This window comes from Pseudomonas jilinensis (assembly GCF_003586265.1).
Classification (GTDB): Bacteria; Pseudomonadota; Gammaproteobacteria; order Pseudomonadales; family Pseudomonadaceae; genus Halopseudomonas; species Halopseudomonas phragmitis.
The window spans coordinates 1-57,671 of sequence record NZ_QJSA01000006.1; the positions used below are offsets into that span (position 1 = coordinate 1).

The 57,671-nt window shown below is 57.6% G+C and carries 49 protein-coding genes and 3 tRNA genes (1 of these 52 running past the window's edge); 35 read left to right on the top strand and 17 right to left on the bottom strand.

Annotated features, from left to right (window positions below):
- Window positions 1-32 precede the first annotated feature (32 nt).
- Complete coding sequence (locus C2846_RS07720) at window positions 33-1,688, bottom strand: long-chain fatty acid--CoA ligase (protein WP_080050611.1); 1,656 nt, start codon at window positions 1,686-1,688, stop codon at window positions 33-35.
- A 226-nt stretch (window positions 1,689-1,914) separates the two neighbouring features.
- On the opposite strand from C2846_RS07720, the gene C2846_RS07725 reads away from it, so the two are divergent.
- Both C2846_RS07725 and C2846_RS07730 read left to right on the top strand, forming a co-directional pair.
- The gene (locus C2846_RS07725) at window positions 1,915-2,610 is read left to right on the top strand and encodes a hypothetical protein (protein ID WP_080050612.1); all 696 of its coding nucleotides are present in this window, start codon (window positions 1,915-1,917) and stop codon (window positions 2,608-2,610) included.
- Entirely contained in the window at window positions 2,607-3,587 is a 981-nt protein-coding gene (locus C2846_RS07730; protein WP_080050613.1) for a DUF6976 family protein, read from the top strand. Before C2846_RS07725 ends, C2846_RS07730 begins: the two co-directional genes overlap by 4 nt.
- Before the next feature lie 9 nt (window positions 3,588-3,596).
- On the opposite strand, the gene C2846_RS07735 is transcribed toward C2846_RS07730, so the two are convergent.
- Entirely contained in the window at window positions 3,597-4,313 is a 717-nt protein-coding gene (locus C2846_RS07735) for a 3'-5' exonuclease (protein WP_080050614.1), read from the bottom strand.
- Window positions 4,310-6,244: a putative nucleotidyltransferase substrate binding domain-containing protein gene (locus C2846_RS07740; protein ID WP_119701155.1), complete on the bottom strand. Its 1,935-nt coding sequence runs from the start codon at window positions 6,242-6,244 to the stop codon at window positions 4,310-4,312. Before C2846_RS07740 ends, C2846_RS07735 begins: the two co-directional genes overlap by 4 nt.
- A gap of 135 nt (window positions 6,245-6,379) precedes the next feature.
- Between C2846_RS07740 and C2846_RS07745 the strand changes: the two genes are divergently transcribed.
- From C2846_RS07745 to C2846_RS07790, 10 genes are all read left to right on the top strand, one after another.
- The gene (locus C2846_RS07745; RefSeq protein WP_119701156.1) at window positions 6,380-8,275 is read left to right on the top strand and encodes a propionyl-CoA synthetase; all 1,896 of its coding nucleotides are present in this window, start codon (window positions 6,380-6,382) and stop codon (window positions 8,273-8,275) included.
- Between the two features lie 235 nt (window positions 8,276-8,510).
- The gene (gacA, locus tag C2846_RS07750) at window positions 8,511-9,155 is read left to right on the top strand and encodes a response regulator transcription factor GacA (protein WP_080050618.1); all 645 of its coding nucleotides are present in this window, start codon (window positions 8,511-8,513) and stop codon (window positions 9,153-9,155) included.
- Complete coding sequence (gene uvrC / locus C2846_RS07755) at window positions 9,152-10,981, top strand: excinuclease ABC subunit UvrC (RefSeq protein WP_119701157.1); 1,830 nt, start codon at window positions 9,152-9,154, stop codon at window positions 10,979-10,981. Before gacA ends, uvrC begins: the two co-directional genes overlap by 4 nt.
- Before the next feature lie 88 nt (window positions 10,982-11,069).
- Complete coding sequence (gene pgsA / locus C2846_RS07760; protein ID WP_119701158.1) at window positions 11,070-11,639, top strand: CDP-diacylglycerol--glycerol-3-phosphate 3-phosphatidyltransferase; 570 nt, start codon at window positions 11,070-11,072, stop codon at window positions 11,637-11,639.
- A 62-nt stretch (window positions 11,640-11,701) separates the two neighbouring features.
- Window positions 11,702-11,777 (top strand) — tRNA-Gly (locus C2846_RS07765).
- Window positions 11,778-12,011: 234 nt separating this feature from the next.
- Window positions 12,012-12,269, top strand: coding sequence for a DUF4212 domain-containing protein (locus C2846_RS07770; protein ID WP_119701159.1), 258 nt, complete (start codon window positions 12,012-12,014; stop codon window positions 12,267-12,269).
- A 4-nt stretch (window positions 12,270-12,273) separates the two neighbouring features.
- On the top strand, window positions 12,274-14,037 hold the full coding sequence (locus C2846_RS07775) for a sodium:solute symporter family protein (protein ID WP_119701160.1): 1,764 nt from the start codon (window positions 12,274-12,276) through the stop codon (window positions 14,035-14,037).
- A 91-nt stretch (window positions 14,038-14,128) separates the two neighbouring features.
- Window positions 14,129-14,635: a hypothetical protein gene (locus C2846_RS07780; RefSeq protein ID WP_119701161.1), complete on the top strand. Its 507-nt coding sequence runs from the start codon at window positions 14,129-14,131 to the stop codon at window positions 14,633-14,635.
- A gap of 188 nt (window positions 14,636-14,823) precedes the next feature.
- Window positions 14,824-14,897, top strand: a tRNA-Cys gene (locus tag C2846_RS07785).
- A gap of 11 nt (window positions 14,898-14,908) precedes the next feature.
- Window positions 14,909-14,996, top strand: a tRNA-Leu gene (locus C2846_RS07790).
- Between the two features lie 289 nt (window positions 14,997-15,285).
- Here the strand turns inward: C2846_RS07790 and C2846_RS07795 are convergent.
- Window positions 15,286-16,290, bottom strand: a complete 1,005-nt coding sequence (locus C2846_RS07795; RefSeq protein ID WP_131038211.1) for an MFS transporter — start codon at window positions 16,288-16,290, stop codon at window positions 15,286-15,288.
- Window positions 16,291-16,892: 602 nt separating this feature from the next.
- Between C2846_RS07795 and C2846_RS07800 the strand changes: the two genes are divergently transcribed.
- The 6 genes from C2846_RS07800 (at window position 16,893) to C2846_RS07825 (ending at window position 21,770) form a co-directional block, all read left to right on the top strand.
- The gene (locus C2846_RS07800; protein WP_165443792.1) at window positions 16,893-17,315 is read left to right on the top strand and encodes a hypothetical protein; all 423 of its coding nucleotides are present in this window, start codon (window positions 16,893-16,895) and stop codon (window positions 17,313-17,315) included.
- Window positions 17,316-17,332: 17 nt separating this feature from the next.
- Window positions 17,333-17,914 carry an adhesin gene (locus C2846_RS07805; RefSeq protein ID WP_240638172.1) on the top strand — a complete coding sequence of 194 codons (582 nt, stop codon included), beginning with the start codon at window positions 17,333-17,335 and terminating at the stop codon, window positions 17,912-17,914.
- Between the two features lie 43 nt (window positions 17,915-17,957).
- On the top strand, window positions 17,958-18,953 hold the full coding sequence (locus C2846_RS07810; protein ID WP_119701164.1) for a hypothetical protein: 996 nt from the start codon (window positions 17,958-17,960) through the stop codon (window positions 18,951-18,953).
- A gap of 68 nt (window positions 18,954-19,021) precedes the next feature.
- Window positions 19,022-19,702, top strand: coding sequence for a C39 family peptidase (locus C2846_RS07815; protein ID WP_420849034.1), 681 nt, complete (start codon window positions 19,022-19,024; stop codon window positions 19,700-19,702).
- Between the two features lie 37 nt (window positions 19,703-19,739).
- Entirely contained in the window at window positions 19,740-20,474 is a 735-nt protein-coding gene (locus tag C2846_RS07820) for a hypothetical protein (RefSeq protein WP_119701166.1), read from the top strand.
- A 30-nt stretch (window positions 20,475-20,504) separates the two neighbouring features.
- A complete protein-coding gene (locus C2846_RS07825) occupies window positions 20,505-21,770 on the top strand; it encodes a transporter (RefSeq protein ID WP_420849029.1) in 1,266 nt (421 codons plus the stop codon).
- Window positions 21,771-21,778: 8 nt separating this feature from the next.
- Here C2846_RS07825 and C2846_RS07830 read toward each other — a convergent pair whose 3' ends face one another.
- On the bottom strand, window positions 21,779-23,128 hold the full coding sequence (locus C2846_RS07830; protein WP_080050650.1) for a sigma-54 dependent transcriptional regulator: 1,350 nt from the start codon (window positions 23,126-23,128) through the stop codon (window positions 21,779-21,781).
- Window positions 23,129-23,338: 210 nt separating this feature from the next.
- Here C2846_RS07830 and C2846_RS07835 point away from each other — a divergent pair, with 210 nt between their 5' ends.
- Entirely contained in the window at window positions 23,339-24,709 is a 1,371-nt protein-coding gene (locus C2846_RS07835; protein ID WP_080050651.1) for a UDP-glucose dehydrogenase family protein, read from the top strand.
- 10 nt (window positions 24,710-24,719) lie between these two features.
- On the opposite strand, the gene C2846_RS07840 is transcribed toward C2846_RS07835, so the two are convergent.
- Both C2846_RS07840 and C2846_RS07845 read right to left on the bottom strand, forming a co-directional pair.
- Window positions 24,720-26,852 (bottom strand): TonB-dependent siderophore receptor, encoded by a 2,133-nt coding sequence (locus C2846_RS07840; protein WP_119701167.1) that lies wholly within the window; start codon window positions 26,850-26,852, stop codon window positions 24,720-24,722.
- A 92-nt stretch (window positions 26,853-26,944) separates the two neighbouring features.
- Window positions 26,945-27,838: an AraC family transcriptional regulator gene (locus tag C2846_RS07845; protein WP_205890131.1), complete on the bottom strand. Its 894-nt coding sequence runs from the start codon at window positions 27,836-27,838 to the stop codon at window positions 26,945-26,947.
- A gap of 148 nt (window positions 27,839-27,986) precedes the next feature.
- On the opposite strand from C2846_RS07845, the gene gorA reads away from it, so the two are divergent.
- Both gorA and C2846_RS07855 read left to right on the top strand, forming a co-directional pair.
- Window positions 27,987-29,351, top strand: coding sequence for a glutathione-disulfide reductase (gene gorA, locus C2846_RS07850; RefSeq protein ID WP_119701168.1), 1,365 nt, complete (start codon window positions 27,987-27,989; stop codon window positions 29,349-29,351).
- 34 nt (window positions 29,352-29,385) lie between these two features.
- Window positions 29,386-30,024: a trimeric intracellular cation channel family protein gene (locus C2846_RS07855; RefSeq protein ID WP_080050656.1), complete on the top strand. Its 639-nt coding sequence runs from the start codon at window positions 29,386-29,388 to the stop codon at window positions 30,022-30,024.
- Here C2846_RS07855 and C2846_RS07860 read toward each other — a convergent pair.
- Window positions 30,018-30,512, bottom strand: a complete 495-nt coding sequence (locus tag C2846_RS07860) for a copper chaperone PCu(A)C (protein WP_119701169.1) — start codon at window positions 30,510-30,512, stop codon at window positions 30,018-30,020. The two genes, C2846_RS07855 and C2846_RS07860, sit on opposite strands and share 7 nt — an antisense overlap.
- A gap of 236 nt (window positions 30,513-30,748) precedes the next feature.
- Between C2846_RS07860 and C2846_RS07865 the strand changes: the two genes are divergently transcribed.
- Genes C2846_RS07865 through C2846_RS07890 form a run of 6 tightly spaced genes read left to right on the top strand, consistent with a single transcriptional unit; the run spans window position 30,749 to window position 36,585 of the window.
- The gene (locus tag C2846_RS07865; protein WP_119701170.1) at window positions 30,749-31,108 is read left to right on the top strand and encodes a PilZ domain-containing protein; all 360 of its coding nucleotides are present in this window, start codon (window positions 30,749-30,751) and stop codon (window positions 31,106-31,108) included.
- 36 nt (window positions 31,109-31,144) lie between these two features.
- Entirely contained in the window at window positions 31,145-31,858 is a 714-nt protein-coding gene (locus C2846_RS07870; protein WP_119701171.1) for an ABC transporter ATP-binding protein, read from the top strand.
- Between the two features lie 2 nt (window positions 31,859-31,860).
- Window positions 31,861-34,221: an ABC transporter permease gene (locus C2846_RS07875; protein WP_119701172.1), complete on the top strand. Its 2,361-nt coding sequence runs from the start codon at window positions 31,861-31,863 to the stop codon at window positions 34,219-34,221.
- Window positions 34,222-34,224: 3 nt separating this feature from the next.
- The gene (locus tag C2846_RS07880) at window positions 34,225-35,412 is read left to right on the top strand and encodes an efflux RND transporter periplasmic adaptor subunit (RefSeq protein ID WP_119701173.1); all 1,188 of its coding nucleotides are present in this window, start codon (window positions 34,225-34,227) and stop codon (window positions 35,410-35,412) included.
- 50 nt (window positions 35,413-35,462) lie between these two features.
- Window positions 35,463-35,678, top strand: a complete 216-nt coding sequence (locus C2846_RS07885; protein WP_080050664.1) for a dodecin — start codon at window positions 35,463-35,465, stop codon at window positions 35,676-35,678.
- 34 nt (window positions 35,679-35,712) lie between these two features.
- Window positions 35,713-36,585: a D-hexose-6-phosphate mutarotase gene (locus tag C2846_RS07890; RefSeq protein WP_119701174.1), complete on the top strand. Its 873-nt coding sequence runs from the start codon at window positions 35,713-35,715 to the stop codon at window positions 36,583-36,585.
- A 9-nt stretch (window positions 36,586-36,594) separates the two neighbouring features.
- Here C2846_RS07890 and C2846_RS07895 read toward each other — a convergent pair whose 3' ends face one another.
- Together C2846_RS07895 and C2846_RS07900 are read right to left on the bottom strand one after the other, a co-directional pair.
- The gene (locus tag C2846_RS07895; protein ID WP_119701175.1) at window positions 36,595-37,032 is read right to left on the bottom strand and encodes a group II truncated hemoglobin; all 438 of its coding nucleotides are present in this window, start codon (window positions 37,030-37,032) and stop codon (window positions 36,595-36,597) included.
- A 183-nt stretch (window positions 37,033-37,215) separates the two neighbouring features.
- The gene (locus C2846_RS07900; RefSeq protein WP_119701176.1) at window positions 37,216-38,169 is read right to left on the bottom strand and encodes an alpha/beta fold hydrolase; all 954 of its coding nucleotides are present in this window, start codon (window positions 38,167-38,169) and stop codon (window positions 37,216-37,218) included.
- A 143-nt stretch (window positions 38,170-38,312) separates the two neighbouring features.
- On the opposite strand from C2846_RS07900, the gene C2846_RS07905 reads away from it, so the two are divergent.
- Entirely contained in the window at window positions 38,313-39,149 is an 837-nt protein-coding gene (locus tag C2846_RS07905; protein ID WP_119701177.1) for an AraC family transcriptional regulator, read from the top strand.
- 32 nt (window positions 39,150-39,181) lie between these two features.
- Here the strand turns inward: C2846_RS07905 and C2846_RS07910 are convergent, their stop codons facing one another.
- Window positions 39,182-40,063 carry a LysR family transcriptional regulator gene (locus C2846_RS07910; RefSeq protein WP_119701178.1) on the bottom strand — a complete coding sequence of 294 codons (882 nt, stop codon included), beginning with the start codon at window positions 40,061-40,063 and terminating at the stop codon, window positions 39,182-39,184.
- Between the two features lie 94 nt (window positions 40,064-40,157).
- Here C2846_RS07910 and C2846_RS07915 point away from each other — a divergent pair, with 94 nt between their 5' ends.
- The 4 genes from C2846_RS07915 (at window position 40,158) to ftsH (ending at window position 45,481) form a co-directional block, all read left to right on the top strand.
- Window positions 40,158-41,048, top strand: coding sequence for a cation diffusion facilitator family transporter (locus C2846_RS07915; protein ID WP_119701179.1), 891 nt, complete (start codon window positions 40,158-40,160; stop codon window positions 41,046-41,048).
- A 107-nt stretch (window positions 41,049-41,155) separates the two neighbouring features.
- Window positions 41,156-42,163, top strand: a complete 1,008-nt coding sequence (locus tag C2846_RS07920; protein ID WP_119701180.1) for an AraC family transcriptional regulator — start codon at window positions 41,156-41,158, stop codon at window positions 42,161-42,163.
- A 48-nt stretch (window positions 42,164-42,211) separates the two neighbouring features.
- Window positions 42,212-43,525 (top strand): amidohydrolase, encoded by a 1,314-nt coding sequence (locus C2846_RS07925; protein WP_119701181.1) that lies wholly within the window; start codon window positions 42,212-42,214, stop codon window positions 43,523-43,525.
- 111 nt (window positions 43,526-43,636) lie between these two features.
- Complete coding sequence (gene ftsH, locus C2846_RS07930; RefSeq protein ID WP_119701250.1) at window positions 43,637-45,481, top strand: ATP-dependent zinc metalloprotease FtsH; 1,845 nt, start codon at window positions 43,637-43,639, stop codon at window positions 45,479-45,481.
- On the opposite strand, the gene tpx is transcribed toward ftsH, so the two are convergent.
- The 3 genes from tpx to C2846_RS07945 form a co-directional block, all read right to left on the bottom strand.
- Window positions 45,451-45,951, bottom strand: a complete 501-nt coding sequence (gene tpx / locus C2846_RS07935; RefSeq protein ID WP_080050679.1) for a thiol peroxidase — start codon at window positions 45,949-45,951, stop codon at window positions 45,451-45,453. The two genes, ftsH and tpx, sit on opposite strands and share 31 nt — an antisense overlap.
- An 83-nt stretch (window positions 45,952-46,034) precedes the next feature.
- Complete coding sequence (locus C2846_RS07940; protein WP_119701182.1) at window positions 46,035-49,745, bottom strand: translocation/assembly module TamB domain-containing protein; 3,711 nt, start codon at window positions 49,743-49,745, stop codon at window positions 46,035-46,037.
- Window positions 49,742-51,454, bottom strand: a complete 1,713-nt coding sequence (locus C2846_RS07945) for an autotransporter assembly complex protein TamA (protein WP_080050684.1) — start codon at window positions 51,452-51,454, stop codon at window positions 49,742-49,744. The genes C2846_RS07940 and C2846_RS07945 overlap by 4 nt, the downstream gene beginning before the upstream one ends.
- Before the next feature lie 167 nt (window positions 51,455-51,621).
- On the opposite strand from C2846_RS07945, the gene xthA reads away from it, so the two are divergent.
- Entirely contained in the window at window positions 51,622-52,437 is an 816-nt protein-coding gene (xthA, locus tag C2846_RS07950) for an exodeoxyribonuclease III (protein WP_080050685.1), read from the top strand.
- A gap of 85 nt (window positions 52,438-52,522) precedes the next feature.
- Here xthA and clpA read toward each other — a convergent pair whose 3' ends face one another.
- Both clpA and clpS read right to left on the bottom strand, forming a co-directional pair.
- Window positions 52,523-54,790 (bottom strand): ATP-dependent Clp protease ATP-binding subunit ClpA, encoded by a 2,268-nt coding sequence (gene clpA, locus C2846_RS07955; RefSeq protein ID WP_119701183.1) that lies wholly within the window; start codon window positions 54,788-54,790, stop codon window positions 52,523-52,525.
- A 35-nt stretch (window positions 54,791-54,825) separates the two neighbouring features.
- Window positions 54,826-55,197: an ATP-dependent Clp protease adapter ClpS gene (gene clpS, locus C2846_RS07960; protein WP_080050687.1), complete on the bottom strand. Its 372-nt coding sequence runs from the start codon at window positions 55,195-55,197 to the stop codon at window positions 54,826-54,828.
- A 207-nt stretch (window positions 55,198-55,404) separates the two neighbouring features.
- On the opposite strand from clpS, the gene cspD reads away from it, so the two are divergent.
- Entirely contained in the window at window positions 55,405-55,671 is a 267-nt protein-coding gene (cspD, locus tag C2846_RS07965) for a cold shock domain-containing protein CspD (protein ID WP_080050689.1), read from the top strand.
- A 76-nt stretch (window positions 55,672-55,747) separates the two neighbouring features.
- Here cspD and icd read toward each other — a convergent pair whose 3' ends face one another.
- The gene (gene icd, locus C2846_RS07970) at window positions 55,748-57,007 is read right to left on the bottom strand and encodes an NADP-dependent isocitrate dehydrogenase (RefSeq protein ID WP_119701184.1); all 1,260 of its coding nucleotides are present in this window, start codon (window positions 57,005-57,007) and stop codon (window positions 55,748-55,750) included.
- 360 nt (window positions 57,008-57,367) lie between these two features.
- On the opposite strand from icd, the gene C2846_RS07975 reads away from it, so the two are divergent.
- On the top strand, window positions 57,368-57,671 hold the 5' portion of the coding sequence (locus C2846_RS07975) for an NUDIX hydrolase (protein ID WP_080050693.1). Its footprint extends 131 nt past the window's final position; the window shows 304 of its 435 coding nt (coding positions 1-304); the start codon lies at window positions 57,368-57,370; its stop codon lies beyond the right edge, outside the window.

Genomic DNA, 57,671 nt, shown 5'->3' on the forward strand with positions numbered 1-57,671 from the left:
CTGCGGCCCTCGCAATGACGAGGAGTGAGAGATCAGCCTTGTGCCCACTCCTGTTCCTGCAGGGCTCGCCAGAGAATCTTGCCGGTCGGTGACTTGGGCAGGGCGCTGACGAACTCCACCAGTTTGGGGCATTTGTAGGCCGACATGTTGCCCTGGCACCAGGCGATGATCTCCTCGGCGCTGGCCTGCTGGCCCGCTGCAAGAACAATTACCGCCTTGGTGGTTTCCCCACGCCGGGCATCCGGGGCTGATATGACGCAAACCTCCTGTACGGCGGGGTGGCCATAGAGCAGTGCTTCGACTTCGGCCGGCCAGACCTTGTATCCGGAGGCGTTGATCATCCGTTTGACCCGGTCAACCAGGAAAAAATAGCCCTGCTCATCGTAATAACCCAGATCGCCGGTCCGGAAGAAGCGCTTACCATCCAGTTCAATGAAGGCCTCGGCTGTTGCATCGGGGCGATTCCAATAGCCCTGGAATACCTGCTCACCATGGATGACGATCTCTCCGGTCACTCCAGGCTCCACCTCGCTCAGGGTCTCAAGGCTGACCACGCGAGAGTCCACGCCGATGATCGGAATACCCAGGCACTGTGGCTTGGGGGCGTGGTAAGGATTCATGTGAGTGGCGCTGATGGTTTCCGACAGACCATAGCCTTCAGCGTATTCCAGCCCGGTCTTGAGCTTGAGTTTTTCCGCCACTGCGACCGGCATCGCCGCGCCGCCGCCACCAATTGCCTTGAGGCTGCTGAGATCGTATTGGTCGATCTGTGGGTCAGAGAGCAGGTCGACCACCATGGTCGAAATGTTCCGCCAACTGGTAATGCCATGGCGCTGGATGAGCTGGGCAGCGGCCTTGCGATCCCAGCGGGTCATCACTACCTGGGTGCCGCCGATATAGATCGAACAGTTCATGCAGACCTGCATCCCGGTGACATGGAACATGGGGACCGATACGAGTTGCACGCTGTCATGCTGGGCATTGCCCCAGACCGAACAATACACGGTGGTAGCCATGACGCTGTGATGGGTATGCACACACCCCTTGGGGTTGCCGGTAGTACCTGAACTGTAGGGAATGACGCAAAGATCGTCCGGACCGGCGGTCAAGGGCCCCGGCTGATGCTTGGCGGCCAATGCCTGCTGCCAGGCAGTGAGACCCGGCAGTTCGGGAATCTCGTTGGCGAGCTGGACCGCTTCGGGCAAGTCGATCCCGTCGCATTCACCAGCATATTCGCTATAGGCGCTGACGATGACTTCACGCAACCCATGCTGGCCGACCAGCGGGGCGATGTTCTCCAGCAGCTCCAGGCCGCACAGCGCCACTTCGGCCTGGGTATCCTCCAGCAAATACTCCAGCTCGGCCTTGCGGTTCATCGGGTTGACCGGTACCACCACGGCGTTGGCCCGCAAGATCGCATAGAACCCGATGACGAACTGCGGGCTGTTCTGCATGTATAACAACACCCGGTCTCCGGCCTTGACGCCAGCCTGCTGCAGGTAACCTGCCAGCGCCTCGGCCTGTTGCTGCAGTTCACGGTAGCTCAGTGCCGCACCGTAGTAGATGATCGCCGGATGTTCCGGGTAGCGCAGGGCTGACACGCTGAGATTGCTGTACAAACTGGTAGTGGGCAGTTCAAGAAAGTGCGGGACGGACTCGGGCCAGACGGCGTAATGGCGGTCAAACATGGGGCTGGGGCTCCTCTGCTGGTTGTGTGGGCAGACTACGCCGACAACCGTCAGGACAGAACGAACAACAATCCTGGTGTTAACCCGGCATAAGGGCGGCGAAGCGAGTAGTGCGAAAGGGCAGGCTTGCTGCTCAAGTAGCAGGGCTTTAGTGCAAAAGTGGAGTTAAAGAGCAATGAAAGGCGTGGGACAGTGACCTGAATAAATCCAATAACAGGGAGGTCCCGTGAAAGAGAGTGAGCTCTGTCGCCATCTATTGGGTGTAGAGGCACCTTGGGATGTTTGCCGTATACGTGTCGATACCTATGCCAAGGAACTGCACGCTTACCTGAGTACCACGAAAAGTGGCTGGTTCGGCCGCTACCTGCCTGACAAGCCTCGCGCGCGCTGGCGACATACCAACGTTGGTGGCTACCGCACCTATATTCATGCTGACCTGAGCGAAGCACCGGCTTACCCAGCACCGCCGGCGTTCATCGGTGCACCGGGCAACGATTTCACCCAGGGTTTGGCCCACAACGTAATTCGCTGCCTGCAGGCGGGGCTGCGCTATCGTGAAGTCTGCGAATTGCTTGAAATCGACATCCATCTGGCCTGGCAGATCAAGCATGCAATCAGTGGTATCGAGTCAGGTAGTACCGCAATGGTGCTTGATGAAACTGTTGCCCAGAGTGGCATCCCGCCAAGTCACCATCCCATCTGGACCCGACTACTGGAAAGCGGTGATGTCTGCCAGATCCGCCTGCTGAGCCTGAAATTATTGCTGTCACGGGCTCGTCAGGACTTCTCCAGACTTTCGGATGATGAGGTTAAAGCAATAAAAATCAATGAAATACGTAGGTTTTTTATAAAACACGAGAAGCAACTGACCAGTGAAATCGCGCAGTTGAACGCAGCCTGCCAGCAGGGGGATGGGCGATGAAGCACGCCAGCCAACTGATGAGTGTCGTCGAGGCCTCGCAATTGATCGAGCAGGGGGCCAGTCTGGTGATTGCCGGGAGCACCGAGAGCCTCGAAAGGTTACCTGCGGGCAACTGGATTGGGGGTACCACACCGTATTTCATGACCGAGGCTGGAGGGCTCTGCGACCAGCAGCAGGTGTTCGTGCAGGCGCTGGGACTGCCGGTCGCCCGAATCGCCAGCTATGACCGTGTGCAACTACCGCATGTGCTGGAGGATGCTCCGGAGCACGGTCTTACTCTGCTGATTCTACCGGCCGCCAGTCAGGTGCTGGAGGACTATGCACAACAGGCCCCAGACTATGCCGACATGTTCATCAAGCCTATCGCTGGCTGGGTAGCCGGGATGCACCTGGATCAGGTTGGGCAGGCCCGCGCGCTGGTATACAACGGCCAGGAAGGCCGCTCATATGCTGACCAGGCTGTCGCCCTGCATTGCCCGTTGCCCGAGAACCTTCTGGCGCATATCGAGATCGTCAATTTATTTCAGCCTGGCAGTGGGCCGGTATTGCGCTTCGGGGAAACCGGATTCTCTGCGGCAGACTGTCTGGCAGATGAGCAGCCTGCCAATCTGGCGAGCCTGATTCGTGAGCGGCAAATAGATACCCGCGTGCCATTGGTGGCCGACTATTGCGGAGCGCTGATCAATGTCAGTGTGCAGGCAGTCGATGAACACAAGGTACAGTTCTACGCGCCAGTGTTTGCTGGGGTCGATTACCGTTTTGCCGAGCCGCTGGAGGATTATCCGAGCCAGTTCATTGAGGCACTGCCCGCGCAGGAGGGCGAGATGCTGCTGGGCTGCAACTGCATTCTCAATTATCTGTACTCGCAACTGGAGGGGCGCTGCACTGGGGCTTTGACCGGGCCTATCACCTTTGGCGAGGTTGCCTATCAATTGCTCAATCAGACCGCTGTGCGGATCAGTCTGATTGAGAGCTGAACGGCCCGGTTACATGCTGGCGCTTCTGGCTTGACGCAGACGCCGCCAATGGCCGAGACAGGTATTGAGCTGAGCGAGGGTGTTAATGCCCTTGGCTCGGGCTTTACTGAGCAGAATCAGGGTCAATTCGGCAGTAGCCAGGGCGTCAGCGGCGGCATTATGCCGCTGGCTGATGCTCAGACCGAAATAGTCCAGCCACTCGTCAAGGCCGCCACGTCCCACCCGAGCTTCCGGGCAAAGCATTGGTGCCAGTTCAGCCACGTCAATGAACTTGTGGCTCAGGCGGTAGCCCAGATCCTGACGCAGACCGCGGCTCAGCATCCGTTGGTCGAAGGCGGCATGAAAGGCCAGGAAAACGCTTTCGCCGGCGAACTCAACGAAGTCGAGCAGGGCGTCTTCAGCTTCCATGCCCTGTTCGATCTCGCTGGGTGCGATGCCGTGAATCAGTACACTCTCGGTCACCTGATGATTGGCCCGATACAGCGTGCACTCGTACTGGCTGCCCATATCGATGGCGCCCTGTTCGATCACTACCGCACCGATCGACAGAATCTGGTCGCGCTGGACGTTAAGCCCGCTGGTTTCCAGATCGACCACCACCAGGCGGGTCTGACTAAGTGGCGTGTCATCCAAGGGTTGGGGCGGGGGTAACGCCTCGCGCCGGGCATGCTGTTCCGGGCTCAGTTGGCAGGGACGCAGGCGGGGAAACCAGGCAAGTGGGCTCATAGCTGATACCTCAGGGCCAGGCTCGATTGCAGACGTTTGGCCTGGCGGAAGGATTCTCTAAGAATACGCCGATCCAGATGGTTGAGCGTGTCTGGATCGACCCGGTTGCTGAAAGGCAGTTGATCGCGATCCTGGCACTGATGCTGCTGCATCCGAATCAACTGAATGAAGTGATAGGCCTCTTCGTAGGCATCGGCATCCTTGGCATCAATTACCCCTTTGTCGCGCAACTGGCGAAAGCGTTCGAGGGTGTTGCAGTCGCTGATGCCGTGGGAGAGGGCCAGAATTCTGGCGCCATCGACGAAGGGAACCAGCCCTTCGGTTTTCAGGTCCAGGGTGTCTTTGTCGGCCCCTTTGCGGGCCACCACGAAGTCCCTGAACCGTCCAATCGGTGGGCGGCTGAGCATTGCATGCTGGGCCAGCATGTGCTGGAACAGGTCATTGGCTGCGACCTTTTCCAGCACCTCATTGAACATGCTTTCAGCGCCTGCTGCCTCACCCCAGATCACCCGGAAGTCGAAGTAGATCGATGACGCCAGCAAGTTGTCCGGGGTGGCGGAGCGGATCAGTTTATCGAACCGGGCGGCCCATTCATCGCGCGACAGGCACAGCTCGGGATTGCTGGCCATGATGTTACCCTTGCACAGGGTAAAGCCGCATTCGGCCAGGCCCTTATTGATCCGCATGGCCAGAGGCAGCAGTCGGGAGCGAATTTTGGCGGCTTCGGCTGACGAGGCGGCCTCGAACAGAATGCCGTTGTCCTGATCGGTGTGCAGGGTCTGTTCCCGGCGGCCTTCGCTGCCAAAACTCAGCCAGGTAAAGGGTACGCCAGGATCCCCCATTTCCTCGATACACAGCTCGATCACCCGGCATACGGTGTGATCGTTGAGCAGGGTGATGATATGGGTAATCTGGGTTGAACTGGCGCCATGGGCCAGCATGTTCTCAACCAGGTGGCGGATATCGGTACGCAGGACTGCCAATGTGCCGATTCGACTGGCTTGGCGGATAGTCCGCGCCAGGTGAACCAGATCGACCCGTTGCAGGGAAAACAGGTCACGCTCTGACACCACCCCAACCAGCCGTTCCTGCTCGACTACGCAGATATGCGCGATATGCTTGCCGGTCATGGCGATCGCCGCATCGAAGGCCGAGTCGGACGGATGCAGGTAGAACGGCCTGGGGGTCATGACCTGCTCAATCGGGGCATGCATTTCAACCGCACCATCGGCCACGACTCGGCGCAGGTCACGCAGGGTAAAGATGCCCAGTAGGTGCTGCCGGTCGTCGACCACCACGATGCTGCCAACGCTGGCTTCGTGCATATGGTGCACGGCTTCGCGGATCGGAGTGTCGGGATTGCAGGTTACCGGGTTGCGCACGGCCAGATCACCCAGGCGACTATCCAGCGAATACTGCGCGCCGAGGGTTTCAGCGGCCTGAAGCTGGGCCTGTTGGTTGACCTGGTCGAGCAGGCTGCTGACTCCGCGCAGGGCAAAGTCACGGAAGCTGGGCGACATGGCGAACAGTCGCACGAACTCGGCGCGGGGCAGAGCCAGGCAAAAGGTATCCTGGCCGGCAAGATGCTCGGTCCGGGTGGCCCGTTCGCCAATCAGCGCAGCGAGGGGGAAACATTCGCCGACACTGATCTCGAAAGTGGTTTCCGGGGTTTGCTGGCCAGCAATCATGCGCTCGCCACGAATCAGCCCCTGCTTGACGATATAGAAGTGCTGTACCGGGCCATCCTGCGGGCGAATGATGGCCTCGCCCTCGGCGTAGAAACGTAGCTGGCAATGTTCAACCAGATAGGCCAGGTGGCTGGTCTCCATCTGGTTGAAGGGCGGGTAATTGAGCAGAAACGTCATGGTGCCATGCACGTTCTGCAGCACTGCAGCTTTACCCGCCAGGGCAAACGCATCTTCCTTCGTCATGACCGTAGGCCTTTATTGTATGGGGTCAGTGTGCGCTACCAATGGCGGGTTTCACATCCGACGTAAGTCTAGTTCCCTTAAAAAACGTGGGGTTTAATCTGCCGTAATACAAAAACAATCAGGCATGACACCCCTATGACCCGCACATCAACCTATCAGCATGATTATCTTCAAGCCCTGGAACAACCAGAAATGTTCTGGGCCGAACAGGCCGCCGCTCTAAATTGGCAGACGCCGCCGAAAACCATTCTGGAGCCTGGCGCGGACGGCTATTACCGCTGGTTCCCCGATGGACGCCTGAATACCGCCTGGCTGGCGCTTGACGCTCAGGTCGCCGCGGGCCGGGGTGAACAAGCGGCACTGATCTATGATTCACCGGTTACTGGCGCACGCGAACACATCAGCTATCGGCAACTGACCGAACGGGTCGCCCGCTGCGCCGGTATGCTGCGTGAATTGGGCGTCGGTCGCGGAGACAGGGTAATCATCTATATGCCGATGGTGCCTGAGGCGGTTGTCGCCATGCTCGGCTGTGCACGTCTTGGGGCAGTACATTGTGTGGTATTTGGCGGTTTTGCCGCCCACGAGCTGGCCGTTCGGATCGATGACGCCCAGGCCGATGTAGTGATCACCGCATCCTGCGGCATCGAGGTGGACAAGGTTCTGGCCTACAAACCGCTGGTTGATGCGGCAATCACCGAAGCCCGGCATACCGTCAAGCATTGTGTGGTATTGCAACGCCTGCAATGCCAGGCTGAACTCTACCAGGATCGCGATCTGGACTGGCGCCAGGCTATGGCCAATGCCGAACCAGTGGAAGCGGTCGCTGTCGCCGCCACCGACCCACTGTATATCCTCTATACCTCCGGTACGACCGGCAAACCCAAGGGCGTGGTGCGCGACCACGGCGGTCATGCGGTAGCCATGCGCTACAGCATGGAAGCGGTGTATGGCATGCAGCCCGGGGACGTGTTCTGGGCCGCCTCGGATGTGGGCTGGGTCGTGGGGCATTCCTACATTGTCTATGGGCCCTTGCTCAGTGGCTGCACCAGTGTTCTGTACGAAGGCAAACCGGTACGCACCCCGGATGCCGGCGGCTTCTGGCGAGTCTGTGCAGAATATAAGGTCAAGGCACTGTTTGCCGCGCCGACGGCATTCCGGGCAATCCGCAAGGAAGACCCGGAAGCGGATCTGGCCAAACAATATGACCTGTCGCACCTGCAACGGCTGTTCCTGGCAGGTGAGCGCCTTGATCCGCCAACCTGGGCCTGGCTGGAACAGCACTTCCAGCGCCCGATCATTGATCACTGGTGGCAGACCGAGACAGGCTGGGCGATTGCCGCCAACCCTGCCGGCTATGAGCTGCAACAAGCCAAACCGGGCTCGGCAACCTGGCCGATGCCAGGATTTCAGCTTAGTGTTCTGGATGATGAGGGTCAGCCTGTGCCGGCCGGCGTACAGGGTAATATCGCGCTCAAGCTACCGTTGCCGCCTGGCTGTCTGAGCGGTATCTGGGGTAACCCGCAACGTTTCCGTGACGGTTATCTGAGTCACTTCCCTGGCTTCTATCAGTCCGGTGATGCCGGTTATCTGGATGAAGACGGCTATGTCTTCGTCATGGGGCGTACAGATGACATCATCAATGTCGCTGGTCACCGGCTCTCCACCGGCGAGATGGAGGAGGTACTCGGCTCACATCCGGCGGTGGCCGAGTGTGCGGTGATTGGTGTACCTGACGAACTCAAGGGCGAATTGCCGCTGGGATTGGTCGTGCTGAAAAATGGTGTCGAGCTGCAAGAGCCACAGCTTTGTGCCGAGCTGTCTGCACTGGTCCGCCGCGATATCGGTGCGCTCGCCTGTTTTAATCGCGCCTTGGTGGTCAAGCGTCTGCCCAAAACCCGCTCGGGCAAGATTCTGCGCCGGATCATGCGGCAGATGGCCGCGGGGCATAGCTTCCAGACGCCGTCAACCATCGATGACCCTGCCTGTCTGGATGAGCTGGCCAATCAGTTGGGAGGGAATAGAGCCTGAGTAGAGCACCGCTAAAGAAAAGCAGCCGCATGAAGTGATAAGGCCATCACAATGCCACTAAAAACCGGAACTTATCGTCTTTTTCCTGGTTCCGGAACCGTTTCACAATTCTGGGTGATTTGCTAAGGTGTGGACTTGTGAATAACGGAGTGGATACCACTCCACTTGCCTGGTTGCCGGAGCCAGTCAGGGAATAACAAGGCTGTCCGGCAGCATTGAGTGCAAGGGGTCACAATTGATCAAGGTACTGGTGGTCGACGACCATGATCTCGTCCGCATGGGCATTAGTCGTATGCTGGGCGATGTGCCGGGTCTGGCGGTAGTAGGTGAGGCGGAGAGTGGGGAGCGAGCGGTTTCCCTGGCTCGGTCACTCAAGCCCGACGTAGTGCTCATGGATGTGCGTATGCCGGGAATTGGCGGCCTGGAAGCCACCCGAAAACTGGTCCAGCACGACAAGCATCTTAAGGTCATCGCGGTAACGGTATGCGACGAGGAGCCTTTCCCGACCCGTCTGATGCAGGCCGGGGCGGCCGGCTACGTCACCAAGGGGGCGGCGCTGGAAGAAATGGTCAGCGCCATCCGTCAGGTGCACTCGGGCCAGCGTTACATCAGCCCGACGATTGCCCAGCAACTGGCCCTCAAGTCCTTTGCCCCGACAACCGATTCGCCATTTGACAGTTTGTCCGAGCGAGAAATCCAGATCGCCCTGATGATCGTCAGTTGCGAGAAAGTCCAGAGCATTTCCGACAAGCTGTGCCTCAGCCCGAAGACCGTGAATACCTATCGTTATCGTATCTTTGACAAGCTGGGCATCACTAGCGATGTCGAGCTGACCCTGCTGGCAGTGCGCCATGGCATGGTCGATACCAACCGCGCATGAATGCAGTGGTGTTTGATGCTGCGGCCTTTCTGGCCACGGCAAGCAACAAGCCTGGCGTTTACCGGATGCTCGACGAGCAGGGTGAACTGCTCTATGTGGGTAAAGCCAAGAACCTCAAGAAACGCCTGTCCAGCTATTTCCGCAAAACCGGCCTGAGCCCCAAGACCGAGGCGTTGGTCGCGCGTATCCGGCAGATTGACACCACCATCACCGCCAATGAAACCGAGGCGTTGTTGCTGGAACAGAGCCTGATCAAACAAGTGCGCCCGCCGTACAACATCCTGCTGCGTGACGACAAGTCCTACCCCTATGTCTACCTGTCCAGCCAGGACCAGTTTCCCCGGCTGGGGCTGCACCGTGGCGCGAAGAAGGCCAAGGGCCGCTATTTCGGACCTTATCCAAGCGCCGGGGCAATCCGGGAAAGCCTTAATCTGCTGCAAAAGGCTTTTCAGGTGCGCCAGTGTGAGGACAGCTATTTTCGCAATCGCACCCGGCCCTGTCTGCAATATCAGATCAAACGCTGCAAAGGTCCCTGTGTCGGCTTGGTCGATCCGCAGGAATATGCCGAGGACGTGCGCCATTCGGTGATGTTTCTGGAAGGTCGCAGCAATGCCCTGGCCAGTGAGCTGAGTCAGAGTATGGAGCGGGCCGCCGAGCACCTGAATTTTGAGCGTGCGGCTGAATTGCGTGACCAGATAGCGCTGCTGCGCCAGGTGCAGGACCAGCAGAGCATGGATACCGAGCAGGGCAACGTCGATATCGTTGCCGCTGCTGTGGCGCCTGGTGGCGCTTGTGTGCATGTGGTTATGGTGCGTCAGGGCAGGGTACTTGGCAGCAAGAACCATTTCCCGCGGGTGCCGATCGAGCAGACAGCCGGGGAAGTGCTGGCGGCGTTTCTGCCGCAGTACTACCTGGGCGTCAGTGAGCGTGAAGTGCCGGGCGAGATCATCGTCAATGCCGTGCATGACGACTTCCCGGTGATCATCGAGGCCTTGGCCCAGGCCCGTGGCTTTGGTGTCACCATCAGCCATCGGGTGCGCGGTACACGTGGCCGCTGGCAAGGCCTGGCGGTGACCAATGCCGAACAGGCCCTGGCCGGGATGCTTGCCAACCGCCAGCATGTGCAGGCACGTTTCGAAGCCTTGCAGGAAGCGCTGGGCCTGGATGAACCACCAACCCGGCTGGAGTGCTTCGATATCAGCCACTCCAGCGGCGAGGCGACAGTCGCTTCCTGCGTAGTGTTCGGCCCGGAAGGACCACTGAAAAGCGATTATCGGCGCTACAACATCGAAGGGGTGACGGCTGGTGACGACTACGCCGCCATGCGCCAAGCCTTGAGCCGACGCTTCAGCAAACTCAAGGACGGCGAGGGCAAGATACCCGATATCCTGCTGGTCGATGGCGGCAAGGGACAAATGAGCATGGCCCTGGAGGTGATTCAGGAGCTGGCTATTCATGATCTGACCCTGCTCGGAGTGGCCAAGGGCGTAACGCGCAAGCCGGGGCTGGAAACTCTGTACCTCAACGACACCCAGCATGAACTGGTGCTACCCGCGCACTCGCCAGCGCTGCACCTGATTCAGCACATACGTGATGAAGCTCACCGCTTTGCCATCACCGGACACCGTCAGCGGCGGGGCAAAGCCAGAACCACCTCGCCACTGGAGGGGATCGCCGGGGTTGGGCCCAAGCGCCGCCGGGAGCTGCTCAAGCATTTTGGTGGACTGCAGGCACTGGATCGCGCCAGCGTGCAGGAAATTGCCAAAGTGCCAGGCATCAATAAAAAGTTGGCCGAACTGATTTACGCCACCTTGCACAGTGATTAGCTGGTAGTTTTTAACGCGTTATTACCGGCATAGGTAGTTTCACGGCAGCCTGTTAGAATGCCTGCTTACTCAGCGTTGTAGATTGAACATGAATATCCCGAACATACTGACCGTGATGCGGGTGGTGTTGATCCCCATCTTCATTCTGCTGTACTACCTGCCGTTCCACTGGAGTTATCTGGGAGCTGCCATCATTTTCACCCTGGCCAGCGTGACCGACTGGCTGGATGGTTACCTGGCGCGCAGGCTACAACAGAGCACACCCTTTGGTGCCTTTCTCGATCCGGTCGCCGATAAGCTGATGGTTGCAGTCGCCTTGATTCTGCTGGTTCAGAGTCATGGTAACTTCTGGATCACCGCTCCGGCAGTGGTCATCATCGGCCGTGAGATCGTGATTTCCGCATTGCGCGAATGGATGGCCGAGCTGGGGGCCAGAGCCCATGTGGCGGTTTCCAATCTGGGCAAATACAAGACTGCAGCCCAGATGGTGGCTTTGGTCGTGTTGCTGGCCAATCCGCCGGCACTGACCTACTGGGTGATTATTGGCTATGTGCTGCTGATGATTTCGGCCGTTCTGACGCTCTGGTCCATGATGGTCTACCTGAAGGCCGCCTGGCCTCACATGAGCATGGGCTCTGATCAAAAAAACGACAAATAACTTTTTTCGAATCAATGACTTGACAGCTTGGCGCAGATCGCTAGAATGAGCGCCATTGCAACGCGGGAATAGCTCAGTTGGTAGAGCACGACCTTGCCAAGGTCGGGGTCGCGAGTTCGAGTCTCGTTTCCCGCTCCAAACATCGAAAGGCCGACCAGAATTTATCTGGCCGGCCTTTTTCGTTATTGCCTGTTGCCCTTCTACTGACCTGCTGCGACAGCTCACTTCTTTGCCCCCGTCGTGAGGCAATTACCTAAGACTAATGTCGGGGATTCACTCTTAAGCGTTCTTTAGCAGAATGAATTCACGGAAGACTCCAGCGTTCGTGGAATTTCCCAATTTGGTCTTAACAAGAAAGTGGAGAGCAATACGATGGCAGATAAAGATAAAGCTGCTGCATACTGGTCGGCGAACCTTCGCTTGATCCTCGGTAGCCTTGTGATCTGGGCACTATGTTCCTTTGGCTTTGGCATCCTTCTACGGCCCATGCTGTCTGGCATTGCCGTGGGTGGGGCCGATCTCGGCTTCTGGTTCGCTCAGCAAGGCTCGATTCTGATCTTTCTGGCTTTGATCTTCTTCTATGCCTGGAGAATGAACAAGCTGGATAAAGAATTCGGCCTGGAGGAATAAGAGAATGAGCCAATTTGTAATCAACCTGCTCTTTGTTGGCGCCTCCTTCATGCTCTATATCGGTATTGCGATCTGGGCTCGGGCTGGTTCCACCAAGGAGTTCTATGTTGCTGGCGGTGGCGTACACCCGGTCACCAACGGCATGGCAACTGCGGCTGACTGGATGTCTGCGGCTTCCTTTATCTCGATGGCTGGCCTGATCTCGGTTGGCTACGTAAACTCTTCCTTCCTGATGGGCTGGACTGGCGGTTTCGTGCTGCTGGCCATGCTGCTGGCGCCTTACCTGCGCAAGTTCGGCAAGTTTACCGTGCCGGATTTCGTGGGTGACCGTTTCAACAGCAAAGCTGCTCGGGTAGTGGCGGTTATCTGTCTGCTGGTAATCTCGACCACTTATGTAATTGGTCAGATGACCGGGGCAGGGGTGGCATTTGCCCGCTTCCTCGAAGTGAGCAGCACCACCGGCCTGATCATCGCCTCCTGCATCGTGTTCGTCTACGCGGTATTGGGCGGCATGAAGGGCATCACCTACACCCAGGTGGCCCAGTATGTGGTACTGATCGTGGCCTACACCATTCCGGCGATCTTCATCTCTCTGCAGATGACCGGTCACCTGCTGCCGCAGACTGGCCTGTTCGGTACTCACACCGAGTCAGGTATCCCGATGCTGCAGAAGCTGGATGAAGTGGTTCGTGAGCTGGGCTTCCAGGACTACACCGCTGACGTCTCCAACAAGCTGAACATGTTCCTGTTCACCATGTCGCTGATGATCGGTACCGCTGGTCTGCCGCACGTGATCATTCGCTTCTTCACCGTACCGAAGGTGGCTGATGCGCGCTGGTCTGCTGGTTGGGCGCTGGTGTTTATCGCCATCCTCTACACCACTGCTCCGGCTGTGGCTTCCATGGGTCGTCTGAACCTGATCAACACCATCTACCCGGATGGTCCGAGCGCTCCGGCACTGGAATACGCTGAGCGCCCGCAGTGGCTGCAGACCTGGGAAGATACTGGCCTGGTTCGTTTCGAGGACAAGAACAACGACGGTCGTATCCAGATGTACAACGAGGTACCTGCCTTTGCTGAAACTGCTGAAGCACGTGGCTGGGCCGGCAACGAGCTGGTGGTCAACAACGATATTCTGGTACTGGCCAACCCCGAAATCGCCAATCTGCCGGGCTGGGTCATAGGTCTGATTGCTGCCGGTGGTATTGCCGCGGCACTCTCGACCGCAGCAGGTCTATTGCTGGCGATCTCCTCGGCTATCAGTCATGACCTGATCAAGAACATGATCAATCCCAAAATCAGTGAGAAGGGGGAAATGCTCGCCGCGCGTATTTCCATGGCGGTGGCCATTGCGATTGCCACCTGGCTAGGGATCAATCCACCGGGCTTTGCAGCACAGGTGGTGGCCCTGGCCTTTGGTATCGCCGCAGCGTCGATCTTCCCGGTACTGATGATGGGTATCTTCTCCAAGCGCATCAACAGCAAAGGCGCGGTATTGGGCATGCTGGCCGGTCTGCTGAGCACCACCATTTACATCTTCCTGTATCTGGGCTGGTTCTTCATTCCGGGCACCAACACCCTGGCCAACGTTCCGGACAATTGGTTGTTCGGTATCTCCCCGTTGTCGTTCGGTGCGGTGGGCGCGGTTATCAACTTTGCCGTAGCCTTTGGGGTATCCTATCTGACCGAAGAGCCGCCGCAGGAAATCCAGGATCTGGTGGAAAGCGTTCGCTATCCCAAGGGTGCTGGTGGCGCTGTGGCACACTGAGAGTAATCCTGAGCGTAGTGCTATGCTGCGCTCATGACTCAACCCGCGGGCTTCCTCTTCGGAAGCCCGCCTTGTTTTCGAGACATACTTTATGATCTGGCATTTGGTCGCACTGGCCGCAGCAGGTTTGGGGGCAGCAGGGATCGGGTTTCTGTTGCGAGCCGCATCTGGCAGGAAACTGCCGAAATGGATAGTTCCGGTCTTTGCCGGTATGGGGATGCTGACTTACCAGATCTACTACGAGTATTACTGGTTCGAGCACAAGCAGAGCCAACTGCCTGCAAGTTCCGTGGTGGTCGCTACCGAACAGCAGCAGGCGATCTGGCGGCCCTGGACATATCTGCTGCCAATGACGGTCGGTTTCAGTGTGGTGGATCGCAGCAACCTGGCGGAGGTCCAGCTGGATGATAATCAGATCAAACGTTTCATCCTGTATCGCTTCCAGAAAGAGTACGTGGATTTGGTCAGCCACCAGCCTCATCTGCTCAACTGTGACACTCAGGAGCTGGTCCCAGAGGCCGATGACGGCAGCCTGCGGCCTGAGCTGATGCGTAAACTGGATAGCGATGATCCATTGTATCTGGCAGTTTGCCGCTAGGGCGCAAAGCAAGTGCAGTGAAGTTCTCAGACTGCGCTTGCCAAGCACCAGCAATTAGGACATAATGCTGCCCGTCGACAGCAAGGCAGCAAAAATACCAGTCTTATCAATAGGATAAGATCACGTTTTGAGCAAAGCCAGTTCGACGCCGTTACGCGATCTCACCCACTGCGTAATGGTCCCTATGAGGCCGGGTGGCAGAGTGGTTATGCAGCGGATTGCAAATCCGTGAACGCCGGTTCGATTCCGACCTCGGCCTCCATTTATTTCCTCGCCCGGATGGCGAAACTGGTAGACGCACGAGACTTAAAATCTTGCGGTCATTGCGACCGTGCCGGTTCGATTCCGGCTCCGGGCACCATTCTCTTCGATGACTTACCAGCCATCCCTTGGCATTCTGTTTTTCCGCAGCTCATCGCGTCGGCGCGATCTTCTTACCGCGCCCGGCCTTGGTTAATCCTCTTTCAGCCTCGCTAAGAAATAGAGGATTACCAGGGGATTGTCCGCTGATTAAATCAGTTCGATGACGCCCCAATTGTCGCTGACTTGTGTTGGACAAAAAACCACCGACGGGGCTTGGCTCTGCCCATCCTGGGCGTCGACCGCCCAGAACAGGTCAGCGTCAACGGAGCTACTGAGCTTACGTGCAATTAAGCAGTGCTGGCTTGAAGGGGCTCACTTCCTGCCGCTACTGCTTTGTTTATATCAGCCTGTATCAGCGCAGCAGATGCAGGCCCAAATAGCACACACAAAGTCACAATCAACCAGGTTGGCCTTGCTTTCTTGCTTATCGTACCGTCCGTTGCGGCATTGATATGGTCATTCACGGTTGCCATCATAATGGGGTACAAAAAGGGGATGAAAACACAGAGCCAAGCCGAAGCCTTAGCTGACAACAAGTTGGAAGAGTCACCCAAGGATCGTACCTCTCCATGCACTCTATACACCCAGTAAAGAAAGTAAAAAGGCACTAGCAGGCAAAGGAGGAAGACTTCAACAGGTTCTCTCTCCTTGACTGAGAGAGTAACTCCTCTCTGCGGTGGCTCTGCGTTAAAGAGCATGTTACTGAGAGGGATTATAAGAAGCATAGCTATGATGATCGGCATAACCATCGCTAAAAAAAACACCCAGGAATTCAGCTGATCAAGTGTAAAAGTAAAAGTTGCCGGAACAATTAATGGCCCACTCGCATATTGAATGGCTGTCATCACGCCAAACGCGACCACAAAGGTTTCTGCGCGCCCCTCTGGCCCTACAAGAAATGCAGGAACAGCAATGGCGACAGCCCCCGTTATCAGGCCAAACAAAAACACACCGAAGAATAAGAGTGGCACGTTACTGGAAAAACTAATGAATGCTATTCCAACGAGAGCTAACACCCCGTATAAGAAAAACACATGGTGGCTTTTGCTTCTGACAGCAGACCAAGCCAGTAAAAACCCAAAAATACCGGCAAAAGTTTTTATGTTGCTGGCGACCACCATAGAGGATGTTGGCAGCTCCGCCAGGCTCATAAAGCGGAATATCAAGGAAGAGTACAGAAAATTTCCCACGCCGCAAATTAAAACAAAATAGCCTAGCAACCCCCAGAACCGATAACTGCTGAGTTGGTCGGCCCAAGACCATGAAGTCGATCCGTCTTTTAAACTATTCATATCGTCCCTGTACTGCTTAGTTTGAATTGTGAAAATTGATAACTTGACCGCGCCCTAGCGCAGCTTAAAACCGGCAAAATAATCGCATGGCAATATCATCAGCGTCAAAGATCAAGACCACTTTTGCCGTGTTTTGTGGGCCAGTTCAGGCTTTCTCAGGCAACAAGTTTTCGAGGACGTGGAGCCGCGAATCGCTCGGAATCTGATAGGCTGCCGAGCTAACAGCCATTTGAAATGGCTGTTATGGCCCGTTTCAATTCTGAAACAACCGGTTACAGATCCTCTGCTGCTGTTACAGCGCTGAAACACTGCAGGACAATATTCGAGTTCACTTCAAGCCTGCGGGCGCTCGGGCTTTAACCGAGGAAAGGCCAGAAGCAGACTGATAAAAGTGTTTCATTGATGAAACAGATCGCGTCGAAACCTTCTCCGCAAAAACACCTATCTCATTAAAATATAAGGCTTTTTATTTTAGGGCATGAGTTCTGCTTTGTTTTGTGCGTTACACCCAACAACATAAGCGAAAAAAAGCCATGGACACAGGATGTATCGTAGGGCTGCGGTATCTGTTGTTCTTTTTCTGCCTGATGCCTGCCATTGTCATGACGCCTCCCGCATTCGCTGCCGGCGGTGACATCATCATTATCCGCGAGGTCCAGCCTCGTAGCGCAACACGTCCGCCACTGGTCCCCGATCCCAATCCACACATCGTCAACCCCAAGCCCAATGCGGTCATTGATCAGGGGCTGAGCAATCTGACTGCTCCCGGCGAACTCAGCGACAGTGATTTCGCCAATGTCACCGGGGGACACGGGATTCAGCACCATCTGACCAATCCTCAGGGTCCGCATGCGGTTGGGGAGCACGTCCAGCGCGGCAGTGCCGGTGTCAATCAGCAGAATATCCCCGCATCGCCTGGAGCCAGCCACATTGGTGGCAGTCGCCTTGGCAACAATATCGATGGCCAGGTCAATCGAAGTCTGCAGCAGGGCTTGAGTCCTCTGCAGCAGTTGCAAGGGCGATAGTCACAAGGAGTTCGATCATGCGTACAACCATGCGGCACGCCCTGAGTTTTGCTCTGGCGCTGAGCTTCTGCGCGCAGCTCTCGGCGGATCAGCAAGATCAGGCCCAGATCCATAATTCGCTCCAGGGCTACAGCGGCAACGCCATGGTCAACCAGGCGGCCGGCAGTGCTCAGCAACAGGTCAATGCTCGGGCCATTGCCGCCGGCGAGCACGCCTCGGTTCAGGTCCGCCAACAGCGCGACCAGATTGCCGAAGAGGCCGGCCAGTTGGATGCCAGCAGTCATATCACAGGCAATGCATTCAGTGCCGGCAACGGCATCCTGGGAGTCAATCAGAGTGCCGGTGTCGGCAATCAGCAGATCAATGCTTTCAGGCTGGGTTTTGGTGCTCTGCCAGAAAGCCTTGACGACAGTGGGCTGGCGCAAAGTGCTGCGCCGCTGTCGATCAACTCGGGTGCAGAAGTACCCAACAACGGCGAACGCCTGGTCGAGATCGATGACCAGGCCTTTGTGGGAAGTCGTGGCGCGGTGCAGCTGAACCAGAGCGCGGGGGTTGGTAACCGGTCGGTAAACAACCTCGGCATACGGATCATCGATTGATCCGTTGGCAGTCAACTAAACGCAACACAAGGAGATCCACATCATGAAGACGCAAAGAGTACTCACTCCGCTGGCATTCGGGCTGGCTGTAGCCATTTCTGGCTCAGCCTATGCCGTAGGTGATGGGGCTTCTGCGGTGATCTATGACACCCAGAAGAACTTCAACAATGAGGTGCTGAATCAGGGAACCGAGAATACCGCTTCGGTGAATGATTCACTGAACAGTGCTTCGGGCAATGTCGGGGTCAACGTCGCGGCTGGTGACAACAACCAGCAAGCCAACGCTGCAGCGGTGGCCACAGCTGACGCGTTGTTTGTTTTTGGTTTCCCGGTTGTCGCCTCGGCTCAGGCCAGCATCGATGTTCAGCAAAAGGAGTTCAACAACGACCTGACCAACTACAGCGTGCCCAACGATGCGTCGTTGAACAATTCGGCCAACGACACTTCGGGTAATGTTGGTATCAACATCGCTGCTGGCAACTACAACCAGCAGAAGAACGACATGGCGATCGCTTCGTCCAGCAGTGCATTCACTGCGGCTGCCAGTGTGAATGTCGAGCAGAAGTCGTTCGGCAACAACACTGACAACCTTGCCGTACTGGACTATGGCAAGCAGTACGTCCACCTCAAGCTCAAAGCTGATGGCACCTATGAAGGGGTGTCTGATCAGATCGGTGACGTATATCTGGATGTCTGGGAAGGGCCGACTCATCCGGGCGGTGCCAATATCGGTCATATCGATGTGGACAGCGCGGCGCAAGGAGCGGTTGACCTGAACGGTGATGGCGGCGCTTTTGCCTTCAACGAAGAAGGAACCCTGGGTCTGAAGGGATCCGTCAGCGGCTATATCCCGGTTGTTGTCGGATTCACCGGGCCGGTCACCAACAATGCCACGATCAACGGTTCGCTGAACAATGTATCGGGTAATGTTGGGGTCAACGTGGCTGCCGGTGGTGGCAACCAGCAGAGCAACTCGCTGGCGATTGCTGCCGGTTGCACCGCCTGCCCCAATGGTGGTGGCGGTGGTGGCGAACTCTGAGCGCAAGCATCTGGACCCGGGCTTTGCCCGGGCTCCAGTAGAGGAGGGCTGCAATGCGTCAGTTGATCATGGCCGTAGTCTGTTTCGCTGCACTGGGCCTTGGCGCCGAGGTTAGCGAGGCGCGCGGACAGGGGTTTGCCGTTTTGCCGGGCGGCGGATTGGCTTTCAAGTCAGTTACCAGCATGCGTGAGCGGCGCTATTTGAATCTGGTTGAACAGAAAACCGATTTCAGTTGCGGCGCGGCGTCTCTGGCTACGGTCCTGAACCACGCCTATGGCTGGAGTCTGACCGAAGAGCAGGTTATCGAAGGCATGTTGGCCGAGGCCGATGTCGAGCAGGTCAGGACACTGGGTTTTTCGATGCTGGACATGAAGAACTATGTCGAAAGCATCGGGCTGCGCGCCAGAGGATATCGCATTGAGCCGGAACACCTGGAGCAGGTGCAGATCCCTGCAATCGTGCTGGTGGATATCCGGGGCTACAAGCACTTCGTGGTTATGCAGCGCAGCAGTGATGGCTGGGTCTACATTGGTGACCCGGTTCTGGGGCAGAAGAAGATGCCGCTCGACGAATTTGCCAATGGCTGGAACGGCATTGTGTTTGCTGTCATTGGCCCCGGCTATGACCGCAACAATGTTCTGCTGACACCGCCAGAACCCTTGACCGCCAGACACCGGTTGGACCGGTTCAGCCCTGTCAAGGATGCGGACCTGATGGAGTTTGGTTTTATCCAGAGTGATTTTTTCTAGCGCCTGTGCAAGAGCGATTACGCTCCAGGAGCGCAACATGAACATGAAGATGAAATGCTGCTTGATCGGGAGTCTGGCCTGCTTGAGTCTGCCAGTCAGCGCTCAAGGCCTGTTCCAGCCGGTCGAGCTTAGAGATGCGGAGCTGGCTGAGCTGCGTGGACGTTATGTGCTGCCGGACCGGGTCATTCATTTCGGCGTCACCATGACCACATTCTGGCAGAACAGCGCAGGTCAGGCGATTGGTGCTCAGGTCAACTTCCAGATGAATGGCAAAAGCGAGCCAAGCCTGCATGTAACCATGCTTGAACAGCTGGGCAACGGCGCAGTAGTCAACCCGGGAACCGGGCAGGTCATTGGCGGAGCAGGGCTGGGTAGCGTACAGGGTGTGGTTCAGAGTGTGCGTAGTGCCGGTGATTACAATGATGCATTGAACGATCTGACCATCAATATCAGCTCGAGCGAGCAGGTCTTTGCTCAAGGCGGTCAACCATGGAATGGCCCAACTCAATTTGCCAATGACGCAGGTGTAGTCCAGATCAACAAACACGCCGGGGGCTTGCAGATTGCCCTGCAGGCGAACCATGGCCAGGGCAGCGCTCAGCAGATCATGGGCGGAGGCAACCTCTCGCAACAGGCCAATATAGGCGGCAATCTAAACCAGGTATTCAACACCGCTGAACTTAACGTGGCCCTGCGCGAGAGAGCCTTGAGCATGGACCTGGCCAACTGTGCCTGGGAGCAAATGCGGGCCCTGCGCCCGGCAGGCTATTGAACAAGAACCGAATAGCGCAAGGATACTGTCATGTGCCGATACTGGCGTGGTGCGTTACTTGTAGTAATGGCCAGCAGTAGCTGTGCCCTGGCTCAGGGAATGAGCAGTGAAGAAGCAGTGCTGCGTCAGGAGTTGGAGGTACTCAAGCAGCGCTATGAGGCTCAGCAAAATGCGCTGATGATACTGGAGCAGCGCCTGCGTCAGCTGGAAGGCCGCACCAGCGAACCTGCTGCGCCCCCCGCAGCTCCGGCAGCAGCATCTGCGGCACCCGCTCAACCAGCAACACAGGTCGCCAGGGCAGAGGGTGGTTATGGCCAGACACTAAGAGAGTCATCCGAACCGCCACCTAGCGTTGAGGCTCTGTACCAGGAAGCCAGCGGTTTCTTCGGCGGCGGCACCTTCAGTATCGAGCCAGGGCTTACCTACAGTTATTACGATACCCGACAACTGTTTCTCAATGGCTTTCTGGCGCTTGATGCGATCTTTCTCGGCAACCTGGGGATCGATGAGATCAAGGCCAACACCTTCACCCTGGACCTGACCGGTCGCTACAACCTGCACCAGCGCTGGCAGTTCGACGTAAACCTGCCGCTGATCTATCGGCGTACCACCTATCAATCAGCAGGTGCCGGAGGCTCAACAGCCCAATTCAGCGAGAAAACCGTTACCGGTGATCCACGCTTGGGCGATATCAGCTTCGGCGTTTCCTACAAATTCCTTGATGAAGCCCCAGGACGCCCGGATGCGGTGGCCAGCCTGCGGATAAAAGCACCTACCGGCAAGGAACCTTACGGCATCAAGTTTGATCGTGTTTCAGGCAACACCAACCTCAGCGTTCCCGAGGATCTGCCGACCGGCAATGGCGTCTGGGCTATCAGCCCTGGTATTTCTCTGGTCAAGACTCTGGACCCGGCCGTGGTGTTCGGCAACCTGTCCTATACCTACCACAAGACCGAAAGTTTTTCAGACATCAGCACCGAGCGTAATGCCAAGGTTCCCGGCAAGGTCGATCTGGGTGATTACTTCCAGTTTGGCCTGGGGATGGCTTTTGCCTTGAATGAACGCATGAGTCTGTCCATGTCGTTTTCCGAACTGATCAGTCGCAGCAGCCGGATCAAGCCTCAGGGCGGCCCCTGGCAGAAAATCAGCGGCAGCGATGCCAATGCTGCCTATTTCAATATCGGCATGACTTATGCCGTGAACAATGACCTGACCGTAGTACCCAGTCTATCGGTTGGTCTGACACCCGATGCGCCAGACTTCACATTCAGCCTCAAGTTTCCCTATTACTTCTGAGCAGGGGGTTACCGCAAGTGATGCTTGTGCAGCAGTCGATAAAAGGTCGGGCGTGAAACGCCCAGCGCAGCTGCGGCTCGGCTGGCGTTGTTGGGAAACAGGCTCAGCGCGTCGCTCAGAGCGTGAGCTTCAGCGCGCAGTATATAGTCGTTGAGTGTATCTATGCGGCTGCGATGCGAGGGGGCCTGCTCCAGTCCCAGATCGAAAGCCTGGATCAGCCGCCCCTCTGCCAGGGCCATGCCGCGTCGAACCCGGTTGGCCAGTTCACGCACGTTGCCCGGCCAGTCGTAGTCAATCATGGCCTGCATGGCGTCCTCACTGAACCGTCGGGGCCGGCGCCCAACCTCAATCGCATACAGTTCGGCAAAATGATGAGCCAGTGGCGGGATATCTTCACGGCGTTCGTTCAGCCGCGCCGTTTGAACCTGCAGAACATTGAGACGGTAATACAAGTCTTCGCGAAACCGCCCCTGTTCGATAGCCTGCTCAAGGTCGATATGGGTGGCTGCCAGAACCCGGACATCGACATTGATCGGCTTGCTGGAGCCAACCCGCTCAATCTGTTTTTCTTGCAAAAATCGCAGCAGGTTGGCTTGCAACTCCAGCGGTAGGTCACCGATTTCATCCAGAAACAGCGTACCGCCATTGGCCTGCTCTATACGGCCAATCTTGCGCTGATGGGCGCCTGTGAAGGCGCCTTTCTCATGACCGAACATCTCTGACTGAATCAGGTGCTCGGCAATGGCCCCGCAATTGACGGGCACGAACGGCCCGCTGGCCCGCCGTGAGCGCCAGTGCAATGCTCTGGCCACCAGCTCTTTGCCGGTGCCACTGTCACCTCGAATCAGGACGGGGGAGTCAGTGGGTGCCAGTTTGCCAATCAAACCGTTGAGCTGTCGGGTGAGCTTGCTGTCGCCAATGATCTGGTAGCCTGCATTGATGGGCGTGGGCCGTTTGCGCAGTCTGGCCATGCCATAAGCCCGCCCCAACGCCACGCATACCCGCTCAGGCTCGAAGGGCAGGGTGTGGTAATCGAAAAACCACTCTCCGACAAAATTGCTGAAACTGGGGCACTGCATTGACTCAGGGCGTACAGCGGCCAACCATTCGGTTCCAGCCCGGCCAAGCAGGGCTTTCAAAGGCTCGGCGCGCTTAAGATGTGCATCATGAAGACGGATAAGGCCAACATCAAAGCCCTGGGCCGGAACTTCGGCCAGTTCACAGGTCGTGATGCTCCAGCCGCTGGCCTCCATGCGCGGAATCAGAGTCCGGCATTCCTGGCATGGGTCAACCAGCAGCAACCGGCGTGAATATTTCAAACCGGGGATGAGCTGGGCCAGTCCTTGGGTGTTTTCCATGAGTCTTTATTATGTGAGTGTTGGGGGTACTCCCTAAACATAGCAAGGCAATCCAAACCGGATGGACCGATTTCATCTAAGAGCCAGCAGCTATAAGTGAGTTGATGCATGTAGTGCTATTGTGTCATCAAGCCTTCAACTAGCGGTCATGGCGTCGTCATCCAGGTATGGCGCAATCGCGGTATCCCTCCACCATTTGGGAGTACAGCGATGCGTATCACGGTTATTGGGTGTGGTTATGTCGGATTGGTAACGGCGGCCTGTTTTGCCGAAATGGGCAACGATGTGATCTGTGTCGACCAGGACCGGGAACGGATCGCCGCGCTGTCTGACGGTCGTTCACCCATCTATGAGCCCGGAATTGAAGCCTTGCTGGCGGTCAATCTCAGCGGCCGCAGGTTGGCTTTTACCACGCGTCTGGACCAGGCCCTGGAACGCGCCGAGGTAGTCTTCATTGCGGTCGGTACGCCATCGAGCGCGGATGGTTCAGCGGATATTTCACAGATTCTCTCGGTAGCCGCCAGCCTGGGCCAGTACCTTATGGCGCCAGCGATTGTCGTCTGTAAATCGACCGCGCCGGTCGGTACCGCCTGTCGGGTTCAGGCGATTCTCGACCAGCATTGTGCCCGTCGCCATCTGAACTGGCGGGCCAGCGTGGTGAGCAATCCGGAGTTTCTCAAAGAAGGCGTGGCGATCAATGACTTCATGCGCCCGGACCGGATCATCATCGGGACTGAAGATGATCATGCCGCCGAGGTCATGTGCGCGCTGTATGCGCCATTCGTGCGCAACCACGAGCGGATATTGCTCATGGGCCGGCGCGCCGCCGAATTCAGCAAGTATGCCGCCAATGCTTTCCTGGCCACCAAGATCTCATTCATGAATGAAATGGCCAGCCTGAGCGCCAGGCTTGGAGTGGATATCGAGCAGGTGCGCAAGGGCATCGGCTCGGATCAGCGAATCGGCCACCAGTTCATCTATGCCGGTTGTGGTTATGGTGGCTCCTGTTTTCCCAAGGATATTCGCGCCTTGTTGCACATGGCCGAAGCAGAGGATCAACAGTTGCCGTTGCTGAGCGCTGTTGAGGCGCGTAACAGTACGCAAAAGCAATGGCTGTTTCGTCAGATCAGCACACGGCTTGGCAGCAATTTGCGTGATATGACCGTGGCGATCTGGGGCCTGTCGTTCAAGCCAGGCACCGATGATATCCGTGATGCGCCAAGCCTGGTGCTGGTCAAATCCTTGCTGGATGCAGGAGTACGGGTGCAGGCGTTTGACCCGGTCGCAGGAACGAATATCGCCAATCAGTTTGCTGCCGCGGTGGCTCGGGGCCAATTACAGTTGAGTGAAGATCAGTACCAGGCCGCTCGCTTTGCCGATGCGCTGGTGCTGGTGACTGAGTGGAAGCAGTTTCGCCAGCCGGACTTCATTCGTTTGCGTGAGCTGATGCGTCGCCCGTTGTTGATTGATGGGCGCAATCAATATGATCCGCAGGCGTTGCAGGCGCAGGGGTTCGAGTATGTCGGGGTAGGGCGACCCAGTGCCGAGCCGCAACAGCGGCCAGCACTAAGGATCGCCTAGGAAACTGCGCTCAGAACTCGTATTTGAGGCTGGCCTGAATGGTGCGTTCGGCGCCGAACCAGCAGTTGTTTTCGTCGTAGCAACTGTAATAGCGCTCATCCAGCAGGTTGTTGACCGACAGCCGGATACTGGCACCGGCCAGGCTAGTGTCCAATTCGCTCAGGTCATAACCAACGGACAGATCAACCAGACGGGCCGAAAGCACCTTGCCGCCGGTGTTGCGCTCGTTCAGTTCTGCCTCGCCGATATAGCGCCAGCCCAGTCCCAGACTGGTACCGGCCAGCGGGCCATTGTACAGCTCGTAGTTGGCCCATAGAGCAACCTGCTGCTCGGGAATCCATACCGGGGTGGTGCCCTTGAGGCCGCTGTTGTCTTTGGTCACCTCCACATCCTGCACTGTCCATGAGCCGCTCAGGTGCAGGCTGTCAGTCACCTGGGAGGCCAGCTCCAGCTCCACACCCTGGGAGCGTACTTCGCCGGCCTGGATCAGATCATAGGGACCGCCGTTCGGGTCGCGGGTCTGGACGTTGTCCTTGGTGATCCGGTAAACGGCCAGTGAACCGCTGGTGCGCCGGTCGGGGGCTGCGTACTTGATTCCAGCCTCCCACTGCTGGCCGTTAGAGGGTTCGAACTTGCGGCCATTGCGATCACTGCCGTTCATCGGCTCGAAGCTTTCGGCATAGCTGACGAACGGTGCCAGACCATTGTCGAAGCCATACAGCATGCCAGCGCGATAGGTAGTCTTGTTCTGCTTGAAGCTGTCATTGGTGGCGAAGCCGTATTTGACGCCTTTTTCGCTGCCCTTGAAGTGGTCACGGCGTACCCCGGCAATTACCACCAAGCGGCCGAGACGCATCTGATCCTGGAAGTAGAACCCGGTTTGCCGCTTGCTCAGATCGAATTTGCTGCTGTAGCCCGACGCGGCGAAATCCAGACTACCGGGATCGATCAGATGATGGTTGGGATTGAACAAGTCGATATCCGGTGCTAGCGCATCTTCATACCGAATCCGCGAATCCAGATCCAGGTAGTCGAGCCCCAGCAGCAGGTTGTGCTCCACTACGCCGGTACGCACCAGGCCAGACAACTGGTTGTCCATGGTTACGCCCTTGCTGCGCTCATCGGTCAGGTAGGCGCGACGGCTCAGCGTCCGCTCGTCAGCGGCCAGAACCGTGGAGTAGGTGTTTTTCTGCAGTACATCAGCATCCAGGAACCGGGTGTTGTGCAGGAAGCTCCAGTTGTCGTTGAACTGATGGCTGATCTTGTAGCCAGGCATCAGTACTTCACGGTCAAAGGTGTTCCAGTTAGCGTCACCACTGTAGGTGTCGGGGTCCAGCTTGCCGTTGCTGTTGCGCAGGAACAGGCCGCTGGCCGGCAAGGTGGTATAGATGCCCATGTCCGGATCTTTCTGATAGTACAGATTGAAATTGACCAGTGTGGCGTCAGTGACCTGCCAGTCCAGCGAGGGCGCCAGCATGATCCGCTCCTCCTCGGAGGTCTGGGCCTGACCATCCTTGCTGCGGGCCAGGCCGACAATGCTGTAGGACAGGTTGGAGTCACCCAGTTGGCCGCGCGACTCAACACTCAGCTCACGCAAGTCCTGGCTGCCGATCGCCAGTTGTACGCTGTTGTAGGGATCCTTGCCGGGCTTTTTGCTGATCAAATTGACCATGCCGCCCGGTGGCATATTGCCGTACAGGGTTGACGTCGGCCCCTTGAAGACCTCGACCTGCTCAACGGCCAGCAGGTCGATCTGCGGCTGCAGGTTCCAGTCGTTGTATAGCAATTGCAGGCCGTCATAGGCGTTCTGGTAATTGATGAAGCCGCGTACGTTGAACAGATCCAGCCGGGTTACCGCACCACCTCGCAGTTCGGTATTGACGCCCGGGGTGTAGCGTAAAGCGGCTGCTACCGAGTCGGCATTGCGCATGGACAGGGTGTTCTGGTCGATTACCGAGATACTTTGCGGCGTTTCCTGTGGGGCCAGCTGCGTTTTGGTGGCGGTGTTACGCTCGGTATTGCCGTAAATCACGACATCGTCCAGTTCGTGCTCATGCAGCTCGTTGGCCAAGGCCGGAGTGCAGAGCAGCGAAGCAATACTCAAGGCCAGCAGGGAACGCTGAAACGGATGGTGCGACTTCATTGGGGCTCCTGATCAGTAGTCTCGCATCAAATGCTAATGATTCGCATTTTATGCATTGCTGGCAGCAAGCCACTTAACATTTTGGGGCATATTCATCTAAGGGAAGGAGAGTGCCCATGTTGGCAGAGCGTGACCGGAACCCAATACTCCATGCGCGCATCCGGATTCTGAGGTTCGAAGTCTGGTGGATAGATCTCCAGATCGAAGCCATTGACCCCGCAATAGCCAGAGTCCGGCAGCCAACTCTGAATAAACCAGTCGATGAGATGTTCAAGCTGCCCAATCGGGCCATGACAGGGAACCACTGCATATTGCTGAGCGGGAACGCTCAACCTGCTCAAACCTTGATCATTGGCCAGCGGTGTGACTACTCCGGCCCAGTAGGGGATGCGTGCTTCAGGGTGGTTGTCACGCACATCGAGAACACCAATCCGAACCCGTGAACGGGTATCGGCTACGCGTTGGGCAAAGCGCTGCCATAGCCTGGGTACGCTGGTTTTGAAGTCAGGATTGGCAGCATAGAGCCCTGCGATTTCTCCAAAGACCCCCACAAGCTCAAATGCCGGACGTGTCTCAATCCGCACCTGCACCATTCGCTGCAAGACCGGGCTGTTACAGTCCGGTCGCAACGGTGTTCGCAGGCCGATGCGCACACCCCGCTGTCGGTATTGGCCAGGTGGACAGCCAAACATTTGCCGGAAACTGCGGCTGAAGCTGATTTCAGATTCAAAACCACAGGCCAGGGCGATATCCAGTTGCCGTAAGGGGGTATCAAGCAGCAACTCGGCAGCCTTGCTCAGGCGTAATTCACGGATGTACTGAGCGACGCTCAGGCCGGTATGCAGCATGAATACCCGCTGCAATTGCCAGCGTGACCAGCAGCTCAGGCTGGCCAACTGGTCCAGCGACAAGGCCTGGTCCAGGTGAGCATGAATATGCTCAAGCACCCGGCTGATTCGGCTGAAAGATGGATTGGCGATGGACAAAGGGAAGGCCTGACACAGAATACTCCCGCTAGCTTACGGATGAACAGGTCAAATGCAAGTGATTGTCGTTTACCTTGATTGATGTGGTAGGGATGCTGCCAGGTAAATACGGTATGCTCGGCTTTTTAAGCATTATGGGATTAAGCGCATGGCCGCATATGATTTTGATCTGTTCGTGATTGGCGCCGGTTCCGGCGGGGTACGTGCCAGCCGTATGGCTGCGGGCTTTGGTGCCCGGGTCGCCGTGGCCGAAGACCGTTATCTGGGAGGCACTTGCGTCAACGTCGGCTGTGTACCAAAAAAGCTGTTCGCTTATGCCGCTCATTTTGCCGAAGACTTCGAGGATGCCGCAGGCTATGGCTGGGATCTTCCGGCATCCGGGTTCAACTGGTCGCGCCTGGTCGAAAACAAGAATCGCGAGATTCTGCGGCTCAACGGTATTTATCGCAATCTACTGACTTCGGCCGGCGTTCAACTGATCGAAGGCCGGGCCAGACTACTCGACTCACATACCGTCGAGGTTAACGGCCAGAGCTACACTGCCGAACGAATTCTGCTGGCCACCGGGGGCTGGCCGCATATTCCCGAGTTCCCCGGCCGCGAACATGTGATCAGTTCCAACGAGGTGTTCTACCTGCCAGAGTTGCCCAAGCGCACCCTGGTGGTTGGCGGTGGTTATATTGCTATCGAGTTCGCCAGTATTTTCCATGGCCTGGGCTGTGATTCGACCTTGCTGTATCGCGGCGAACTGTTCCTGCGTGGTTTTGACCTGGGCGTGCGTGAGCATGTCGCCAAGACCCTGAAGGATAAGGGGCTGGACCAGCGCTTCAATGCCGATGTTGAACGCATCGACAAACAGCCCGATGGCAGCCTGCGTGTTGCACTGAAAAGCGGAGAAACACTGGACGCTGATCTGGTGCTCTATGCCACAGGACGCAAGCCGAATCTGGATGGCCTGGGGTTGGAAAACACCGCCGCAACTCTGGATGCCAAGGGCTTTATTGCCGTGGATAGTGACTACCAGACCCAGGACCCGGCAATTTTCGCCATTGGCGATGTAACCGATACCCTGCAACTGACTCCGGTTGCCCTGGCCGAAGGTATGGCCCTGGCCCGCCGGCTGTTTAAGCCAGAGGAGTATCGCCCGGTCGATTATGCCGATATCCCCACAGCGGTATTCTGCATCCCCAATATCGCCACGCTGGGCCTAAGCGAAGAACAGGCCAGGGCCAAGGGCTACCAGCTCAAGGTGTTTGAAAGTCGCTTCCGTGCCATGCGCAATACCCTGGCCGGACGTAGTGAACAAAGCTTCATGAAGCTCTTGGTGGACAAGGTTACCGACCGGGTGCTGGGCATTCACATGGTTGGCCCCGAAGCAGGGGAGATCGTTCAGGGGCTGGCAGTGGCGGTCAAGGCCGGCGCTACCAAGGCGGTTTTCGATGCAACCCTGGGTATCCATCCCACTGCAGCTGAGGAGTTTGTTACCATGCGCACCCCAACCCGGGAGGACTGACAATCCCGGTCTGACACTGCTGGAGCGTACCTGAATGACCTGGTTTTATGCGTTCGATCTGTTCGGTGTGGCGGTGTTCGCCATTACCGGGGCGCTGATGGCCGGACGCAAGTCCATGGACCTGTTCGGGGTGATGGTGATCGCCATCATCACCGCGCTGGGCGGCGGCACTCTGCGTGACGCCATTCTGGATAATCACCCGGTGAGCTGGATTCGTAACGACCTCTATATTCTGGTGGCCGTTCTGGCCGCCATCGGAACGGTTGTCTGGGTCCGTTTTACCCGGCCGATTCACGAAACCGGGCTGCTGGTGGCTGATGCCTTTGGCCTGGCGGTGTTCACCGTGATCGGTACCCAGGTTGCCCTGCAACATGATGTGCCGATCAGTGCTGCGGTGATCATGGGGGTAATGACCGGAGTGGCCGGCGGGGTGATGCGCGATATCATCTGCAACGAGATTCCACTGATCTTCCATAAGGAAATCTACGCCACTGCCTGCATCGCCGGCTCGCTGGTGTATATCGGTCTGTATTATCTGGGGATCCCGGAAAATCTCGATATTACTCTGGCTATCCTGACAGTCCTGGCGATTCGCCTGGCGGCAATTCGCTGGCACTTGGGGCTGCCACGGTTCCACCTGCTTGACCGGACACCCCCAAACGACGATCAGTGATGATGGTGGCCGTTGCCATGACCATGTTCATGTCCGTGTGACGGCCCATCCTGATCCTCGACCGCTACCTCGACCTCGATCTCACCGGCATGTTCGAATCGCAGCGTCAGCGGGAAACGCTCACCCGCCACCAACGGCTGTTGCAGATTGAACAGCATGATGTGATAGCCGCCTGGCTCGAAACTGATTTGCTGACCTGGCTCAACCACGACCTGTTCAATTTGCTGCATCTTCATCAGGCCATCGGCATGTACATGCTCGTGCAGCTCGGTATAGGCCGCTGCCGGAGTCTCGGCACCCAGTAACCGGTCAGCCTGGGATCCCTGATTTTCGATGACCAGATAAGCTGCACCAGTGGGCGCAACCGGTGGCATGGCGCGCGACCAGGGATGATCAATATGTAGCTCCCCGGCCCGGTATTCATGGGCAGAGGCCATACCGCTCAGCAGAAAGGCAGCACTGACTGTCAGAAACGCCTTGATCGACATGCAGAATCTCCTTGCAATAATGAGCCACGAGCCTAGCGCGCCAACTGGTTGCTGAACAAGGCCTATGAACTGGAACCCTCGATATCGGGCCATGCAACCGGCTCTTCAAGCTGATCCTTGTGGAAAATCAAGCGCAAAAATGTGGTTTGGTTAACCAATTGGAATAAATATGTGGCTGTTCGCCATCACTCAAATGACGCACACTGTGTTCAGAGGCGACCGTCAAGGAGTCGAGCATGTCAGCTAGTGGCAATGGTCTCGCAGTACAAGAACGCAGAAAACTGGAGCGTCATCACGTGAGTAGCAGCCTGGAGGTATTCGATCTGGATACCGGAGAGTTTCTGGGACGGGTGGTGGATTTACACACTGAAGGACTGATGCTGCTCAGTGAGCGTCCAATTGAGCTGTATCGCGGTTATGCACTGCAGGTCAACTTGCCGATGACTTTCGATGGCATGCGCGAAATTCTTCTCGATGCGCGCAGTCTCTGGCATCGTGAAAGCCTGGCGGGTGGCCAGTACTGGACCGGGCTGCACTTCACCCATTTGCCGGATGCCTCGCGGCGCTGTATCGAGCGGATGGTCGGAAGCGCTTGATGCTAGACTGGACCCGCTCATGGAGGGGTTCACTGTATGTCCGACAATCTGCCAGTATTTCGTACCCGCAACCTGATCCGCAGCTTCCCAATGGGTGAGGTCGAAATCCAGGCTTTGCGTGGCGTTGACCTGGAGCTGTACCAAGGCGAGTTTGTGGTGATGCTTGGGGCATCAGGCAGTGGCAAATCGACCCTGCTCAACATCCTCGGTGGCCTGGACAGTCCCAGCAGCGGCGAACTTCATTATCGCGACACTGATCTCAGCCATGCCAGCGATGCGACCCTGACGCGCTTTCGCCGTGAACATGTGGGTTTTGTCTTCCAGTTCTACAACCTGATTCCCAGCCTGACCGCGCTGGAGAATATCGCGATTGTCACCGACATTGCCTCCAATCCCATGCCTCCAGCCGAAGCGCTGGCACTGGTGGGGCTGGAAGGGCGCATGCACCATTTTCCCTCGCAACTGTCCGGTGGTGAACAGCAACGCGTAGCCATTGCCCGGGCTGTGGCCAAGAACCCCAAAGTCCTGCTCTGTGATGAGCCAACCGGTGCCCTGGACTCGAAAACCGGTATCCGCGTGCTCGAAGTGTTGCAGGACATCAATCGGCGCCTGGGTACTACTACTGCAGTAATTACCCATAACGCGGCGATTGCCGACATGGCCGACCGGATCATCCGTCTGACCGATGGACGGGTCAGCGAGGTGCGCAGCAACCACAGCAAACGCTCGCCTGCCGAACTGAGTTGGTAGTCATGCGGACCCTGCATATCAAGCTGCTACGCGGACTCTGGTCCTTGAAAGGGCAGGGTATGGCCATCGCCATGGTCATCGCTATTGGTGTAGGCATGTATGTCATGGCCCTGACCGCACTGGAATCACTGCGCGAAACCCAGAGTGGCTTTTACCATGACCAACGTTTCAGTGATGTGTTCGCCGAGCTCAAACGGGCGCCTGAAAGTGTCGCCGAACGAATTGGTGAGCTGCCCGGGGTAGCTGTGCTGGATACCAGGGTCCGGGCGCCGCTGCACATTCGCCTTAGTGGCTTCAATGAGTCGATTACCGGTCAGGCATTGTCAATTCCCGATGGCCGGCAACCGCAACTCAATCGCCTGTATCTGCGGGCTGGCGAGATGCCTGAAACTGGACGTGACGACCAGGTGCTGGTCAGTGAGGCCTTTGCCGAGGCTCACGCACTGGTGCCTGGCGATAGCCTCGACGTTGTCATCAATGGCCGTTTCCGGCAACTGCGGATCAGCGGCATCGTTCTGTCACCCGAATTCATTTATCAGATTCGTCCGGGGGATCTGTTTCCTGATTTCGCCCGCTATGCGTTGATCTGGATGAACCGTAGCGCATTGGCGGCAGCGTTCAATATGGAAGGTGCGTTCAACGATATGGTGATCCGGCTGGCACCCAATGCCAGCGCCGACGGGGTCATTGCTCAGCTTGACCCGATCCTCGAACCCTGGGGCGGGCTAGGGGCCTATGGCCGGGACGATCAGATGTCCCACCGCTACCTGGATGAAGAACTAGCCCAACTGGAAACCATGGCTCGCGTCCTGCCGCTGATTTTCATCGCTGTCGCTGCATTCTTGCTCAATGTGGTCAGTGCCCGGTTGATTCGTACCCAGCGCGAACAGATTGCCGTGCTCAAGGCCTTCGGTTATGACAACCTGACTGTGGCCGGGCACTACCTGGCACTGATCGCGGTTATCGTCTGTATTGGCGCCTTGCTTGGCGTGCTCCTTGGCGGCTGGCTGGCCAGTGGTCTGGCCGGTATTTACCAGGACTATTTCCGTTTTCCCTGGCTGCACTTTCGCGTGCGCCCGCAGGTGGCGCTGACCGGGGTGGTTATTGCTGGCGGTAGCGCACTGCTGGGAACTGTCGGTGCACTACGCACGGCCTTTCGGCTGCCACCAGCCCAGGCCATGCGCCCTGAGGCGCCGGCACGCTATCGGCGCACGCTGATTGAGCGCCTGGGGATAGGGTGGTTGAGTCAACCCTCGCGGATGATTTTGCGCAACCTGGAGCGCCAACCGGTGAAATCCGGGCTGTCGGTCATAGGTATTGCCCTGGCCGTAGCGGTCATGATGCTGACCGGTTTTCAGCAGGGCGCGATCGGTCATATGCTTGACGTCCAGTTCCGCCTGGCGCAGAAACAGGATCTCACCGTCTCATTCAGTGACCCAGTCGGCTATTCGGCGCTGTATTCACTGCGCAATCTGCCCGGTGTTTATCACGTCGAAGGCTTTCGGGCGGTACCTGCCACTTTGCGCAATGGTCACTATCGCTATCGGGGAGCCTTGCAAGGCTTTGAGCACCCCGCCAACCTGTTCCAGGTGCTTGACGCCACGCTGAACCCGATCCGACTGCCGCCAGAAGGCGTGTTGCTGACCGACCATCTGGCCAACCTGCTGGAGATAAAGCCGGGGGACTTGCTACAGGTTCAGGTGCTGGACGGACGCAGGCCGGAACTGGAGATCCCTGTGGTTGGCATTGTGACCGAATATATCGGTGTGGGTGCCTATCTCAGCCGTGACTACTTGAGCCGCCTGCTGGGTGAGGGTCCATCCTACAGCGGGGCCTTCATGGCGGCCGAAGCCGAACAGCTTGAACGCCTGCAACATGAACTGGAGGGTATGCCAAAGGTTCTGGGCGTGGCGCTCAGAGCCAGTAATATTGATGCTTTTCACCGGTTGATGGATGAAACCATCCTGGTGTTTACCTTGTTCAGCGTGCTGATGGCCGGCTGTATTGCCTTTGCCGTGGTCTACAACAATGCTCGCATCGCCTTTGCCGAACGTGGTCGTGAACTGGCCAGCCTCAGGGTGCTGGGCTTTACCAGGGCGGAAACAGCCTTCATTCTGTTGGGCGAGTTGATGCTGCTGACGTTACTGGCCTTGATACCGGGTTTTGTCATAGGGGCTGGGCTGTGCTGGCTGTTGACCTGGGGGATGCAAACCGATCTGTACCGAATTCCTTTGGTACTGACGCCCAGAACCTATGCCATGGCCACGCTGGTGGTTCTGCTGGCAACGCTGCTGTCGGCATCGCTGATCTGGCGCAAGCTGGTGCGGTTGGACATGATCGCGGCGCTCAAGGCTCCGGAGTAGGGAATGAAACATAGCAAACGCAGGCTGATTCTGGCGGGAGTAGGTGTGGCGCTGTTGCTGGCCTTGGGGCTAGGCTTCCGCTCACCAGCGATATTGGTGGAAACCGCCGAAGTGCAGCAGGGGCCGTTTCGGGTCAGTATCGAAGAAGAGGGCAGAACTCGGCTTGCCGATCGTTATGAAGTCTCGGCAGCGGTAGCCGGCCACCTCAACCGGATCGAACTGGAACCTGGCGACAGACTGGAGCCCGGCGACACCCTGTTCACTATCAACCCGTCGGCCAGCATTCCACTGGACAGCCGTAGCCGCTCCCAGGCCGAAGCTGCGCTGGCTTCCGCCGAAGCCGCATTGCTCGCTGCTCATAGTCTGGTTGACAGCGAGCAGGCTCGCCTGCAACTGGCTGAAACCGAGTTGAGTCGAATTCGGCGCCTGGTCAATGCAGGGCATGTTGCCGTAGACGCCCTTGACCGCGCCGAGACTGAACAGCGCCAAGCTGATGCAGCCTTGCGCTCGGCTCGATTTGCCGCCGATGTGGCGCGTCACGAACGGGATAATGCCCAGGCGGTTCTGGCAGTTACCAGCGGGCAGCCTGGGTCGGAAGCTCTGATCGTTCGTTCGCCCTTGTCTGCAACTGTTCTGCGCCGGCTGCGCCAGAGTGAAGGGCCGGTATTGGCCGGCGACAAGCTGCTGGTACTGGGCGATCTGGACAGTCTAGAAGTGGAAGTGGACGTCCTGTCCGCCGATGCGGTGCGTCTGCGCCCCGGGATGCCGGTAGAACTTGAGCGTTGGGGTGGCGATTCTTTGCTGAACGGACTGGTCAAGCGGATCGAGCCGGCGGGTTTTACCAAGGTCTCCGCCCTTGGGGTAGATGAGCAACGGGTTTGGGTCATAGTCGAATTGATCTCGCCACGTGCAGCCTGGCAGCATCTTGGCGATGGCTACCGGGTCGAAGCCCGCTTTGTGCAATGGCAGGCCGAGGAAGTGTTGCAGATTCCCACCAGCGCACTGTTTCGCCAGAGTGGCGGCTGGGCGGTGTACCTGCTAAACAATGGTCGGGCCCAGTTGCGAGAAATCAAACCTGGCCGGCGTAGCGGGCTGGTGACCGAAATAATCGAAGGTCTGGGGGCAGGGGAGCGGGTAATCCTTTATCCAGGTCAAGAGATAGCCGCTGGCACAAGGGTGAAGGAGCGCTGACCCAGCCCTGTGCCATACTGCAAGTACTGGCAAAGGAACCGGAGGCGACCATGTCTGACCATCATGTCTACAAGAAAGTTGAAATCGTCGGCTCGTCGAAAATCAGTATCGACGATGCCATCAACAATGCCGTAGCCGAGTGCAGTAAAAGTATCAAGAACGTAGAATGGTTCGAGGTGACGGAAACCCGAGGTCATGTCGTCAATGGCAAAGTAGGGCACTTTCAGGTGGTACTGAAAGTGGGATTCCGTATCGAAGGCAGCTAGTCTGCTCGAGCCAAAAGGAGCTTAAAGCGCGGTTATGACGGCAACACTACCTGAAGGTCTGGCGCTGACCCGCAATGCGCACGGCCGAGAATTCATTCAGATCAACCATCCGGCGGTAATCGCCACCATTGCTTTGGAGGGTGCGCAGGTGATCGACTGCGTACCTGCCGGCAAGCAGCCGCTACTGTGGATGAGCCCCATCGACCCGCGCATGCCGGGCACCGCTCTGCGCGGGGGCATCCCGCTGTGCTGGCCATGGTTTGGCAATTCCCGCCCCGGACCTGCCCACGGTATTGCCCGTACCAGTCCGTGGCAACTGATTGATGCCCAGCGCGATGATCAGCAGGTGCGTCTGCGCCTGGAGCTCGCAGAAGAGCAGATGAAAGCCTTGCTGCCTGATGAACGCTGGCATCTGCAGGTGGAGTTTGTAATCGGCAAACAGCTGAGCGTCAGCCTCACCAGCACCAACCTTGGCAAGCAGGCGCAACCACTGAGCCAGGCGCTGCACAGTTACCTGCCGGTAGCTGATATCACCCAAGCCAGCATTACCGGCCTGGAAGGCTGCCGTTACATCGACCAGCTGACCAGTCAGGAACACCGGGCCCAACCTGGGCCGGTCCTGATCGATCAGGAAGTCGACCGCATCTATTACGACCATACCGCACCGGTGATCCTGCACCAACACAACGGCCGTTGCCTGGAAGTCACTCGCGAAGGTAGTCACTCACTGGTGGTTTGGAACCCCTGGCAGGCCAAAGCCGCCAGACTCAGCCAGTTTCCCCAGGATGGCTTTCGCCAGATGGTCTGCCTGGAAGCCAGCAACGCCGGGCCTGATACCCGAGTGCTTGAACCAGGGCAAAGCCATACACTGGTAACCCGGATTCGCCAGGTGCCGGGGACCGGCTGAGCTCTGAGGTTACTGGTTGTCAGGCCCGTGCCGGGCTCTGGCAGCCTGAACCACGCGATCAGCCGGCACCCGTAACTGGCGCAGCAGATACTCCTTGAACTCCGGATGCCAGGGTTGGCGATCAATCGCCTGTGCCATACAGCCAAGCCAGGCATCACGCTCAGGCTCGCCGATCGGCCAGCGCGCGTGAAAGCTCGGAATACTGATCTGGCCATAACGCTCAAGGAACAACCTTGGCCCACCAAGCCAACCACACAGGAAGCGGGTGAGCTTATCGCGCGCTTCAGTCAGATTCTCTCTGTGCATGGCACGAATATCGGCCGCATCGGGCCAGCTATCCATGATCTGGTAGAAGTCGTCGACCAGTTGTCGAATACCGTCATAACCGCCAGCAGCTTGAAAGGACGCATCTTCCTGACCGTAGCGAGGCTTGTTTGAATCGTTCATGGGGGCTCAGGCAAGAGTGGAAGCAGGGGGTATTGTAGAGGCTGATCTGTGCCACTTGCATAGGCTAATACATAATTTAACATAATACACATTATACGAACTCAAAGATCAGGCTCACGCACTACAATATAAAGCCGTCCGCAGATTTTCACCTGCGGACGGCTTGTTCAAACAGCTGGACATTCAGTTCTTCAGAAACTCCAGCAGATCCTGGTTGAAGCGATCTTTGTGCGTGTCAGTCAAGCCATGCGACGCACCCGGGTAAACAATCAGTTTCGCGCCTTTGACCTGATCGGCTGACGCCTGTCCGGAAATATCGAGCGGTACGATCTGGTCGTCATCACCGTGAATGACCAGTGTCGGTACGTCGAACTTCTTCAGGTCCTCACGGAAATCGGTGGCCGAAAACGCTGCGATCGAGTCAAAGGTGTTCTTGTGGCCTGCCTGCATACCCTGAGCCCACCAGCTGTTGATCAGCCCCTGGGAGACTGCGGCACCAGGACGGTTGAAACCGAAGAACGGACCCGATGCAATGTCCAGATACAGTTGCGAGCGGTTCTCCAGCGAGGCCTTGCGCAGTCCATCGAACACTTCGAGTGGCACGCCGCCTGGATTGTCAGCGGTTTGCAGCATCAGCGGCGGTACCGCACTGACCAGCACTGCTTTCTTGACTCGAGCGGTACCATGGCGACCGATGTATCGAGCTACTTCGCCACCGCCGGTGGAAAAGCCCACTGCGGTTACATCCTTCAGATCGAGTGCGTTGATCACGGCAGCCAGGTCATCTGCGTAATGATCCATGTCGTTGCCATCCCAGGGCTGGCTGGAGCGGCCGTGGCCGCGGCGGTCGTGAGCGACCACTCGATAGCCCTTGTCTGCCAGGAAGATCATCTGCGATTCCCAGCTATCCGAATTGAGTGGCCAGCCGTGGCTGAAGGTAATGACCGGGCCATTCTTTGGACCCCAATCCTTGAAGTAAAGACGCACGCCGTCAGCGGTGATGATGGTGTTGCCCTCTACAGTGGCGCTGGCTGCAATCTGTGCGGGAGTAACGGGTTGCGAGGCATGTGCTGCGACGCCGGTCGCCATGGCAACGGCTAACAGACTGGCTGCGAAGGTATGAGAAAAGCTTTTCATGGTGATGTCTCCTGTGTTCAATCTTAAGAACGGTCGTCGGTGGTAAGTGGCCGGACGGTGTTGCCCGGTGATGTGTATTCTGTATGGGCAATCAGAACTATTGGTGATGTATAATCCTGAAAAATTGATCAGGAGTACTGATTATGTCTGACAGGCTTGCAGCACTGATGACCCACTTCCCGGTACGCGCACAGACGTTCAAGACCGAAACCTTACGTGGCACTACTACACTGACAAGCGATGGCACCCACGGGCGACTGCACCTGATACGCACAGGCTCGGTCGAGCTGCGCTACGCCAGGCAATCTCTGCAGGTCGAGCGTCCAAGCCTGCTGCTGTTACCTCGGCCGTTAACCCACCGCTTTGTTACTGACGCGGCACAGGGTGCAGACATGGTCTGTGCAGACTTGTCGTTTGAGGGTGGCGGGCATAACCCGATCGCTTCGGCGCTGCCGGATGTCATTTGCCTGCCGCTGGATGAGATATGGGGAGCCGAGCCGGTTCTATCACTGCTTTTCGAAGAAGCCTTTGAGCAGCGCTGTGGGCGTGTAGCACTGGTTGAACGCCTGTTCGAGGTGGTAATGATCCAGATCCTGCGCCAATTGATGGTCAGTGGAGACGTTAAAAGCGGCATGTTGTTGGGGCTGTCACATCCGCGTCTGCGCAATGCGCTGGTGGCCATGCATGAAACACCAGCACAGGAATGGGGACTTGAAGAGCTTGCCGCCGTAGCAGGAATGTCGCGCAGCGTATTCGCTACAACTTTCCGCGAAACGATTGGCATCACGCCGGGGCAGTATCTGCAAGGTTGGCGTGTGCGGCTGGCGCAAAAGGCGCTATTGCGTGGACGGCCATTGAAGGCAATTGCAACCGAAGTTGGCTACGGCAGCGAAGCCGCCCTCTCCCGTGCCTTTAAAGCGCAATCCGGGCAATCGCCGAGGGAATGGAAAAATCAGTCGGCTATCACGACCGATGGCTAACACCTACACGCAGCAGGTCCTTGATAGAAAACCTAGACCAGCCGTCCCAGGTATTCCTCAAGCTGTGCAGCCAACCAACTGACCACAGCACCTCCTTGGGCCCGCTCAGACTCCAGAGCACTGAAAACCTTCCACCACTGGGCGCTGCGATGGCGAATGAGTTTGAGGCGACCCTGACGGAGCTCTTCAGCGATCAACGGAAATGGCAAGTCGGCCCAGCCGGCGCCGGCAGTCACTGCATCGCAAATCAGTTCGTATTGGGTAAAGGCCAGAAAGTTATCGGTTTCTGCGGACTCTGCTACCAGTTGACCGTTGTCCATGTACGCCAAGGTGACCTGGGTGTGATTCATCAGATCATCCTGCAGTACCCGGGGTAATCGGCTTAGCGCATGTTCGGGAGCTGCTACGGTCATCATCCGTACGTCAGCCAGTTCACGAAACCACTGATAACCCTCGCTGGTGGGTGGCGGCATCAACCCATAGGCCACATCGACCGCTTGGTTAATGACCAGTGATGACAGCTCTTTGGGCGGCGCCAGATAGACCGACACGCTGGTTTGTGGAAATCGCTCCTTGAGCTGACGCAGTAGATCCAGCCAGAAACTCTCTGGCAAGGCGTCATCCCTGGCGATTCGCAGAACCGATTCGGCACCGCTGAGGTGCTGCTGGCAGCGTGAGTGGATCTGACGGGCTATGTGATTGAACCGGCGACAATCGGTCAATACCGCCTGACCAATCGTTGATAGCTGTAATTGGTTACCGCTGCGTTCAAACAGGTTGACGCCCAATTCGTCTTCCAGCGCCGCTAGCGCGGTACTGATGGTCGTGCGGCTGCGTTTCAGGCTGATGGCTGCAGCAGCAATGCTCCCCGCCTCCACCACGGCCAAAAAGGCTTCGATCTGCGATGTTCTCATAATATTTCAGCGCCGTTAATTCCGTCGCTCAGCGACTCACCCCACAGCATACACAGCGATAACATGGCCGCGCAATTTGAAGGAGCACGTAATCATGAATCTTTTATTAGCGCGGGAAAAGCCGGCGCTGACTCTATCCGTCCTTGTTGCTGGCAACTTTGCTGGTGCGGGGATCGCCTGGGGACTGTGGATCAACTCGCTGATGATCCTGTTCGATGGTGCCTACTCGATGATCAGCCTGTTGTTGTCACTGCTGTCACTCTATGCCGCCAAGGTTGTGCGGCAGCCGGCAAATAAGGCCTACCCCTTTGGTCGAGCCGCGATCCAACCGCTGGTGATTGCGGTCAAGGGGCTGGCCATTACCCTGGTGTGTCTGGTCTCGCTGGTGTCGGCCATGTACGCTTTGTGGCAAGGCGGCCGGCCTAGCAATGCCGGTATGGGGTTGTTGTTTGCGGCCATCAGCGTGGTCGGTTGTCTGGCCATCTGGTCCTATCTGCACTGGGTATCGAAGCAGCTGCAGTCGGACCTGGTCGTGGCGGAAAAGCGCCAGTGGTTCATGGACGCCGTGCTGAGCGCCGCGGTTATGCTGGGGTTTGCCCTGACAGTTCTGTTGAACCGGAGCCCCTGGGCCGAACTGGCGGTCTATGCCGACCCGCTGATGGTGGTACTGGTGTCGGGTTACTTTGTACTGGTACCGCTCAGAATGACTAGGGATGCCATCCGTGAACTGGTGCTGGCTGCCCCGCCTCGGGATTTGCGGCGCGCGGCTGAAAGTATCCTGAATGAAGTGGAGTTGCAGCCTATTGAGGTCAGAATGACAAAGATCGGTCCCTATCTTGTGCTGGATATAGACTTGCCAGCCAGTCAGGCGGCCACATTCAACCTGGTCAGACTGGCGCTATATCGCCGTCTGAGTCAGCTCCCCGTGCGCCCGGTGGTGTTTCTGAATGCGATTTCAGACACTGAGTATGCCTGGCAATCGTAGATCATAGGCGCCACCAATGAGGTTGGTTGGCGCCTTTTGCACTTGCCCTCTTCTCGCGCTGAAAGGAAACTGAAACCACCTCATGGTGCAGCACGACGGAAATAAAAATGGCGCTTCCCGAGCCCTCAGCTTCCAGTGAAAATCTGGAAAAAATCATCAAAGGTCTACGTGCCGTAGTTGATGAGCCGGTACTGACAGCCGCGTTGATTCGCTACCAGCTAGACCAGCCAATGGCGCGCGCGCAGCGAGTAGCGCTGGCGGTGATCCGTTCAATGATCGAGGATTTGAGCCAGCAGCTTAATGATCCGCTGTTGATGACCCGGGCCTTTGCTCACCTGAATTACAGCCGAAGCTTTCTTGGTACTACCTTTCTCTCCAGCACCAGAACCGTACTGGATGTTGTCCAGATGGCACAGCGATACATGCACCTTGGGACCGACCTGGGCAGCATTGGGATAAGCCTTGAGGGGTCGCAAGCGCGGGTCCAGGTACAAAGCAATCCAGCGTTTCAGCCCAGCCGTCAGCAGATGGACTCGATGCTGTATGCGATGCTGCGCACCTTACAATCGCTGGGTGTTCAGCAGTTGGTTGCTCACCTCCCTGCCCCGCAAGCGGACGTCTTGAAACGCCACTATCGTCAGTTGTTCAAGGTTCCGATCCAGTTCAATAGCACGCAGGAGTGCTACCAGCTCAGTTTTCCGCGCATCGAGCTGTCACGGGCACTGGACTGGGAGGCGACCGACATCGGTCGACTGGCACGCCGCGAGCGGCGTCTGATCCGCAATCACGACGCACATGACTGGGCGGGCTCGGTCATGTTGCTGTTACCGGTCCTGTTGCGCCGCGGAGATGCCAGTATCGAGCGCTGCGCCACCCTGCTCGCCCTGAGTAGCCGCTCCTTGCAACGTCGCCTGGCTGATGAGGGCCAGCCGTTCAGCCGGCTGCTCGAGCAGTGCCGGCGTCGGCTGTGCATGGAATATCTGGCGGCAGGTTATGCCAGCGAGACCGTGGCGCTACTGATTGGCTACCGTCAAACCGGGCAGTTTTTTCGCAGCTACCGGCGCTGGTTTGGTCATTCTCCGGGTGATTTTCAGCGTGCTCAGGCGGTGGCCTGACTGCTCTGTGCTTCACTGTCCTACAACTCCAATCATAAGGTCGTTCCCATGCGTCGTTTGCTTCTGCCTGCGTTACTACCCCTTGCCCTGCTCGGCTCCCCTGCCCTGGCAGAGACCAACCTGACTAGCAAGGTCATCAGTCTGGCCAGCAGCCTGGAAGACCAGGCGATTGCCTGGCGCCATGACATTCACCAGCACCCAGAACTGGGCAATCAGGAACATCGTACTGCCGCGTTGATTGCCGAGCATCTCAAAGCCTTGGGTATGGAGGTGCAAACAGGTGTCGGCAGCACTGGCGTAATTGGTTTGCTGCGCGGTGGCAAACCCGGCCCGGTGGTAGCGTTGCGGGCAGATATGGATGCCCTGCCAGTCAAGGAACAGACCGGTTTGCCTTATGCATCCCAGGTGCGGCAGCTCTATCATGGAGTGGAACGCGATGTCATGCATGCCTGCGGCCACGATGCCCACGTGGCCATTCTGATGGCTGCAGCACAAGCGCTGGCGACTGTGCGTGAGGAACTGCCCGGTAGCGTCAAATTCATTTTCCAGCCAGCCGAGGAAGGTCCCAGCGATTATGTCTACGATGGCGAGCGGCACTTCGGTGGCCGACAACTGGTTGAGGCCGGAGTGCTGCGCAACCCTGGTGTCGAGGCCATTTTCGGCCTGCATGTGACCTCCAGCCTGCCAACCGGGATCATTGCCTACCGCAGTGGCCCAATCATGGCCAGCGCCGGAGATCTGCATATTCGGGTCAAAGGTCAGCAAACCCACGGTGCCCAGCCCTGGAATGGCGTTGATCCGATTGTCGCCAGTGCCCAGATCATCACGGGACTGCAATCGGTGGTGAGCCGTCAAACCAACATCATGCCCGCGCCGGCCGTAGTGAGTATCGGTACTATCGAAGGTGGCACCCGGCACAACATCATCCCTGATGAAGTCAGCATGAGCGGAACCATCAGAACCTTTGGCGATGATGTTCAGGAGCAGGTCAATCAGCGGGTGCGCCAGACCGCTGAGCAGATCGCCGCCGCTTCCGGCGCCAAGGCCGAGGTTGAGATCATCGATAACTACGCCACTACGGTAAACCATGCCGAACTGACCGAGCGCATGCTTCCTACCCTGCGACATGCAGCCGATGGCAAAGCCATTGTCTCACCAATGGTCACCGGCTCGGAGGACTTTTCCTTCTACGCTCGGGAAGTTCCGGGGCTATTCTTCTTTCTTGGGGTGACTCCAGCCGAGCGCCTGCGCGGTGCTGCGCCCAATCATTCGCCCGAATTCATGATCGACGATGCGGCCCTGGTCACTGGCATCAAGGCCATGGCCAGCCTGGCAACCGACTACCTCACTCAGGCGCAATAATCCAGGTTACGCCCTATCGTGGCCATCCATTGATCAAGGTCAAAGCCCGTCATTCTGCTGGCGGGTTAACTAGACTGACAACACCTTGTCAGTGGTGATCAGATCATGGCCATGCACAAAACCCATCAATGGAACGCCAGTTACTTTTTCCTGGCGTTTATCGTCCTGATACTTTTTCAGAACTGGTGGAGCAGTCATCAATCGACCGCCACCATTGCCTACAGTGAGTTTCTGCAGCTACTTGAGAAGCAGGAAATTACCGACCTGGTTATTGGCCAACATGATATCCAGGGGCGCTTCAAGACAGCAGAAGGACGCACTGAGCGTTTCGTGACCCAGCGTGTGGAACCGCAACTGGCGGAACTGCTGGCCCGGCATGACATCAGCTTCCGCCACCGGCCCAGCAATACCTGGGTAACCAATTTGCTGTCCTGGCTACTGCCGATGGCACTAATAATCCTGTTCTGGCTATTCCTTTTTCGCAATATTGCCAATCGCCAAGGGCTCGGCGGCATGGTCAACGTTGGCAAGTCTCGGGCCAGGGTGTTGGTTGAGCGTGATACCGGTGTCACCTTCGACGATGTGGCCGGGATCGACGAGGCCAAGGCCGAGCTGCAGGAGATCGTCTCCTTTCTCAAGGATCAGCCCAAGTACGGCCGGTTGGGCGCCCGGATTCCCAAAGGCATTCTGCTGGTTGGTCCGCCGGGGACCGGCAAAACTCTGGTGGCCAAGGCGGTAGCCGGGGAAGCCGGAGTGCCCTTCTTCTCGATATCTGGTTCTGAATTCGTCGAGATGTTTGTCGGTGTCGGCGCTGCGCGGGTACGTGATCTGTTCGAGCAGGCACGACAAGCCGCGCCCTGCATCATCTTTATTGATGAACTGGACGCGCTGGGCAAGATGCGTGGCGTCGGCGCCTTTGGTGGTAACGACGAAAAGGAACAAACTCTGAACCAGTTACTGGCCGAACTCGACGGGTTTGATCCGCGTGAAGGTGTGGTTCTGCTAGCCGCAACCAACCGCCCGGAAATTCTTGATCCTGCCCTGATGCGCGCCGGCCGGTTTGACCGACAGGTAGTGATTGATCGGCCTGATCGTAAGGGTCGTGCTGCCATATTGCAGGTTCATTTGCGTAAGATTCAGGCAGATAGCGCTCTGGATGTTGACGCTTTAGCCGGCCTGACTACCGGTTTTAGCGGAGCCGATCTGGCCAACCTGGTCAATGAAGCAGCCATCGTCGCCACCCGCCGTGGCGCCCAAGCGGTAACCATGGACGACTTCAATCAGGCTGTGGAGCGCATTGTCGCCGGCTCCGAACGCAAGGGCCGGGTATTGCAGCCCCACGAACGCGCTGTGGTAGCGCATCATGAAATGGGCCATGCGCTGGTTGCCGCGCAGTTACCCGGTATGGACCCGGTGCACAAGGTGTCGATCATTCCTCGTTCCATTGGAGCGCTGGGGTTTACCCTGCAGCGGCCTACTGAAGATCGTTTTCTGATCACCGCCAGCGAGTTGCGTGATCGTATGGTGGTGCTGTTAGCCGGACGCGCGGCCGAAGATTTGATTTTCAATGAAATTTCCACCGGTGCAGCTGACGACCTGGCACGGGTAACCGACATCGCCCGCCAGATTGTCACGCGCTTCGGCATGTGTGCGGAGCTGGGACAGGCCGTGCTTGAACGACAGCACGCCCGCTATCTGGGAGAGCACGCACTGGGAGTCAACGAGAAGGATTATTCGGAGAAAACCGCTGAGAAGATCGACCTGTCGATCAGGCAGTTGATCGACGAAGCCTATGAGCGGGCCAAGGAGCTGCTCAGGCAGCAGCGCACCACCCTGGAGTTGGGGGCGACGCTGCTGCTTGAACGCGAAACCCTGACGCCGGAGGACTTCCCAGCTTTGTTACCGGCCTCAGGCTTGCAGCCGGCTCAGGACAGTACAGCCAGTGCAGCGTCGTAGTTCGGCTCGTCAGCGATTTCACCCACCAGTTCGCTATGCAGAACCTTGTCGTTCTCGTCCAGAACTACAACCGCACGAGCAGCCAGACCAGCCAGCGGACCTTCCGCCAGGGCTACACCGTAGTTCTGCAGGAACTCGGCACCACGCAAAGTCGACAGGTTGACCACGTTCTCCAGGTTCTCAGCGCCGCAGAAGCGGGCCTGGGCAAACGGCAGATCGGCGGAGATACACAGCACCACAGTGTTGTTCAGGGCGCTGGCTTTGGCATTGAAAGTACGTACGGAGGTAGCGCAGGTCGGGGTGTCGACACTGGGGAAAATGTTGAGGATCTTGCGCTTGCCGGCATAGCTGGACAAGCTCACATCAGCCAGATCCTTGGACACCAGGCTGAATGCCGGGGCCTTGTCGCCAACCTGGGGAAGCTGGCCGGCAACGGCTACCGGATTACCACGCAATGTAACGCTGGACATTGGAAACTCCTTGGTTGTTTAAACCGCCACCCGGCGGCAAATGAAAACGGCGCCATCAATATTCCGGCGGCTGATTCACACCATTAGAAATCAATACGGTAGAAGAAATCCAGCGAACTGGCAAAACCGCTGACCGCTTCCAGATAGAGCCGGCGGGTCAGTTCATAGCGCAGACCGAGCTGGTTGGCTGGTTCGAAAACCCCGACGCCGTAGCGCAGGCTGAGCTTGTCGGTGAGGTAACCGGCGGCAACCACCTGAGTGGTCAGGCCAGTACCTTCGGTTTCCAACTGAAAGCCCTCGATTCCCAGTGAACTGGCGATACTCTGGGCCATCGGTGCACTGCCGGCCAAGCCCAAGGCCAGAGCCGCCTGCCCCAGCATGTTGTCATCCCCGCCGCCCCCCAACGGCCGACCGAGGATCAGGTACGACAGTGCCTGTTCCTGAGCCATAGCTGGCTCGGAAAACACCTCCGATTGTGGGCTTTCGGCCCGCCCGGTCAGGCGTAGGCCTGCCACCACATCGCCAGCCTGGCGAATGGCCTCAATATTCAAAAATGGCTGGCTTATCGGCCCGGCGAACAGAATCTGCGCACGGCGCAGAGTCAGGCGCTGACCATAGCCACGATACTGGCCGCCGAGGATATTCAGATCACCGCTGGCGGTAAGGTTCTCCTCGACTTCCAGGCGCCCACTAAGCCGGCCGGTCAAGCCAAAGCCGGAGAATCGCAGTTGATCGCCAATCAGCAATTGCACACGGGCACTGATTGCCAGAGCCTGATCGTCCTCCTCGACTTCCTGGCCAACAATCACTGCATCCGGCGATAACTGCACCGCCTGCTCGGGCAGTTCCCTGATCGTGATGTTGCCTTGCGGAATCGCTATCTGGCCCCTGAGCTGCAAACGATTGTCCGCCAGGCTTATACGCAAATCGGGACTGACACTCAGGTCGGCATACGGATCGACCCGAACAGGCAAAGCCGTACCGCGCAAACTCAACTGCAAATCCAGCTCAGGCGCCCAGGTCACCATACCGGTCAGGCTGCCCTGCCCTTGCTCACCGCTGCGCCAATCACCGTCAACATCCGCATGTTGACCGCTGATCCTGACCCGGATGCCCAACTGCTCGAGGCTGATGGGCAACTCCGGCCCGGCTATCTGGCCGTCGCGCAAGACAATCACACCTTCGACCTGCGGATCGGTCAACTGACCGGTAAGCAGGCCGTTGCCGTTCAGCTCACCGCGCAAGGTTTCAACTTGCGGCAGGAATGGGCGCAGGAAGTCCAGACGCAGGCCCTCGATGGCATAACGACCATTCAGCCGCTGCTGACCACCGGGATCATCGATATTCGCCTGAATATCCAGCCGGCCAATGTCTTCGCTACTGAGCAAGAACTGGCTGCGCGCCTGGTTTGCCTCCAGTACGGTATTCAACTCCAGCCGGTCATAGGGGAAGCGCAGTGTCTGCTCAGGGCTGGCCACGGTAATAGCGCCGTCACGACTGCTGACCTGAACCTGTGCCAGCGGCTGTGCACCGACAGCCTGACGGAAATCGACCTCAACATTGAGCGTGGCATCCCAACTGAAGTCCTCGGGCAGCAGATGCTGCAGCGACTCCAGCGGAAAGTCATTCAAGCTCAAGCGCAACTGCCGGTCAGGCATCAAGCGCTGCTCGCCGCTGAAGCATAGCCGTGAGCTGGAGCCGGCATGCGCCCAGCAATGCTCGCTCAGGCGCAGTTGTCCAGGCTCGAACCGATAACTGATCAAAGCTGGCTGAGACAGGTCCCAGACCAGCTCTTCACTGGCAATCCGGCTGCGGCCAAGACGGCCTTCCCAGCGTTCATCGGTCAGTTGGCCGGTAAGTTGTGCGTCAAGGTCGACCAGACCTCGCTCAAGCGTCAATTGCAACTGATGCTCGGCGCGATTGCCGGCCAGGTTCAGTTCGAGATTGCCGAGCCGGGTATCGCCGCTGACAATCCGCTGGGCCGTCAGCTTCAACTCGCCGGGTAGCTGCTCGGACAGCGTTAACCGGCTTTGCAGCTCCAGGCCTGGAATGCTCAGCTCGTCATAGACCAAGCGTTGAGCTGTCAGCTCCAGGTCGACCACCGGGGCATCCTGCGGGCCGGCTGCCCGGAGCTGGCCCTGCAGATTGCCGCGCAGACCCGGCCACAGGGTATTCAGGCGCGGCATTTGAATGTCCAGAGCAGCCTGGACCTGAGGGCCCCATTCAGCATTGCCGCTGATCCGGTTGTCGCCCTGACGTAGCAGCAGATCGTTGACTGTCCAGCGCTGGTCCTGACCTGAGAGCTGACCACTCAGTGCCAGCGGCTGTGCGCGCAGGGTGCCCTCCAACGCCCAATCAGCAGACGCCTGCAGGCGATCATCCCGGAACTGTCCTTCGCTACGCAGCGGGCCGCTCAGGCTACCAGGCAACTCAGCCACGAACACGCCAGGGTCAAGCTGATCTAGCAACAGTTCGACAGCCCAGGCAATCCCATCGGCAAAGTTCAGGGTAACTTCACCCTGGGCTGAACCAGCGGCGGTTTCCAAGTGCAACGGAGCGATATCAATCCGTTCCGGAGTGCCGTCAAGGCTGAGATTCAGATTCAGTACCTGATCGGCCAGCGCGCTCACCTGCCCCTTGAGTTCTGCCTGGTAGGACTCGCCCGCCAGTTGGGCATCCAATGTCAGTTGCTGGACCACCACCGGACCAATGTCCTGGGGATACAACCACTGCCAGGGAAAGGCTTGTTCCAGCACCAAGGTGGCGTCGGCAGTCACCTGCTCGGCCCAGCCACCTAGGCCCTGAAGTGTAATCCGGCGCTGTGGCTGTTCCACCACACTCAGTTCAAGGTCAAGCTCCTGGAGTGTTTCAAGATCGGCTTTGGCCGCCAGCCTCAGAGCCACGTCACCTCCTTCGCCGGGCAATCGAGCCCTGGCCAGCAGGTTGAAGCCCTGCTCCAGGTCGCCTGCGAGATTGAGCGACAAATCATTGAGTGTGAGCGTTGACGGCAACGTCTGCAGGGCCAGGAACGGCTCCCCGGTCCATTCCAGGGCAATCGGCAGTTCCGGCTGCAGCGGCTCAAGCGTTCCGCTCAGACGGCCTTGCAGGTAACCCCGGCTAGCCAACTCCACTGTCAGCTGATCAAGGCTGCCACCCAGCCGCAGTTGAGCCTGCCAGTCACGCTCGTCGACCGGGGGCAGGTTGACCTCTGCATGCAGACGCAGCGGCCACTCGCCACTCAGACGCATGTCGGCATCCAGTTGCCAGTCCACCTCAGGGCCTATACCGCTGAACTGATGCACGACCAGATGATCACCGCTCATATGCGCGGCCAACAGCAACTCGCGAAGCAGCGGCTGCTCTTCATTCAGCCACAGGCTACCCAGATACAGCCGGTCAAGCTGAATGCCCAACGGCAGGCGAATGTCAGGCAGCGTCACGGGCTCAGACTCACTGGGGCTGTCATCGCCCTCGATCAACAAGTGCAGGCTGTCCACCTCCAGATGGTCGATACACAAGCGCCTGCCCCAGAGGCACTCAGGAGACCAGGCCAGGCTAAGCTTGTCTAACCGTACTTCCAGTCCTTCGTCACGCCAGTACAGGTGGGCAAAGTCCCAGCCGCGCCACAGTTGGCCACCAACGAAGTCCAGCTCAAGACGTGGCTCGAAGCGCGCAGCTTGCTCGAACAACCAGCGATTAACCGTTTCGCTGGCCAGCAGTAACCCAAGCACCAGCGGAATCAGGGCCAGCAGCAACAGGCCTCGAAGCAAGGTCTTGGCGATAAAGCGAATCACAGCTCAGGCCCCATGGAAAAGTGAATGCGGAACCCTTCATCGGGATCGCTGATCGAGCGAGCCAGATCAATGCGGATCGGTCCGACCGGAGAAACCCAGCGTACACCCAGCCCTGCGCTGGTCTTGCGCGGATCGGTCAATGAGTCCATGGCGTTACCATGGTCGATGAAGACTGCGGCACGCCAGCGGTCGATGAACTCATACTGATATTCGACGCTTGAGGCCAGCAGGAATCGGCCACCGATCCGCTCGCCGGAGCTGTCGGTCGGCGACAGGGTGCGATAATCATAGCCACGCACGCTCTGATCACCGCCGGCGAAGAAACGTAGCGAAGGAGGAACCCGGCGGAAACTGTTGCTGGCTATCCCCCCCAGATTGACCCGCGACAGAAAACGGTGATTGTCCCAAAGCGTGTATAGCCCTTTGGCGCTGGCGTTGGCGCGCACAAAGTCGAAATCGGAAACGATCCCTTCCTTGGCGCCCTGAACATCCAGCAGCAGACTATAGCCCTGGCTGGGATCCACGCCACCGGTACTTGTAGTACGTTGGAACGAGATGCTGGGGATCAACAAGGTACTGTCACCAGACTCATTACCCAGGCTGAACCTCTCCTGCTCCAGACGTAAACCGATAACTCGCTCCCAACCACTGCGCAGACGTTTCTGATACTGAGCGCCGATGGTAAAGGCCTCACTCTCGGTGTCGTCGATATTCTCGTTCTGCCAGCCAGTGAAGAATCGCAACGCACTGCTCTGTGGTGGCGTCAGCGGGATTTGATACCAGGCGCTAAGCTTTTGCCGCGGAGAGGAAACCTCCAGTTCTGCCCCTCTGGAGTGCCCTTTGGCATTGAGCCAATGCTGGGTCCAGTTGGCCCGGGCCCGGGGTCCCACGTCGGTAGAAAAGCCAGCACCAAACCCGAGGGAATGCTTTTTTCGGGCCTGAAGCTGAACATCAACCGGTATCAGTCCATCCTCATCTGCCCGGTTCGCCGGAGCCGAAACCTGAACCGATTCGAAAAAACCGCTGGATAGCAGATCGCGGTTTAAGCCAGCGATCAGGTCTGCATCGTAAGGAACGCCCGTGCGAAACGGCACCATGCGCTGCAACAGGTTTTCGTTGAACGGCGTCTCGCTGAACACCACTTCACCGAGCCTGAAGCGCTCGCCGGTGTGGTAAACCAGCGTGATATCGGCCTGATTGTTCTCGATGTCGATCAGCATCCGGTGCTCGGTGAAGCGTCCAGAGAAGTAGCCATAGCGCAGGGCCTGGTTGCTGATCAGGGTTTTGAGGTCTTCATAGTAGCCATGGTGCAGGATTGCGCCGGTACGCAAGCGCCGACCCGGCGTCGTCAGGGCGAAAGCGTCAGTCCCCTGCCCTGGTCCTTCAATGCGGATGTCGACGTTGCGCAAGCGCACCGGCTCGCCAAGGGTGACATTCAAGACCAGGGTTGGCGCGTTGTTGGGGCCGGTTACCTGTGGGCGAATGCGGGTCTGGTAGTACCCCAGGGCCTGAGCAGCACGCTCGGCCTGGGCAATACTCGGGCGTGCCAGGCGCCACATTTCACGCCGGCTACTGGCCTGTACCGGGCCGACGAAGGCCTCAATATTGGCCTTTACTCGACTGTTGGCGGGTTCGATATTGACTTCGAGCTCGGCCCGGGTGCTGATCGCAAACATCATCAGGCAGATCAGAACGAAAGCTCGGACCATATGTATCATCCATAATCATTGGGTCGCGCCAGAAGCGCCGTGCATAGACTAAATGCTAACATGCCATCCAGCACGGGGCTGGGAAAATTGTGTGTGGGCATGTTCGCCCCAACACCTTGCAAGAGCCCCGAAAAATGCCTTAACCAAGCTCAGGAATAGCTATTTCAATGAAGATTGTTTCTTTTAATATCAATGGCTTGAGAGCAAGACCTCATCAGCTCAAAGAGATTGTCGAGCGGCATGCTCCCGACATTATCGGGCTCCAGGAAACCAAGGTCGATGACCCGCAATTTCCCCATGATGAGGTCGCCACATTGGGTTACCACGTTCATTTCCATGGCCAGAAAGGCCACTATGGAGTTGCCCTGCTGAGCAAAAACGAGCCGCTCTGGGTGCGCAAAGGCTTGCCTGGCGAGCCGGAAGATGCCCAGCGGCGAATGATCAGCGCAGCAATTCCCTGTGCCGACGGTCACCCCCTTTTCGTTTTCAACGGCTATTTCCCGCAGGGCGAAAGCCGGGATCACCCACTGAAATTTCCTGCCAAACAGCGCTTCTATGCTGATCTGCAAAGCCATCTGGAGCAGGACTTCAAAGCTGATCAACGTCTGTTGGTCATAGGTGACATGAACATCTCGCCAGAGGACTGCGATATCGGCATTGGCCCGGAAAACGCCAAGCGCTGGCTACGCACCGGCAAGTGCAGTTTTCTACCAGAAGAGCGCGAATGGATGCAGCGCCTGAAGGACTGGGGGCTGGTTGACAGCTTCCGCCACCTCAACCCCGAAACTGATGACCAGTTCAGCTGGTTCGACTATCGTAGCCGGGGCTTTGAAGATCAGCCCAAGCGAGGGCTGCGCATTGATTTGGTGATGGCCAGTCGTGGCCTGATTGACCATTGCATCGCGGGTGGAATTGATTACGACATCCGCGGCATGGAAAAACCGTCTGACCACGCTCCCGTATGGGCGGAGTTCACTATCTAGCTGAAGGCTGGTTTGTTTCGAGGCCGCGCCGCTCCTACCAGGGGATTCCGATTGGTAGAAGCGGCCCTGCGGCCGCGAAATCGGTTCAGGCCATTTCCTCTTCCGGGACGTCCAGCACCAGTTCGTCGTCGCGAATGCTGATATGTACCGTACCGCCATGCTCGGCCAAATCGCCGAACAGGATCTGCTCGGCCAGCGGTCGCTTGATCTTGTCCTGAATCAGTCGCGCCATCGGTCGCGCGCCCATCAGCGGATCATAGCCATGCTCGGCCAGCCAGTTACGGGCAGCCTCGTCGACATCCAGCAACACATGCTTGTCTTCCAGTTGCGCCTGCAGCTCGGTGAGGAACTTGTCGACCACGAACTTGATGCTCTCGTGGCTCAGACGACCAAACTGGATGATCGCATCCAGGCGGTTGCGGAACTCGGGCGTAAAGGTTTTCTTGATCACTTCACTGCCGTCGCTGGTGTGATCCTGGGTAGTGAAACCGATCGAAGCCCGGCTCATGGTCTCGGCCCCAGCGTTGGTGGTCATGACGATGATCACGTTGCGGAAGTCGGCTTTGCGTCCGTTGTTGTCGGTCAAGGTGCCATGGTCCATGACCTGCAGCAGCAGGTTGAATACCTCCGGATGGGCCTTTTCGATCTCGTCGAGCAACAGTACGCAATGTGGGCTCTTGGTGATCGCCTCGGTCATCAGACCACCCTGATCGAAGCCAACATAACCGGGCGGAGCACCAATCAATCGCGATACGGTATGCCGCTCCATGTACTCGGACATGTCGAAGCGTACCAGCTCGATTCCCAGGCTCTTGGCCAACTGGCGGGTAACCTCGGTCTTGCCGACCCCGGTCGGACCGGCGAACAGGAAGGAGCCTACCGGCTTATCGGCTGACTTCAGGCCGGCGCGCGACAGCTTGATCGCAGTGGACAGCGCGGCAATTGCGTCATCCTGACCGAACACCACCAGCTTGAGGTCACGCTCAAGGTTCTTCAGCAGCTCCTTGTCGCTGGAGGACACATGCTTAGGCGGAATACGCGCGATTTTCGCCACGATAGCCTCAACCTCTGGCACATCGATGAATTCCGGTCGGTCTGCCGGCAGTTGCAGGCGCTGATAGGCACCCGCTTCGTCGATTACATCGATGGCCTTGTCCGGCATGTGCCGATCGTTGATATAGCGTGCTGCCAATTCGGCTGCCGCACGCAGGGCTTCATCGGTGTAACGAATGCCATGGTGCTCCTCGAAGCGGCCCTTGAGCCCCCTGAGGATCTGGATGGTGTCGCTGACAGACGGCTCGGCCACATCGACTTTCTGGAACCGCCGAGCCAACGCCCGGTCCTTCTCGAAGATGCCGCGAAACTCCTGGAAGGTGGTTGAGCCGATGCAGCGAATCTCACCAGACGACAACAGCGGCTTGAGCAGGTTGGAGGCATCCATGACGCCGCCAGAGGCAGCGCCGGCCCCAATAATGGTGTGGATCTCGTCGATGAACAGAATCGCCTGTGGGCGCTTCTTGAGCGCCTTGAGCAGAGCCTTGAAGCGCTTCTCGAAATCACCCCGGTATTTGGTCCCGGCCAGCAACGCCCCCAGGTCAAGTGAATAGACCACAGCCTGAGACAAAATGTCAGGCACTTCACCATCGATGATGCGTTTGGCCAGCCCTTCGGCAATGGCGGTCTTGCCTACCCCGGCCTCACCGACCAGCAACGGGTTGTTCTTGCGCCGCCGCATGAGGATCTGTGCGACCCGCTCGACTTCCGACGCCCGGCCGACCAGCGGGTCGATCCGGCCCTGACGGGCCTGTTCATTCAGATTGCTGGCATAGGCTTCCAGCGGATTGCTGGCGGTCGAGGTCTCACCACCTTCTTCGTCTACACCGTCCTGATCGGACTGGATCTGCTCACTGTCACCGGCAACCTTGGAGATCCCGTGGGAAATGAAGTTGACCACATCGATGCGGGCAATCTGCTGCTGCTTGAGGAAAAACACCGCCTGGCTTTCCTGCTCGCTGAAGATTGCTACCAGTACATTGGCACCACTGACCTCACCCTTGCCCGAGCTCTGCACATGAAATACAGCGCGCTGCAAAACTCGCTGAAAACCAAGGGTTGGCTGGGTTTCACGCTCATGATCCTGGCGCGGGATCAGTGGTGTGGTGGAGTCAATGAACTCGGTCAGTTCGCGGCGCAGACGCTCCAGGTCTGCACCGCAGGCCCGCAGCACAGAGACCGCAGCCTGATTGTCGAGCAATGCCAGCAAAAGGTGCTCGACCGTCATGAATTCGTGGCGTTTGTTACGGGCATCCTTGAACGCGAGGTTCAGGGTGATCTCGAGATCTCTATTGAGCATGATGCCACCTCATCTCTGGCGACCGAAGTCGCTTGTTACGCTTCCCGTTCTATTTGACACATCAACGGGTGCTGGCATTCCCTGGCGTAGTCATTTACCTGGGCCGCCTTGGTTTCGGCGATATCCCGGCTGTAGACCCCGCACACGGCCCGCCCTTCGGTATGTACCTTGAGCATGACCTGAGTAGCGGCTTCCCGGTTCAGCGAAAAGAAGCTTTCCAGTACCTCCACAACGAAGTCCATCGGTGTGTAGTCGTCATTGAGCATGACCACCTTGTAACGGGATGGGGGCTTCAGCTCGGGCTTGCTGGTCTCAACCGCCACCCCATGATCGGGTTCATGGTCCGGTTCCTGTGAACCCTGATTTAAGGTTAGTAGAATTTCCGTCATTGCAAATAGGTTATGCATCGCAGCTGGCAAATGGGGGTCAGGCTCGCCGAGGGAAACTGTGCATTAATACACAGCTTGCCAGAGGCTAACTTGACTTAGTCGAATTCAGTGTTAAAAAGTGTAAATGAGCATGGTTCGGTGGTCATCTGATTTATTACATCATATCTACCGGCCTGCCCTGTACTCGAGGAATCACCCCGTTGGGGTCTAGCAGAGGGATGTTGTATGGAAAACGGCAAGGTCAAATGGTTCAACAACGCCAAAGGTTACGGTTTTATTGTGGCCGATGGTCGTGATGAGGACCTGTTCGCGCATTATTCCGCAATCCAGATGGATGGATACAAGACACTAAAGGCTGGGCAGCCGGTTCGTTTCGATATCATTCAAGGCCCCAAGGGTCTGCACGCAGTGAATATCCAGTCCGTAGCTGAATCGGCCAACGCCGCCCCGGTCAGCAAAATCACCCATGAGGTTACCGCCACCCAGCACTAACTTCCTGGTTTTTTGCCCAGCCATCACAACAAAGCCGGCATATAGCCGGCTTTGTTCATTACCCAAACGCGTTCGCTCAGTTCATCGCGGCAACGACGTCCTTGCCGAACTCCGAGCACTTGCGCAGCGTTGCGCCATCCATCAGGCGCTCGAAGTCGTAAGTGACGGTCTTGTTGGCAATGGCGCCGTTCACGCCCTTGATGATCAGATCAGCAGCTTCGGTCCAGCCCATGTGGCGCAGCATCATCTCGGCAGAGAGAATGACCGAACCCGGGTTGACCTTGTCCTGGCCAGCATACTTCGGCGCAGTACCATGAGTTGCTTCGAACATGGCCACTTCGTCGGACAGGTTTGCACCCGGGGCGATACCAATCCCGCCAACTTCGGCGGCCAGAGCGTCGGACAGGTAGTCACCGTTCAGGTTCAGGGTGGCGATCACGTCATATTCGGACGGACGCAGCAGGATCTGCTGCAGCATGGCGTCAGCGATCACATCCTTGACCACGATGGTCTTGCCGGTGTTCGGGTTCTTGAACTGCATCCACGGGCCACCATCCAGCAGTTCGGCGCCGAACTCGTCACGGGCGATTTCGTAACCCCAATCTTTGAAGGCACCTTCGGTGAACTTCATGATGTTGCCCTTGTGAACCAGGGTCACGGAGCTGCGATCGTTGTCGACAGCGTACTGCAGGGCTTTGCGTACCAGACGCTTAGTGCCAGCTTCGGAAACCGGCTTGATGCCGATACCGCACATGTCGGTGAAGCGGATCTTGGTAACACCCATTTCTTCGGTCAGGAACTTGATGACCTTGTCGGCTTCCGGGGTACCGGCCTTCCACTCGACGCCAGCATAGATGTCTTCGGAGTTTTCACGGAAAATCACCATGTCGACATCGCCAGGCTTCTTGACCGGGCTCGGCACGCCTTCGAACCAACGCACCGGGCGCTGGCAAACGTACAGGTCAAGCTGCTGACGCAGAGCAACGTTCAGGGAGCGGATGCCACCACCAACCGGAGTGGTCAGCGGGCCTTTGATGGAAACGACGTATTCCTTGACGGCGTGCAGGGTTTCTTCCGGCAACCAGGTATCCTGATCATATACCTGGGTAGCCTTTTCACCAGCGTAGACTTCCATCCAGGAGATCTTGCGCTTACCGGCATAGGCCTTCTCGACGGCAGCATCGACTACATCGATCATCACCGGTGAAATGTCGACACCGATACCATCACCCTCGATAAAGGGGATGATCGGGTTGTCTGGCACGTTCAGGGACAGGTCGGCATTAACGGTAATTTTGTCGCCGTTGGCCGGCACCTGGATCTTTTGGTATCCCATTTTTGACTCCGTTGCTTTGTCGTTGTCACAAGACTCCGGAGTGGTAACCCCGGAATCGCAGAATGCAGAATACGGATTTTTCGGTGGCCGTATTGTTGTAGTTTTCCTACAGAATGTCACGCGTTTTTATGGAAAAAGCTTCGCATTCCGTTACATTTTTGTCGCCATCTGGATATTGGCTGCCCAAAGCACACTTTCATGTAGTATCACTACAAGCCCCACTACATCACGACAGGGCAACAGCAATCCTAGCTGTTTTTGCCGCTAGCGCCAGCAAGCACCGATACAATAGACGAGTCGAGGACAGTTCACGCCCCCACTCCTTTAGGCTACCCTATAGGCCTTTTTCAGGAGCTGTGCATGCGCTTTTTACCTCATGTAACCGTGGCAACCATTGTCGAGGATCAAGGGCGCTTTTTGATGGTTGAGGAGCAACGTGGCGACCGCATTGTTATAAATCAACCTGCGGGGCATCTGGAAGCCGACGAAAGTCTCATCGAGGCCGCCCGGCGCGAAGTACTGGAAGAAACCGCCTGGGAAGTTGAAATCACCTCGGTCGTTGGTCTCTACCTGTTCAAAGCCGACAATGGTGTAACCTATCAGCGTGCCTGTTTTGCCGGCAAAGCCCTGCACCATTGCCCGGAACAGCCCTTGGACCATGGCA

Excerpts from the sequence above, each read along its gene's own strand:
- C2846_RS07780 (WP_119701161.1), top strand. The coding sequence starts at position 14,129 with ATGATCTGGCATTTGGTCGCACTGGCCGCAGCAGGTTTGGGGGCAGCA.
- clpA (WP_119701183.1), bottom strand. The coding sequence starts at position 54,790 with ATGCTCAATAGAGATCTCGAGATCACCCTGAACCTCGCGTTCAAGGAT.
- C2846_RS07900 (WP_119701176.1), bottom strand. The coding sequence starts at position 38,169 with ATGAAAAGCTTTTCTCATACCTTCGCAGCCAGTCTGTTAGCCGTTGCC.
- C2846_RS07865 (WP_119701170.1), top strand. The coding sequence starts at position 30,749 with ATGTCAGCTAGTGGCAATGGTCTCGCAGTACAAGAACGCAGAAAACTG.
- C2846_RS07825 (WP_420849029.1), top strand. The coding sequence starts at position 20,505 with ATGTGCCGATACTGGCGTGGTGCGTTACTTGTAGTAATGGCCAGCAGT.
- pgsA (WP_119701158.1), top strand. The coding sequence starts at position 11,070 with ATGAATATCCCGAACATACTGACCGTGATGCGGGTGGTGTTGATCCCC.
- C2846_RS07855 (WP_080050656.1), top strand. The coding sequence starts at position 29,386 with ATGACCTGGTTTTATGCGTTCGATCTGTTCGGTGTGGCGGTGTTCGCC.
- C2846_RS07890 (WP_119701174.1), top strand. The coding sequence starts at position 35,713 with ATGACGGCAACACTACCTGAAGGTCTGGCGCTGACCCGCAATGCGCAC.
- C2846_RS07840 (WP_119701167.1), bottom strand. The coding sequence starts at position 26,852 with ATGAAGTCGCACCATCCGTTTCAGCGTTCCCTGCTGGCCTTGAGTATT.
- tpx (WP_080050679.1), bottom strand. The coding sequence starts at position 45,951 with ATGTCCAGCGTTACATTGCGTGGTAATCCGGTAGCCGTTGCCGGCCAG.
- C2846_RS07815 (WP_420849034.1), top strand. The coding sequence starts at position 19,022 with ATGGCCGTAGTCTGTTTCGCTGCACTGGGCCTTGGCGCCGAGGTTAGC.
- C2846_RS07875 (WP_119701172.1), top strand. The coding sequence starts at position 31,861 with ATGCGGACCCTGCATATCAAGCTGCTACGCGGACTCTGGTCCTTGAAA.
- C2846_RS07885 (WP_080050664.1), top strand. The coding sequence starts at position 35,463 with ATGTCTGACCATCATGTCTACAAGAAAGTTGAAATCGTCGGCTCGTCG.
- C2846_RS07795 (WP_131038211.1), bottom strand. The coding sequence starts at position 16,290 with ATGAATAGTTTAAAAGACGGATCGACTTCATGGTCTTGGGCCGACCAA.
- C2846_RS07820 (WP_119701166.1), top strand. The coding sequence starts at position 19,740 with ATGAACATGAAGATGAAATGCTGCTTGATCGGGAGTCTGGCCTGCTTG.
- C2846_RS07905 (WP_119701177.1), top strand. The coding sequence starts at position 38,313 with ATGTCTGACAGGCTTGCAGCACTGATGACCCACTTCCCGGTACGCGCA.
- icd (WP_119701184.1), bottom strand. The coding sequence starts at position 57,007 with ATGGGATACCAAAAGATCCAGGTGCCGGCCAACGGCGACAAAATTACC.
- C2846_RS07720 (WP_080050611.1), bottom strand. The coding sequence starts at position 1,688 with ATGTTTGACCGCCATTACGCCGTCTGGCCCGAGTCCGTCCCGCACTTT.
- cspD (WP_080050689.1), top strand. The coding sequence starts at position 55,405 with ATGGAAAACGGCAAGGTCAAATGGTTCAACAACGCCAAAGGTTACGGT.
- C2846_RS07830 (WP_080050650.1), bottom strand. The coding sequence starts at position 23,128 with ATGGAAAACACCCAAGGACTGGCCCAGCTCATCCCCGGTTTGAAATAT.
- C2846_RS07870 (WP_119701171.1), top strand. The coding sequence starts at position 31,145 with ATGTCCGACAATCTGCCAGTATTTCGTACCCGCAACCTGATCCGCAGC.
- C2846_RS07945 (WP_080050684.1), bottom strand. The coding sequence starts at position 51,454 with ATGGTCCGAGCTTTCGTTCTGATCTGCCTGATGATGTTTGCGATCAGC.
- ftsH (WP_119701250.1), top strand. The coding sequence starts at position 43,637 with ATGCACAAAACCCATCAATGGAACGCCAGTTACTTTTTCCTGGCGTTT.
- C2846_RS07915 (WP_119701179.1), top strand. The coding sequence starts at position 40,158 with ATGAATCTTTTATTAGCGCGGGAAAAGCCGGCGCTGACTCTATCCGTC.
- C2846_RS07810 (WP_119701164.1), top strand. The coding sequence starts at position 17,958 with ATGAAGACGCAAAGAGTACTCACTCCGCTGGCATTCGGGCTGGCTGTA.
- C2846_RS07895 (WP_119701175.1), bottom strand. The coding sequence starts at position 37,032 with ATGAACGATTCAAACAAGCCTCGCTACGGTCAGGAAGATGCGTCCTTT.
- C2846_RS07800 (WP_165443792.1), top strand. The coding sequence starts at position 16,893 with ATGACGCCTCCCGCATTCGCTGCCGGCGGTGACATCATCATTATCCGC.
- gorA (WP_119701168.1), top strand. The coding sequence starts at position 27,987 with ATGGCCGCATATGATTTTGATCTGTTCGTGATTGGCGCCGGTTCCGGC.
- C2846_RS07770 (WP_119701159.1), top strand. The coding sequence starts at position 12,012 with ATGGCAGATAAAGATAAAGCTGCTGCATACTGGTCGGCGAACCTTCGC.
- C2846_RS07910 (WP_119701178.1), bottom strand. The coding sequence starts at position 40,063 with ATGAGAACATCGCAGATCGAAGCCTTTTTGGCCGTGGTGGAGGCGGGG.
- C2846_RS07805 (WP_240638172.1), top strand. The coding sequence starts at position 17,333 with ATGCGTACAACCATGCGGCACGCCCTGAGTTTTGCTCTGGCGCTGAGC.
- C2846_RS07835 (WP_080050651.1), top strand. The coding sequence starts at position 23,339 with ATGCGTATCACGGTTATTGGGTGTGGTTATGTCGGATTGGTAACGGCG.
- C2846_RS07920 (WP_119701180.1), top strand. The coding sequence starts at position 41,156 with ATGGCGCTTCCCGAGCCCTCAGCTTCCAGTGAAAATCTGGAAAAAATC.
- C2846_RS07730 (WP_080050613.1), top strand. The coding sequence starts at position 2,607 with ATGAAGCACGCCAGCCAACTGATGAGTGTCGTCGAGGCCTCGCAATTG.
- uvrC (WP_119701157.1), top strand. The coding sequence starts at position 9,152 with ATGAATGCAGTGGTGTTTGATGCTGCGGCCTTTCTGGCCACGGCAAGC.
- C2846_RS07860 (WP_119701169.1), bottom strand. The coding sequence starts at position 30,512 with ATGTCGATCAAGGCGTTTCTGACAGTCAGTGCTGCCTTTCTGCTGAGC.
- C2846_RS07880 (WP_119701173.1), top strand. The coding sequence starts at position 34,225 with ATGAAACATAGCAAACGCAGGCTGATTCTGGCGGGAGTAGGTGTGGCG.
- C2846_RS07925 (WP_119701181.1), top strand. The coding sequence starts at position 42,212 with ATGCGTCGTTTGCTTCTGCCTGCGTTACTACCCCTTGCCCTGCTCGGC.
- C2846_RS07740 (WP_119701155.1), bottom strand. The coding sequence starts at position 6,244 with ATGACGAAGGAAGATGCGTTTGCCCTGGCGGGTAAAGCTGCAGTGCTG.
- C2846_RS07775 (WP_119701160.1), top strand. The coding sequence starts at position 12,274 with ATGAGCCAATTTGTAATCAACCTGCTCTTTGTTGGCGCCTCCTTCATG.
- C2846_RS07735 (WP_080050614.1), bottom strand. The coding sequence starts at position 4,313 with ATGAGCCCACTTGCCTGGTTTCCCCGCCTGCGTCCCTGCCAACTGAGC.
- clpS (WP_080050687.1), bottom strand. The coding sequence starts at position 55,197 with ATGCATAACCTATTTGCAATGACGGAAATTCTACTAACCTTAAATCAG.
- C2846_RS07745 (WP_119701156.1), top strand. The coding sequence starts at position 6,380 with ATGACCCGCACATCAACCTATCAGCATGATTATCTTCAAGCCCTGGAA.
- xthA (WP_080050685.1), top strand. The coding sequence starts at position 51,622 with ATGAAGATTGTTTCTTTTAATATCAATGGCTTGAGAGCAAGACCTCAT.